The sequence below is a fragment of the Sphingomonas pseudosanguinis genome (assembly GCF_052056765.1).
Lineage (GTDB): Bacteria > Pseudomonadota > Alphaproteobacteria > Sphingomonadales > Sphingomonadaceae > Sphingomonas > Sphingomonas pseudosanguinis.
This window is the reverse complement of the sequence record NZ_CP189888.1, coordinates 3,436,796-3,491,943: the sequence shown is the minus strand read 5'-3', so window position 1 is coordinate 3,491,943 and position 55,148 is coordinate 3,436,796. Positions and strand designations below refer to the sequence as shown.

Below are 55,148 nucleotides of genomic sequence, written 5' to 3'. Positions count from 1 at the left end.
AAGCGCTTGGCGTAGGTCCCGGCGCGGGTGAAGGGGCGCCTGGCGGCCTTGGCCTGTTCGATGTCGGTGAAACAGCGCGCCTCGAACCGGCCGCCATGCCGGTCCAGCGCGGCCTGGATACGCTCGATATTGCAGAGATCGGAGCCGAGACCGATGATCATAAAATCCTCCCCGGCACGGGGAGGGGGACCGTCGCGCAGCGATGGTGGAGGGGGTTCTCCACCACGCGAATCCTATGGCGCGCGCCCCCTCCACCAGCCTGCGGCTGGTCCCCCTCCCCGTGCCGGGGAGGATTCACCGCGCGAGGTCCATCGCGGCGCGCATCTTGCGCACCACTTGCGGAAGGCCGACGAACACCGCGTCCGCGATCAGGAAGTGCCCGATGTTCAGCTCGCGCACCTGTGGGATCGCGGCAATGGGCGCGACATTGTCATAGGTCAGGCCGTGGCCGGCATGCACCTCGATCCCGTTCTTCGCCGCCAGCGCCGCTGCGTCCGACAAGCGGCGCAGCTCCACGCTACGCGCCTCGCCGTCCAGCTCGGCATAACCGCCGGTGTGCAGCTCGACGACCGGCACGCCCAGGTGCAGCGCCGCTTCGATCTGGCGCGGATCGGGTTCGATGAACAGCGAGACGCGGATGCCCGCCTCGCCCAGCTTGGCCACCATGGGGCTGAGCCATTCGCGCTGCCCGGCGGCGTCGAGGCCGCCCTCGGTCGTCCGCTCCTCGCGCTTTTCGGGCACGATGCAGGCGGCGTGCGGACGATGCTTCAGCGCGATGGCGAGCATCTCCTCCGTCGCCGCCATCTCGAGGTTGAGCGGCACCGTCAGTTCCGCCGACAGGCGCGCGATGTCGTCGTCGGTGATGTGCCGCCGATCCTCGCGCAGATGCGCGGTGATCCCGTCCGCGCCCGCGTCCGCCGCGATCAGCGCCGCCTTGACCGGATCGGGATAGCCCGCGCCGCGCGCGTTCCGCACCGTCGCGACATGGTCGATATTGACGCCCAGGCGCAAATGCTCGGTCATGCCGCCGCGCGGCTCCCCGGCTTGATCGCAGGGATCGCGGCCAGTTCGGCGGGCAGGGCGTCGGGGCTGTAGCTCGGCACGTCGAGGCGGATCAGCGGGAAGAAGGGCACGCCCAGATCAGCCGTCCCGTTCGAACGATCGACCAGCGAGGCCGCCGCGATCGTCTCGCCCCCTTCGCGTGCGATGGCGGCGATCGCCTCGCGGCTGGACAGGCCGGTGGTGACCACGTCTTCCATCATCAGCACCTTCTGCCCCGGCTCCAGGCGGAAGCCGCGGCGCAGGTGGAAGGTTCCCTCGGGCCGCTCCAGGAACATGCCCGGCACGCCCAGCGCGCGCGCCATTTCATGGCCGACGATGACGCCGCCCATGGCGGGGGCGACGACCGCGCTGATCTGAGCCTTGATGTCCGCCGGGATCTTGGCGGCCACCGCCTCGCACAGTCGGGCGGCGCGCGCCGGCTCCATCAGGACGCGCGCGCATTGCAGATAGCGCGGGCTGCGCAGGCCGGACGACAGGATGAAATGCCCTTCGAGCAGCGCCTCGGCGGCGCGGAACTCGGCGAGGACGTCTTCATCGGTCATGGGGCAACTCCGGCATCGGTCAGATGACCCGGCCTCATAGGATCGCGCCCCTGTTCGCGCAATCTGGCATGTGACGCTCAAGGGTTGAGGGGGCGCGGTCCCGTGCTATAGTCCACCTAACAAAAACGACATGACGCCCCGCATGAGGACCATCGGACGACCGACGGACAGGCGAGGGAGATGGGAGACGAGAGCGGGATGAGCGAGGTCAAGCGCATGTCCGGACCCCGGAGGATGAGGATGCCCAAACGCATGAAGGCGATCGCGGTCGCCGCCGGGCTGGGATGCGCCGCGCTGTCGGGTGCCGCCTTCGCGACTCCGGCCGCGCCCCCTGCCCCGACCGCCGCGCCCGCGCCCGCGCCGCAGGCCGCCGCCGAAGGGGCCGGCGTCGCCAACACCGCACCGACCAGCGCCGCCGCACCGGCGACCGCCGCGCCCACCAGCCCGCTGCTGGCGCAGGACGGCGCGCCCGCGACCACTATCGATCCCAATGTCGGGCTGCCGATCGACGGCCGCATCGGGCTTCAGCCGCAGGTGACGAAGAACGGCGAGTTCGCGCACTGGATGCACAATGGCGTCCTGTTGCCGGTCATCACCGCGATCTGCGTGCTCGTCCTGCTACTGCTCGCCTGGGTCGTGTTCCGCTATCGCCGCGCCGCCAACCCGGTCGCGTCGAAGACCAGCCACAACACGCTGGTCGAGGTGCTGTGGACGCTCGGCCCGGTCGTCGTCCTGGTCCTGATCGCCATCCCGTCGATCGGCCTGCTCCAGGCGCAGTTCAAGCCCGCGCCCGCCGGCGCCGTCACGTTGAAGGCGATCGGCAACCAATGGTACTGGACCTATCAGTACCCGGATCATGGCGGGATCGAGATCACCGCCAACATGCTGAAGGAAAAGGATCAGGTGGCCCCCGGTGAGCGTGCACGCACCGATGCCGACGGTCCGCGCCTGCTGGCGGTGGACAATCGCATCGTCCTGCCCGTCGGCGTGCCGATCCGCCTGATCACCACGTCGAACGACGTCATCCACAGCTGGGCGATCCCGGCCTTCTGGATGAAGCTGGACGCGGTGCCCGGCCGGTTGAACGAGACGAGCTTCACCATCGAGAAGCCGGGCCTGTATTTCGGGCAATGCTCCGAACTGTGCGGCGCGCGCCACGCCTTCATGCCCATCGCGGTGCAGGCGGTGCCGCGTGAGCAGTTCGCCGCCTGGGTCGCGGCCAAGGGCGGCCAGATGCCGGGCACGAAGGCGCCCTCCTCCTCGGTGATCCCGCAGCCGGGTGCCGAGGGTTCGGCCGTCGAGGCCGCGCAGGCCAATGCCGCCGAGGCGGTGACGGGGCCGGCCGACAATATGGCCACCCCCGCCCAGTCCCCCACTTCCGCGCAGGGCGCCACCGGCAATCCGGCCGGCCCCGGCAACGCTGGACAATAAGCCATGACCGACACCGCACTTCACCCCGGATCGGCTTTCGTCGGTCATGAGGATCACCACCACGCGCATCATGACGCCGATCACAAGCCCGGCTTCTTCGCGCGCTGGTTCCTGTCGACCAACCACAAGGACATCGGCACCCTCTATCTGATCTTCGCGATCGTCGCGGGCATCATCGGCGGCGCGATCTCCGGCCTGATGCGCGCCGAACTGCGCGAACCGGGCATCCAGTATCTGGGCGTCTGGGCCGGCATGCTCCACGGCGGGGCGCAGAGCCTCGACCAGTCGCTGCACCTGTGGAACGTGCTGATCACCGCGCACGGCCTGATCATGGTGTTCTTCATGGTGATGCCCGCGATGATCGGCGGGTTCGGCAACTGGTTCGTGCCGATCATGATCGGTGCGCCCGACATGGCGTTCCCGCGCATGAACAACGTGTCCTTCTGGCTGCTGATCCCGGCCTTCACCCTGCTGCTCGCCTCGCCCTTCTTCGGCTCGGGCGCGGGCGTGGGCTGGACCGCCTATGCCCCGCTATCGACCTTCGGCGAGCCGGGGCCGAGCGTCGACATGGCGATCCTGTCGCTGCACTTGGCGGGTGCGTCGTCGATCCTGGGCGCGATCAACTTCATCACCACCATCTTCAACATGCGCGCGCCGGGCATGACCCTGCACAAGATGCCGCTGTTCGTCTGGTCGGTGCTGGTCACCGCCTTCCTGCTGCTGCTCTCGCTGCCGGTGCTGGCCGCCGCGATCACCATGTTGCTGACCGATCGCAATTTCGGCACGACCTTCTTCGACCCCGCCGGTGGCGGCGACCCGATCTTGTACCAGCATCTCTTCTGGTTCTTCGGCCACCCCGAAGTGTACATCATGATCCTGCCGGGCTTCGGCATCGTCAGCCAGATCATCGCGACCTTCAGCCGCAAGCCCGTCTTCGGCTATCTCGGCATGGCCTATGCCATGGTCGCGATCGGCGTGGTCGGCTTCGTCGTCTGGGCGCACCACATGTTCGCCACCGGCCTCTCCGTGAACACCAAGATGTACTTCACCGCCGCGACGATGATCATCGCGGTGCCGACCGGCATCAAGATCTTCTCGTGGATCGCGACCATGTGGGGCGGCTCGATGAGCTTCAAGACGCCGATGGTCTGGGCGATCGGCTTCATCTTCATGTTCACCGTCGGCGGCGTGACCGGCGTGGTGCTCGCGAACGGCGGCATCGACGACTATATGCACGACACCTATTATGTCGTGGCCCACTTCCACTATGTGCTGTCGCTGGGTGCGGTGTTCGCGCTGTTCGCCGGCTTCTATTACTGGTTCCCGAAGATGTCGGGCAAGATGTACAGCGAGTTTCTCGGCCAGCTGCACTTCTGGGTGTTCTTCGTCGGTGTGAACCTGCTGTTCTTCCCGATGCACTTCCTGGGCCTGCAGGGCATGCCGCGTCGGTATCCCGACTATCCGGATGCCTATGCGACCTGGAACGCGGTCGCCACCCATGGCTATGAGATCATGGCGGCCGGCATGGTGATCTTCTTCGTCAACCTGGTCTGGTCGCTGGTCGCGGGCAAGCCGGCGGGTGACAATCCCTGGGGCGATGGTGCGACGACGCTGGAATGGACGCTGTCCAGCCCGCCGCCCTATCACCAGTTCGAGACGCTGCCGCGCATCCACTGATCCTTTCGCGGCACGATCAGATAAGGGCTTCGGGGCATCGTCCCCGAAGCCTTTTTTGTTACGCTATCATAACGATATGGCCGCATCGGCCCAAATGATGCTTCGTTGCGACGAGCCGAGGAACCATTTCATCCTTCGTTAGCCAAACAGCCCGCATTTTGGCGGCGGCCCGCACAGATTGCGGCCGCAGCGAAACGGACATGCGATGACGGGGTGGGACGATCACATCGCGGAGCCGCTCTTGACGGCGCCCGGCGATACCGACGGACAGAGGATCGAGAAGGCGGGCCAGAGTCTGGCCACGGGCGGCGCGGCCTTGCCACTGCTGGCACTCGCGGCCTGTGGCGGTGGAGGCGGCGGCGGGACGTCGACCGCGACTCCTGCGGGCAGCAGCACCCCCTCGACCCCCGTCGTGGTCGTCACCCCGCCACCGACCGTGATCGAGGCCAGCCGCTTCCTGGCGCAGGCGACGATGGGCGCGACGCGGGGGCTGATCGATGCGGTCGTCTCGCGCGGCTATGACGGCTGGCTGACCGACCAGTTCGGCATGGCGCGCGCCACCAGCCACTATGACTGGCTGGTCGCCAACGACTATGTCAAAGAGAGCGACCGCTTCATGGTGAATGGCTACGACGCCACGCTGTGGCGGCAGATGATCGTCGAGCCGGATCAGTTGCGCCAGCGCGTCGGCATGGCATTGTTCGACATCTTCGTCGTCAGCATCGACGGCGTCACCCGCTCGTGGCGCGCCATCTCGACCGGTTCCTTTGTCGACATCCTGCTCGACAACGCGTTCGGCAATTACCGCGATCTGATGGGCGCGGTGACGACCAGCTTCGCCATGGCCAGCTATCTGACCTATTTCGAGAATCGCAAGGCGAACCCGATCACCGGCACCCAGCCCGACGAGAATTACGCGCGTGAGCTGATGCAGCTGTTCACCATCGGGCTGTACCAGCTGAACATGGACGGCTCGCTGAAGATGAACGGCGGCCAGCCGATCGAGACCTATGGCCAAGCCGATGTCTCAGGGTTGGCGCGGGTCTTCACCGGCCTGATCCAGCCCAATGCCGAGGATCTGCCGCCGCGCTATCGCCAGCCGCTGGTGATCCATGCCGGCATGAACGAGACCGGCGCATCGAGCTTCCTGGGCGCCACCGTCAGCGGCGGCGGCATGGCGGCGATCAACAGTGCGCTCGACACCATCTTCGCGCATCCCAATGTGCCGCCCTTCGTCTCGAAGCAGCTGATCCAGCGGCTGGTCACCAGCAACCCCTCCCCCGCCTATATCAACCGCGTCGCGTCCAAATTCGCCGATAATGGCCAGGGCGTGCGCGGCGACATGAAGGCGGTGATCCGCGCCATCCTGCTCGACAGCGAGGCGCGCACCCTCCCGGCCAGCGGCGCGGTGGGCAAGCTGCGCGAACCGGTGATCCGCTTCACCAACTGGGCGCGGGCCTTCGGCGCCACCTCGCCCTCCAACGCCTGGGCGATCGGCGACACCAACGCCGCCACGCGGCTCAGCCAGACCAAGGGCCGCAGCCCGTCGGTCTTCAACTTCTACCGCCCCGGCTACACGCCGACCGGCACCAGCCTGGCGAGCAGCGGGCTGGTCGCGCCCGAGTTCCAGATCACCAACGAACAGACGGTGATCGGCTATGTGAACTTCATGTACGGCGTGATCGCCAACGGCATCGGCGATGTGAAGGCGGACTACACCAACATCCTGACGCTCGCCGCCGACTCCAAGGCGCTGGTGGACGAGATCAACCTGGTGCTCGCCGCCGGACAATTGTCGAGCGCGACGCAAGCGGCGATCCGCAATGCGGTCGACAGCGTGTCGGCGACCGCGACCGGCGGCCCGATCAACCGGGTCGGCATCGCCATCCTGCTGACCATGGCCTCCCCCGACTATCTGAACCTGCGGTGATGAGCATGATCCACGATCAATCCCCCCATGACCAGTCCCGGCGCGCCTTCCTCAAGCGCAGCGCGCTGCTCGGCCTGGCCGGCACCGCCACCCCCTTCGTCTCCAGCCTGGCCGCGATCGGCGAGGCGGCCGCCGCCACCGCGTCCGATTACAAGGCGCTGGTGTGCGTGTTCCTCTATGGCGGCAATGATTACGCCAACACGCTGGTCCCCTATGACGAGACCAGCTTCGCCGCCTATCGCACCGCCCGCCCCAATATCGCCTATCAGCGCGACGCGCTGGCCGGCAGCGTCCTGAACCCGGCGGTCGCGCTGCCCGGCGGCCGCGCCTATGCGCTGTCGCCCGCCATGCCCGAGCTGCGCCAGCTGTTCGATGCGGGCAAGATGGCGGTGGCGCTGAACGTCGGCACCCTGGTCGAGCCGACCACCAAGACCCAGTTCACCAATCGCACCGTCAAGCTGCCGCCCAAGCTGTTCAGCCATAACGACCAGCAGAGCTTTTTCCAGGCGTCCAACCCCGAAGGCGCGACCAGCGGCTGGGGCGGGCGGATCGGCGACGTGTTCCAGAACGGCAACGGCACCGCCGCGCTGACCTGCATCAACACTAGCGGCAACGCCATCTATCTGAGCGGGCGGACCGCGATCCAATATGCGGTGGGCACCGGCGGCCCGGTCGCGCTGCTCAACAACAGCAAGACGCTTTACGGCTCCTCCTCGGCGCTCGATGCGCTGCGCGGAGTCATGACCGCCGAGTCGAGCTATGCGATGGCGACCGAACATGCCCGCATCACCAAGCGCGCCTTCGACGTCCAGGCACAGCTCAGCAGCGCGCTGGCCGGCGCGCCCAGCGGCAATTTCCCTCTTTTCCCGTCGAACAACAACCTCGCCGACCAGCTGAAGATGGTCGCGCGGATGATCTCGGTCAGCCAGACCCTGGGGCTGAAGCGTCAGGTCTTCTTCGTGTCGATGGGCGGGTTCGACCTGCACGACAATCTGGTCGCGCAGCACCCCGTCCTCTTGGCCAAGGTGTCGGCGGCGATGAAGGCCTTTTACGACACCACCGCCGCGATGGGCGTCGCCAACCAAGTGACCAGCTTCACCGCTTCCGACTTTGGCCGCACGCTCCAGTCCAATGACGGCGGCGCCGATCATGGCTGGGGCGGCATGCACTTCGTCGTCGGCGGCGCGGTGCGCGGGCAGCGCTTTTATGGCAAGGCGCCGATCGTCGGCGTCAACACCAGCGATGATGTCGGCAGCGGCCGCCTGCTGCCCAGCATGTCGGTCGACCAATATGCCGCGACGCTGGCCAGCTGGTTCGGGATCGATTCGGGGGGCCTGCGGACCGTGCTGCCCAATATCGGCAATTACGATGCCTCGACCTGGAATCAGGGGTTCATGGGATAATGGTCCCGACCCCATCGGGTGGGCGGGCGAAGCCGAGTGGGGGGTGAAATCAATATCCGCTGCGGCTTCGCACTCGCCCGCCACTATTGACCAAGTAACGATACAACATTGCAAGACCGGTCAATTTACCGATCATCGCCGATCGGAAAAACTTTGGTCTGCCGATGGCTGGCATGGAAAGCCGGGGAACCCATATGGGCGCCGCGATCGTTGGGTCGCGTCACCGTTTTCCTACAGGAGCTTCCATGCCCACTCCCGCCAAGGGTTATGCCGCCCAGTCGGCCGAGACCCCGCTCGCGCCCTTCTCGTTCGAGCGTCGCGACCCGCAAGGTGACGATGTCGCGATCGACATCCTGTATTGCGGCGTCTGCCATTCTGACCTGCATACCGCGCGCAGCGAGTGGGAGGGCACGCTCTACCCTTGCGTCCCGGGCCACGAGATCGTCGGCCGCGTGACCGCGGTCGGTGGCGACGTCACCAAGTACAAGGTCGGCGATCTGGTCGGCGTCGGCTGCATGGTCGACAGCTGCGGCCACTGCCCGTCCTGCCATGACGGCGAAGAGCAATATTGCGAGACGACCGGCTTCGTCGGCACCTATAACGGCCCCGACCCCGTCATGGGCGGCCACACCTTTGGCGGCTATTCGGACCATATCGTCGTCAAGGAAGGCTTCGTCCTGAAGATCAACCATGACGAAGCCGATCTGGCCGCCGTCGCGCCGCTGCTCTGCGCCGGGATCACCACCTATTCGCCGCTTCGCCATTGGAAGGTCGGGCCCGGCCAGAAGGTCGGCATCGTGGGTCTGGGTGGCTTGGGCCATATGGGCGTGAAGATCGCCGCCGCGATGGGCGCCGAGGTCTATGTCTTCTCGACATCGCCGGGCAAGGCCGAGGATGCCAAGCGGCTGGGCGCCAAGGGCCTGATCGTGTCGAAGGACGAAGCGCAGATGGCCGAACACGCCAACAGCTTCGACTTCATCCTGAACACGGTCGCCGCCCCGCACAATCTCGACGCGTTCCTGGGTATGCTCAAGCGCGACGGGACGATGACGCTGGTCGGCGTCCCCGACTCGCCGCACCCCTCGCCCTCGGTCGCCAACCTCGTCTTCCGCCGCCGTTCGCTGGCCGGCTCTCTGATCGGCGGCATCGCCGAAACGCAGGAGATGCTCGACTTCTGCCACAGCCACGGCCTGACGGCGGACATCGAGATGATCGCGATGGACGAGGTCAATACCGCCTATGACCGGATGCAGAAGAGCGATGTGAAGTATCGCTTCGTGATCGACATGGCGACGTTGAAGCAGGACTGACGCCGCTGAGTCCCACGCCCCTCCCGCAGGCGGGAGGGGATGGGGGAGGGAACGCCACAGGCGACAGGCTCGGTGAGACTCCAGGCCCTCCCCCCGTCCCCCTCCCGCTTGCGGGAGGGGGTGCGCTTGGGGCTGGCGTTGGCTAGATACCAACCGCTTCGATTGCCCCCCTCCTCGCCACGCCCTATATGCGGGACGCCCATGTCCAGCATTCCCTCCTCCGTCTTCGTTCCCGCCGACTGGCGCGATTTCCTGGCGCTCACCAAGCCGCGCGTGATGACGCTGGTGGTGTTCACCGGCCTGTGCGGCATGCTGGCGGCGCCGGTCGGGATCGATCCGGTAATCGGCTTCACCGCCATCATGTGTATCGCGCTGGGCGCGGGCGCGGCGGGGGCGCTCAATCAATGGTATGAGGCGGACCTGGACGCGCTGATGAAGCGCACCGCCAAGCGGCCTTTGCCCGCCGGGCGGATGAGCCGCGAGTCGGCGCTGCATTTCGGCGTGGGGCTGGCCTGTTTCTCGGTGCTGCTGATGGGACTGGCGGTCAATTATGTCGCCGCCGGCATCCTGACCGTCTCCATCCTCTTCTATGTGCTGGTCTACACCGTCTGGCTGAAGCGCCGAACGCCGCAAAATATCGTCATCGGCGGCGCGGCGGGGGCGTTTCCGCCGCTGATCGGCTGGGCGGCGGCGACCGGCGAGATCGCGCTGCTGCCCTTCCTGCTGTTCAGCCTGGTCTTCCTGTGGACGCCGCCGCATTTCTGGGCGCTCGCGCTGTTCGTGAAGACCGATTACGCCAATGCGGGCGTGCCGATGTTGCCCGTCGTCGCGGGCGAGCGGGTGACGCGCGCGCAGATCGGGCTCTATACCATTCCGATGGCCATCGCCGCCGTCGCACCCTGGCCGCTGGGGCTGACGGGCGCGATCTATGGCGTGATCGCGACCGTAGGCACCGCGCTGTTCGCGCTCTACGCCGCCATCGTGGCCTTTCGTCATACCCAGGCCGACGACACGATGAAGCCCGAGAAGCGGTTGTTCAAATACTCGATTCTCTATCTTTTCCTTCTCTTTGGCGCGCTGGTGGTGGATCGTTGGGCATGACGCCTGACGATTCGAATCGGATTCGCGCCAAGCAGCGCGCCCGCGCCACGGTGATGGCTCTGCTGCTCGGCTTCCTGGTGGTGCTGATCTTCTTCATCACCCTATCCAAAATCCGGTCGGGGATGCACTGATGCGCCTGACCCGCCAGGCCCGAACGGTGGTGTTCGCGCTGTTCGGTGTGGTCTTCATGACCGGCCTCGCCTGGGCCAGCGTGCCGCTCTACCGCATGTTCTGCCAAGTGACCGGCTATCAGGGCACGACGCAGCGGGGCAGCGAGGCGCCGGGCAGCGTCCATCGCCAGATCCGCGTCGATTTCGACGCCAATGTCGCCTCGCGGCTCGCCTGGACCTTCAAGCCCGAAAATCCGCATGAAACCGTCGATATCGGCGCGCGCGACATGGTGTTCTTCACCGCGACCAACAACGCCAAGGTGCCGGTGACGGGCACCGCGACCTTCAACGTCACCCCCGATCAGGCCGGCCGCTACTTCACGAAAATCCAGTGTTTCTGCTTCACCCAGCAGACGCTGCAACCCGGCGAGACGGTGCGGATGCCGGTGATCTTCTTCGTCGACCCCAAGATCCTGAACGACCCCGACGCGCGCGACATCGAGACGATCACCCTGTCCTACACATTTTACCCGGTGGATTCGGGGAAGAAAGCGGGTTAGCCTGCCCCCAAAATAGCAAAATCATAGGGACGGGATCATGGCTGGCGCGAAGAACCACGACTATCACATCCTGCCGCCGAGCCCCTGGCCGCTGGCCAGTTCGATGTCGGCGCTGCTGATGGCCTCGGGCGCGATCATGTGGATGCACAGCGTGCAGGGCGGCGGCTGGGCCTTCCTGGCGGGTCTGGCGGCGGTGCTGTTCTGTATGGGCAGCTGGTGGGCCGACGTGGTGCGCGAGGCGCATAATGGCGACCATACCCCGGTCGTCCAGCTTCACTTCCGCTATGGCATGATCCTGTTCATCGCCTCCGAAGTCATGTTCTTCGTCGGCTGGTTCTGGGCTTTTTTCGACTTCGCGCTGTTCCCGACCGCGATGAGCTTCGTCGACGGACAGGTCGAGCGCGCGGCTGAAGGCGCCGCCGCCATCGCCGCGACCTGGCCGCCCAAGGGGCTGGAGGTGATCGACGCCTTCAAGCTGCCGCTGCTCAACACGCTGATCCTGCTGACCAGCGGCACCACCGTCACCTGGGCGCACCATGCGCTGATCCACAACCAGCGTGGCGGCGAGAAGAAGGGGCTGTGGGGTGCGTTGGGCGTCGGCGACCGCGACGGCGTGCTGAAGGGGCTGTGGCTGACCGTGATCCTGGGCCTGATCTTCAGCGCGATCCAGGCGTACGAATACATGCACGCGCCCTTCCCCTTCAAGGGCATCAACTATGGCGCGGCCTTCTTCATGGCGACCGGCTTCCATGGTTTCCACGTCATCGTCGGCACCATCTTCCTGATCGTCTGCCTGATCCGCGCCTATCGCGGTGACTTCACGCCGCGCCAGCATTTCGGGTTCGAGGCGGCGGCCTGGTACTGGCATTTTGTCGACGTGGTGTGGCTGTTCCTGTTCGTCACCATCTATGTCTGGGGTGGCTGGGGCGCGCCGGTTCATAGTGGCTGATACCCCTCCGACCCTATCGCAGGCTGCGTTTCAGGGGCTGTGTCCGCGTTGCGGCCAGCCCCATTTGTTTGCCGGGCCGGTCTTTTCGGCTCAGGTGGTGACCTTCGCCGAGCGTTGCGCGACCTGCGGGTTGGACTTCACCCGCTTCAATGTCGGGGATGGACCGGCGGCGTTCCTGACCCTGATCCTGGGCACGATCATCACCATCGCGGCGATCCTGGTCGAGATGACGCTGCACCCGCCGCTCTGGCTGCACATGCTGATATGGCTACCGCTGACCGCGATCGGCGTGGTCTATAGCTTGCGTATCGCCAAGGGCGCGCTGATGGCCGCCGAATATCGCAACGAAGCGCGCGAGGGCGCGGTCGCCGAGCCCGCACGGGACGAGAAGGCATGAGGCGCCTGCCCATCCTCCCCACGCTGATCGTCGGGCTGGCCATCGCCGCGATGATCGCGCTGGGCCTGTGGCAGCTGCTCGATCGCCTGCCGCAGAAGCAGGCCTATCTCGCCCAGTTGGCGGCCAATCCGGCGCGCGCACCGATCGCCTTTCCCCTCTTCCCCGACGAAAGCCTGCTCTTCCGCCGCACAGTCGGCGACTGCCCGCCGCCGGTGACCATCCGCCGCGCAGGCGCCGGCGCGGCCGGGTTCCGGCTGATCGCCACCTGCTCGGTGCCGCGCGGATCGATGCAGGTGCAGCTCGGTACGACGCATGACCCACGCGCCGAAACCGGGTGGCCGGGCGGGCGGGTCAGCGGCTATATCGCCCATGCCCCGGACAGCCGCTCGCTGATCCAGTCGGCCTTCGACCATCGGCCGCAAGCCATGATGCTGGTCGCCGACACCCCCGCCGCCGGGCTGGAGCCGAACCCCAGCCCCGCGATCGACGCGGTGCCCAACAACCACCTCGCCTATGCGGTCCAATGGTTCCTGTTCGCCGGCATCGCCGCAATTATCTATGCTTTGGCGGTCGTTCGGCGCAATCGAATGGTTGTGACAAGCGCCGCACCCCGTTAAGCCGCACCGCATCATGCGCTATATCAGTACCCGTGGCTCCGCCCCCGTCCTCGATTTCCGGGGCGCGACCCTGGCCGGTCTCGCCAGCGATGGCGGGCTTTATGTCCCCGAGACCTGGCCCAGCCTGACGCCCGAGGACATCGAAGCACTCGCCGGCCTGTCCTATGCGCAGACCGCCGCGCGGATCATGGCGCCCTTCGTCGGCGACAGCCTGAGCGCGGAGGAACTGCAAGGCCTGTGCGACGCCGCCTATGGCCGTTTCTCGCACGCCGCCGTCACGCCGCTGGTCCAGCTCGACCATGACCAATGGCTGCTGGAGCTGTTCCACGGCCCGACGCTGGCGTTCAAGGACGTCGCGCTCCAGATGCTCGGCCTGCTGTTCGAGCGGTTCCTGCGCGGCACCGATACCCGCCTGACCATCGTCGGCGCGACCAGCGGCGACACCGGCTCGGCGGCGATCGACGCGGTGGCGGGGCGCGCCAATATCGACATCTTCATGCTGCACCCCGCCGGCCGCGTCACCGACATCCAGCGCCGCCAGATGACGACGGTGCTCGCCCCCAACGTCCACAACATCGCGATCGAGGGCAATTTCGACGACGCCCAGGCGCTCGTGAAGGCGATGTTCAACGACCGCGCCTTTGCCGATCGCCACACGCTGTCGGCGGTCAATTCGATCAACTGGGCGCGGTTGATGGCGCAGGTCGTCTATTATTTCTACGCCGCCGTCCGGCTGGGCGCGCCGGGCAAGGCCGTCGCCTTCTCGGTGCCGACGGGCAATTTCGGCGACGTGTTCGCGGGCTATGTCGCGGCGCGCATGGGTCTTCCCGTCGAGCGACTGATCGTCGCGACCAACGTCAACGACATCCTTCACCGCGCGCTGTCCTCGGGCGATTATTCCAAGGGGCAGGTGCAGGCGACCGCGACGCCGTCGATGGACATCCAGGTCAGCTCGAACTTCGAACGGCTGCTGTTCGACGCCAATGGCCGCGACGGCGCGGCGCTGGCGGCGCAGATGAAGGGGTTCGAGGGGACGGGCGCGATGCGGCTGACCAATGCGCAGAGCCAGGCTATAGCGCCGCTCTTCACCAGCACGCGCGTCGATGCCGATGACATGAGCCGTGCGATGCGCTGGGCGGCGGACCATACCGGCCAGATCCTCGATCCGCACACCGCCATCGCCCTGTCCGCCGCGCGCGCCGCGGAGACCGACGTGCCGGTGGTGACGCTGGCCACCGCGCACCCGGCCAAGTTCACCGATGCGGTCGAGCGTGCGACCGGCGTCCGCCCCCCCTTGCCCCGCCGCGTCGGCGACCTGTTCGAGCGCGAGGAGCGGTTCGAGACGCTGCCCGCCACATTCGACGCGGTTACGGCCTATATCGACGGGCGCTCTTTGCGCTAACGGGGGCGCATGACACTCGAAACGATGATTGGCGAGCCCTGGGCGGATTACGGGCTGGTGGACTCGGGCCATGGCCGCAAGCTGGAACGCTATGGCCGGTTCCGCTTCATCCGCCCCGAGCCGCAGGCGATGTGGGCCCCCGCCACCGATGACTGGCGCGCGGCGGCCGAGTTCGTCCCCGGCTCGGACGAGGATGGCGGCGGTCGCTGGAATTTCAACGAGCCGGTCCCGCGCGACGGCTGGCCGCTGAAGTGGAACGAGGTCCGCTTCACCGCGCAGAACACGCCGTTCCGCCATCTGGGCTTCTTTCCCGACATGGCGCCGGTGTGGAGCTGGATGCGCGAGCAGGTGGCCGACCTCGAGTCGCCCGAGTGCATGAACCTGTTCGGCTATACCGGCGTCGGCACGCTGGCGATGGCGAGCGCAGGCGCGAAGATGGTTCATGTCGATGCGTCGAAGAAATCGGTCGAGGCGGCGCGCGGCAATGCGATGCTGTCGGGCCTGGGCGACGCGCCGGTGCGCTGGATCATCGACGACGCGGCCAAGTTCGTCGCGCGCGAGGGGCGGCGCGGGCGGCGCTATGACGGCATCCTGCTCGATCCCCCCAAATATGGGCGCGGGCCGGAGGGCGAGGTCTGGCGGCTGGAAGAGGATCTGCCCGGCCTGATCGCCGATTGCCGCAAGCTGCTCGACGAGAATTCGCGCTTCCTGTTCCTGACCGTCTATGCCGTGCGCATGTCGGCGCTGGCGATCGGCGAGATGCTGCGCCAGGTGATGGGCGACCTGCCGGGCAAGGTGGAATGCGGCGAACTGGGCGTGCGCGAGGAAGCGCGCGGGCTGATCCTGCCCACCGCCATCTGGGCGCGGTGGAGCCGGTAAGCAAAAACGTCCGTTCAGCCTGAGCGAAGTCGAAGGCCACGCCAGATCATAGCGGCGGAGCGTGTGCTTCGACTTCGCTCAGCACGAACGGGATTTCGGGTTAGAGAAGGATGACATGAGGTGGATTCGTCATTGCGAGCGTAGCGAAGCAATCCAGTGTCTAGGCAAGACGCTCTGGATTGCTTCGCTACGCTCGCAATGACGGCTTGGGTCAAACTGACGTTATCCCGCTCTAGGAGGCAGTCACCTCGATCAACGCTACCTCATAGGTCGCCACCGCCCCGCCGGCCTCGAACGCCCGCGCGATCCGCCGCATCGCGCCGGGCGGGATCGGCCGATGTCCCGCACGCGGTGTTCCCGCCCCGATCGCCCGCAGCGCACGCATGAACGCCGCCGCCGTCCCGTGGCGTTGCTCGAACGTCCGCGTCGTGATGTGCCACCCCGTTTCCGCCAGAGCCGCGACGGCCGGATAAGACGGACTCCCCGCGGCGAACCCCTCCGCCCGGTGCGCGTTATGCCAGTCGGCGAAGGTCCCTTCGACCAGCGTTGTCACCAGCATCCGCCCCCCCGGCGCCAGATGTGCCGCCAACCGCCGCAAGCCTGCCGCCAGATCAGTGAACCACTGCACCGCCAGACTGCTGACGATCAGGTCGAACACCGCCTCGCCCGCCAGATCGGGATGCTCGCCGTCCAAGACGCGACTCCGCACCCCTGGCATCCGCGCCTGCCCGCGCGCCAGCATCTCGGGCGCGATGTCCGTCATCAACCAATCGGGCCGATCGAGCCGGGGCCATGCCGCCTGTGTCAGGAAGCCGGTGCCGCACCCGACCTCCAGCACGCGCGGGGCGGTGGGCGCGACCGCGACGATCCGCTCGGCCAGCCATGCCGCCACCTGCCGCTGGACCACGGCATGCGTGTCATAGGTCGCCGCCGCGTCAAAGGCCTGCGCGATCCGCGCCCGCGATGGAGTCTGCACGGCCACGGCTCAGTCCCGGACCGACCGGATCGCCGCCGCGGCCAGCCAAGGCGCGCCGGTCACCAGCAACAGCGACAGCGCGGCGAGCAGCTTGGCCCCGCCCATGCCGTCATCGCCCGCCCCGAAGATCAGCAGCGGCAGCGCCAGCGGCAACAGCAATAGCCCCGCCACCGCGCCCGCGCCGCGCAGCCCCGCCGTCAGCGCCCCGGTCGCCACCGCCAGCGCCGCCAGCCCCGGCGTGCCCAGCAGCAGCCCCAGCTCGACCCGCATCACCGCCGCGCCGTCCAGCCCGAACAGCGCGCTCGCGACCAGCGCCGCCAGCATCAGCGGCGGCGCGAAGGCCAGCCAATGCGCGACGATCCGCAAGAGCATCACGAGCGGCAGTGACAATCCGCGCATGGCCACCTGATCGAACCAGCCCGACTCGCAATCCGGCGCGACCAGCCGATCGACCGGCAACAGCGCCGCCAGCAACGCCGCCACCCAGATCGCCCCCGCCCCGATCCGCGCCAGCATCACCCGGTCGGGACCGATCGCGAACGGGAACAGGATGACCGCGAGCAGGAAAAAGCCGCAGACCAGCCCCGCGCCGCCGCCGGCATAGCCGCGCCGCACGTCGCGCGCGATCAGCGTCCAGGCCGCGCTCATGCCGGCATCCGTTCATCGAGAGTCAGGGTGCGCGCGCCCGGCACCGACAGCGGCTGATGCGTGGTCAGCATCACCGCGCCGCCGCCCGCCCGGTGGCGGGCGATGACCTGCTCCAGCATCGCGAGCCCCGCGCTGTCCAGGCCATTGCCCGGTTCATCCAGCAACCACAGCGGTGCCTGTGACGCGAGGACCCGCGCCAGCGCGGCGCGGCGGCGCTGCCCGGTGGACAGGAGGCGAACCGGAATCCCGGCGATGGGCGACAGGCCGACGGTCTCGATCGCCGCCGCCACCCGCTCGCGCGCCGCCGCCCCGCGATCGAGTCGTGCCCAGAAGGTCAGCGCCTCGATCAGGGGGCGTTCGGCATCCAGCGCCAGATCGTCGGTCATCAACGCCACCGGCGCGGATCGCACCACCATACCGTCGAACGGGGCGAGCAGGCCGGCGGCGACGCGCAGCAGGCTGGATTTGCCGATGCCATTGGGGCCGGTGACGATCATCGCCTCACCGGGCGCGAGGTCGAGCGATACGCCGGCGAACAACAGCCGCCCGCCGCGTGCGCAGGCGACCCGGGTCAGGGACAGGATCACGCCGACGGGCCGTCCACCGCGTCTTCCAGTGCGTGCATGTCGTCGTCGGACAGGCCGAAATGGTGGCCGATCTCATGGATCATCACATGCGCGACCAGATCGTCGAGCCGCACCCCCGTCTCGATCCATTCCTCCAGGATCGCGCGGCGATAGAGATGGATACGATCGGGCAAGCCGCCGGAATCCATGCTGCTTTTCTCGCCCACCGGCCGGCCGTGATACAGGCCGGTCAGGTCGAGCGGATGCTCGATGCCCAGCGCCGCCAGCGTCTCGTCATCGGCATAGTCCTCGACGATCAGCACCACATCGCCCAGATGCGCGGCGAACGCCGCCGGCAGCCGCGCCATCGCCGCCCGCGCGATTCCCTCGATCGCTTCGATTCCCGGTGCCTCACCGATCGCGACTTGCCCGCTCATGCGCGCCGTCATACCGCTGGGGCCGACCAAAGAACAAGACAAGCAAGGGGACGCAGATGGTGGAGCGGCTGAGCGAGCTGGATCGGGATGAGGCGCTGGACGATCTGCCCGACTGGGATTGGGACGAAGGCCGCGATGCGATCAGCCGCCGGTTCGTCTTCGCCGATTTCAGCGAGGCGTTCGGATTCATGACCCGCGTCGCGCTGCTGGCGGAAAAGGCCGACCATCATCCCGAATGGTCCAATGTCTGGAACCGGGTCGACATCGTCCTGACCACCCACGACGCCGGCGGCCTGTCGGCACGCGACATCGCCATGGCCGAGGCGATCGACGCTTTGGTGATGGGGTGGACGCCCCCCGACGGCATCGATGTGCCAGAGTGGAGGTGTTGATCACCACTGAGGGAGGCGTCCGTGTCAGAGGCTACCACGATCGGGCTGGATATCGCTAAGCATGTTTTCCACGCGCATGGCGCTGACGAGCGCGGCGGGCAGGTGTTCAGCCGCAGGTTGAGCCGCGGCAAGCTGCTCGATTTCTTCATGGCCCATCCTCGCTGCGTGGTCGCGCTGGAGGCCTGTGGCGGGGCGCACCACTGGGCCCGCGAGTTGCGCGCGATGGGGCACGAGGTTCGGCTGATCCCGCCCGCGTACGTGAAGCCGTTTGTGAAGCGGCACAAGAACGATGCGGTGGATGCCGAGGCGATCTGCGAGGCGGCGCAGCGGCCGAACATGCGGTTCGTGGCGGTGAAGACCGAGGAGCAGCAAGCCGCAGCGCTGGTTTTTCGAACGCGCGACCTGGCGGTGAAACAGCGCACCCAAATCGGTAACGCGCTCCGCAGTCATCTCGCGGAATACGGCTGGGTTGCACCCAAGGGAGCGGCGCACCTAGCGATGCTGGCGGATCTGCTCGACGACGGTGGGGAGATTGGCGAAACGCTGCCCGAGGCTGCACGACCGATGTTCGCGATGATGGTCGACATGCTTGCCGGTCTCGATGAGCGGATCGCCGCCTTGGATAAGGAGATTACGCGCCGGGCTCGCGAGGATAAGGTGGCCCGACGGCTGATGACTATCCCGGGTGTCGGACCGATCACGGCGACGGCCATTGCCGCGATAGCGCCTCCAGCCGAGACCTTCGCTAAGGGCCGCGACTTCGCCGCCTGGCTGGGCCTGGTGCCGAAGCAGGCATCGACCGGCGGCAAGCAGAAGCTGGGCGCGATCTCGCGAATGGGGGAGCGAACGCTGCGGCGCCTGCTCATCATCGGGGCGAGCGCGGTCGTGCTCCAGGCGAGCAAGCGCGGTGCGCCGGCCGGCTCATGGCTCGAGGGCATGCTGGCCAGGAAGCCACGCATGCTGGTCACGGTCGCGCTCGCTAACAAGATGGCCCGTACCGTCTGGGCGTTGCTGGTCAGGCAAGAGGATTACAGAGCTCCGGTCGCAGTCGCGGCGTAAGCCGAGGCGGGCCAGAGGCGTCGGAGGGCGCAGTCGGTCGAAGGAGGGTATGGCGCAACAGTCGGCGAGACGGGGTCGGAAGAACCAGAGCTTTCCACCGTGCCACGAGCACGCTTTTGGTGATGTGGTTCCGGTCCGCGAACTCCCATACGGGCCAGCAGCTCATCGCTGCATCACAGGCCGGACAGATGGCAGCATCCGACTATGCATCAGAACTTCCAAATACCGCTTGCAACCGAAGGGGCGTCCACAGATGGAATAAGCTCCTCCCCATCGTCAGATGGGGAGGGGGACCGCGCCCGCAGGGCGTGGTGGAGGGGCATGGTCGGTCCAACCGCCCCTCCACCACCGCTTTGCGGCGGTCCCCCTCCCCAAGCTCAGCTTGGGGAGGAATAGGCTTACTCGACCATCTGCTCGATCGCGCCGAAGATGGAATGGTGGCGGTCGTCCTCCATCCAGATGCGCACCGTATCACCCTTCTTCAGGAACGGCGTCACGGCCTCGCCGCCCCGGATCGTCTCGATCATCCGCACCTCGGCGATGCAGCTATAGCCGACCCCACCCTCGGCGACGGGCTTGCCGGGGCCGCCATCGGTATCGCGGTTGGACACGGTGCCCGAGCCGATGATCGTCCCCGCCCCCAGCGCGCGGGTCTTGGCCGCATGCGCGACCAGCGTGCCGAAGTCGAACGTCATGTCCTCGCCCGCATCGGCGCGGCCGAAGGGCTGGCCGTTGAGATCGACGCGCAGCACGCGGCGCAGCTTGCCGTCCTGCCACCAGTCGCCCAGCGACTCCGGCGTGACGAAGACGGGGGAGAAGGCGGAAGCCGGCTTGGACTGGAAAAAACCGAACCCCTTGGCCAGCTCGCCGGGGATCAGCCCGCGCAGCGACACGTCGTTGGTCAGCCCGATCAGCCGGATCGCCGCCAGTGCCTCTTCGCGGCTGGCACCCTGGGGCACGTCGCCGGTCACGACGACCACCTCGCCCTCCAGATCGCAGCCCCAGCTTTCATCGGCCAGCGGAATGGGATCGCGCGGCCCCAGAAAGCCGTCCGATCCGCCCTGATACATCAGCGGGTCGTGCCAGAAGCTGTCGGGCAATTCCGCCCCGCGCGCCTGCCGTACCAGCGCGACATGATTCACATAGGCCGATCCGTCCGCCCATTGATAGGCGCGCGGCAACGGCGAGGCGGCATCATGCTCGTGGAAGCGCGTACGCGGGATCGCCTCATGATCCAGATCGGTCGCCAGATTGGCCAGCGCGGGGGCATGCGTCTCCCAATCGTCGAGCGCCCCCTGCAGCGTCGGCACGATATGCCCCGCATCCGCATACCAGGCGAGGTCGCTCGACACGACGACCAGCTTGCCGTCGCGACCATGTTTGAGACTGGCGAGTTTCATGCAGGACTCCTCTTCGCTAACTGGTATCGGATGTAACCATCCGTCCGCGCTTGTCACGCATTGGGGCGGTGATCCTGCCCGAAACTTGACTTTTGGCAATGGCCAGCGCACATGCCCGCCCGTCGAGGCGTCCACTCGCAGCGTGAACGGACCTTTTGGTCCCGGCTCCGCCCCGACCCTGTCTTCAGGCTTCCCTTGTCACGCGGGGTGTCATCAACCCCGGCCCGCGCCCGCGGCCCTTCGTGACTCGCGCGCCATGTCAGAAAGTATTCCCATGTCCTTTTCCGAACTCGGCCTCGCCGAGCCGCTCGTCCGTGCGCTCGAAGCCAAGGGCTATTCCGAACCCACGCCGATCCAGCGCGACTCGATCCCGACGCTGCTGGAAGGCCGCGACCTGCTCGGCATCGCGCAGACCGGCACCGGCAAGACGGCCGCCTTCGTCCTCCCCTCGATCCAGCGTCTGGTTGAGGCGAACAAGCGCGTCCTACCGACCCATTGCCGCATGCTGGTCCTTGCCCCCACGCGCGAACTGGCCAGCCAGATCGCCGACAACGCGAAGGGCTATGCCAAATTCTCCAAGCTGGCGGTCGCGACCGTCTTCGGCGGCACCAGCATCAACAAGAACCGGCAGGACCTGTCGCGCGGCGTCGACATCCTGGTCGCGACGCCCGGCCGTCTGATCGATCTGGTCGAGCAGGGCTTCCTGAACCTGTCGATGATCGAGATCCTGGTGCTCGACGAGGCCGACCAGATGCTCGACCTGGGCTTCATCCACGCGCTGCGCCGCATCGTGAAGATGATCCCGCGCAAGCGTCAGACCCTGTTCTTCTCGGCGACCATGCCCGCCGCGATCCGCGATCTGGCCGACAAGTTCCTCGACAACCCCGCGACCGTCTCGGTCACGCCCGTCTCGACCACCGCCGAGCGCGTCGACCAGTCGGTGACGTTCGTGACTCAGCAGGAAAAGCAGGCGCTGCTGACCATCCTGCTCGCCGATCCCGCGATCGAACTGGCGCTGGTCTTCACCCGCACCAAGCACGGCGCCGACCGCGTCGTGAAGCTGCTGGCGGGCAACGGTATTGCGGCCAACGCGATCCACGGCAACAAGAGCCAGGGCCAGCGCGAGCGCGCGCTGGGCGAGTTCCGCTCCGGCCAGACCCGCGTGCTGGTGGCGACCGACATCGCCGCGCGCGGCATCGACATTCCGGGCGTCAGCCACGTCTTCAACTTCGAACTGCCCAACGTCGCCGAGCAGTACGTCCACCGCATCGGTCGCACCGCGCGCGCGGGCCGCTCGGGTCTCGCCATCGCCTTTTGCGCCGAGGATGAGCGTCCCTATCTGAAGGACATCGAGAAGCTGACCCGGCAGAAAATCACTGTCGTGCCGCTTCCCGCCGATTTCGTGAAGCGCGCCGAGACGATCAAGTCGCAGCGGGTGAAGGCGATCGGGGCCGATCCCGCGCCGCGCGTCGACCGTCCGCGCGATCCGGCGCGTCCGCGTGCCACGCATCACCCGCGCGCGACCGACACCCGCGCACCGCAGGGTCGCCAGCCGCGCCGTCGTGGCGGCGGTGGTGGAGCCGGTGGCGGCGGCGGTCGTGGCCGTGGCGGCCAGGGCCGCCCCGGTGGTGGCGGTGCCGGTCGCGGCGCGCAGGGCTGACCCCTTCTTAAGCCCCTCCCGCAGGCGAGTTTCAGGTCGGTCACGCCCCCGGCATGACCTAAACGATGCGGGGCATCGTTTACCTGAAACTGGGTTGGGGAGGGCAAGGAGTCTCACCGAGACCATAGCCTGTGGCCAGCCCTCCCCCATCCCCTCCCGCCTGCGGGAGGGGCGTGCTTCTGTAGCGAGCGCTGAACCCCAAGGCCCTCCTGATACGTTGATCGCGTAACGATCCACGCTTCAGGAGAGGTTGCCATGGATATTGCCCACACCCCCGCCGCAGAACGCATCGCGCGCGTGCTGTGCGGCCAGCGGCTGAGCGCCAATGCCGGAGGCGACTCCGAATCGGCCGCCAAGCTGGTCGACGCGCATTGGCGCGAGCATATGGCCGACGCACTTGCCGTGCTGCGAACCTTGCGCGAACCCGATCAGGCGATGGCCGATGCGGGCGATCCGGCGATCTGGGAAAAGATGGTGCTGGTCGCGGTCGAGGCTGCCAAGCCGCCCAAGGTCACGCTGTAAATCCTTTCCAGCACCGGGGATGGCGAGGCATCAGCTCTGACGGAAGGGGCATGGCACACAGAACGCCCCGTTGGACAACACCCCTCCACCATCCTTCGGATGGTCCCCCTCCCCAAGCATAGCTTGGGGAGGGGGACCACCGGGCGTCAGCCCGGTGGTGGAGGGGCCTTTGGCTACACCGTCACCTGCTCGCCCAGCTCCAGCACCTTGCCCGGCGGAATCCGCAGGAAGTCCGTCGGATCGCTGGCATTGCGCTGCAGGAACATGAACAACCGGTCCTGCCAGAGCGGCATGCCCTTCTCCGCCTCGGGCTTGAGCGTATTGCGGCCGATGAAGAAGCTGGTCTTCATCGGGTCCAGGCCCATCTGCCGCTGCTCGACGCCCAGATCGCGCGGCAGGTCGCGCGGCACGTCGGGTGTCTCCATGAAACCATAGGTCAGCACGACGGTCGCGAAATTATCGTCGAGCCGTTCGACATGCGCGCGATATTCGGGCTGCACGACGGGGCGGTCGGCGGTGCGGATCGTCATGATCAGGTTCTGCGCGTGCAGCACCTTGTTATGCTTCAGATTGTGGAGCAGCGCGCCCGGCGCCGAGGCGGGATTGGCGGTCAGGAACACCGCCGTCCCCGGCACCCGCTCGGGCGGACGCTTGGCAAGTGCGGCGGCGAGATCGGCAAGCGGGATCGCCTGCCGCTTCTCGAAGGCCGAGACGATGCCGCGCCCGCGTACCCAGGTATAGATGATCAGGCCGACCGCCGCCCCGACCAGCAGCGGCACCCAGCCCCCCTCGATCACGCGCAGGATGTTCGCGCCGAAGAAGATCAGGTCGAGCGCCAGGAAGGGCAGGATCGCGGCCAGCGCCAGCGGCCGTCCCCAGCCCCAGCGATGCCGGACGACCAGATAGGCCAGGCAGGTGGTGACCACCATCGTCCCCGTAACGGCGATGCCATAGGCGGCGGCCATCGCCGAGGAGGTCTTGAACTGGATGACCAGCACCAGCACGCCGAACAGCAGCAGCCAGTTGATCGCGGGCAGATAGATTTGCCCCTGGAAATCGGCCGAGGTCTGGCGGACACGCAGGCGTGGCAGTAAGCCGAGCTGGATCGCCTGCTGGGTCAGCGAGAAGGCGCCGGTGATCACCGCCTGCGCCGCGATGACGGTCGCCATGCCCGCCAGCACGATCAGCGCCGGGCGGAACGACTCGGGCGCCATCAGGAAGAACCAGTCCTGATTGGTAAAGGTCTGCCCGCTCGCCGCCGCGCGCTCCAGCGCCGATAGCGCGAAGGCGCCCTGCCCCAGATAGTTGAGCATCAGCGCCGGGAGAACGAGCGAAAACCAGCCGATCCGGATCGGCAACCGCCCGAAATGCCCCATATCGGCGGTCAGCGCTTCGGCCCCGGTGACGGTCAGGAACACCGCGCCCAGAACGAACAGCCCCGTCACGCCGTGTGTCGCCAGGAAGCTGATGCCATAGCCGGGCCAGATCACCCGCGCGATCGAGGGTTCGTCGGCAATGTGCCAGATGCCCAGCCCGCCGATCACGAAGAACCACAGGATACAGATCGGCCCGAACAGCTTCGACACCTGCGCCGTGCCGCGCGACTGGATCAGGAACAGCCCGATCAGGATGACGATGGTGCACAGCCGGATCAGCCCTTCGTCGAAGATCGACGCGGCGGCGGGGATGGTGCGCAGCCCCTCCATCGCCGACAGCACCGACAGCGCCGGAGTGATGATCGCATCGCCGTAAAACAGCGACGCTCCCGCCGCACCCAGGATCAGCGCCAGTCGCGAGCGGATGCCGAGCGAGCGACGGGCAAGTGCGGCCAGTGCCAGCACCCCGCCCTCGCCCTGATTATCGGCGCGCATCAGGAAGATGACATATTTGACGGTGACGACCAGGAAGAGCGTCCACAGCGCCAGGCTGAGCACGCCCAGGATTTCGCTGGGATCGATGCCGTCGGCGGCCGACTGGGACAGCGCCTCGCGAAAGGCATAGAGCGGGCTGGTGCCGATATCGCCGAACACCACGCCGATCGCTCCCACGGTCAGCGCGGCGAGCGCGGGATGACGCGGGGCGTGGCCGTCGGCCGCCCCGTGCTGGTTGTCGGTACTGTCGGTCGTTGTCGCCGTCATGTCCGCCGGAACCCCCTGTGCCAAAAGGACGGCGCGCTTTACGCCTCTTTGCCCGGGAAGCAAGGGCTTTCCCAAGCGCTCTGCAAACGCTTGATATTGTGCAGCGTCAAGCGCATGGACGGCAAATGGTTCCCTTTTCGTTCGGCGGCCGGGATTTTGCCGCCCTGCCCGAAGGCGCATTGTTCTGGCCCGCGCGCCAGGCGTTGCTGGTTGCCGACCTGCATCTGGAAAAGGCCAGCTGGTATGCCGGCGGCGGACAGATGCTGCCCCCTTACGACTCGCTGGCGACGCTGAGCGAGCTGACCGAGGCGGTGACGCGAACGGCGGCGCGCGAGGTCTGGTGCCTGGGCGACAGCTTCCATGATGCCGAAGGATGCGACCGCCTGCTGCCACAGGCGCGGGCGATGCTGCTGGCGCTGACGGCGGCGACCCGCTGGACCTGGATCACCGGCAATCACGACCCCGTGCTGCGCGATCGCTGCGGCGGCGAGGTGGTGGACGAGGCGCTGGTCGACGGCCTCGTCCTGCGCCACGAGGCCGATCCCGCGGAGACGCGACCCGAGCTGTCGGGGCATTTCCATCCCAAACTGCGGCTGCGGGTGCGCGGCAAGATGGTCGCGCGCCGCTGTTTCGTCGGCACGGCACGCAAGCTGATCCTGCCCGCCTTCGGTGCGTTGACCGGAGGGCTGGACGTCGATCACCCCGCGCTGGTCCAGGCGGTCGGCCGCGCCGCCGAAGCCTTGGTCCCCGTCCGCGACCGGATGCTGCGCTTCCCCGTCGCCGCCTGAGCCGTCCTCAGCCCGCCCTCGCCAGATCGGGAAAGCCGGCGCGGAAGCCCGCGACCTTGGGCTTGTCCCAGCGCGTGATATACGGATGCGACGGATTGCGGTCGTAGAAGTTCTGGTGTTCCGCCTCGGCAGGGAAGAACTGGCCCTGCTCGATCCGCGTCGTGATCGGCCTGGCAAAGGCATGGGCGCCGGTCAGCTGTGCGATATAGGCGCGCGCGACCTTCGCCTGATCGGGCGACTGGGCGAAGATCGCCGAGCGATAGCTGGGGCCGCGGTCGGGGCCTTGGCCACCAACCTGAGTCGGATCATGCGCGATCGCGAAATAGACGCGCAGCAGGGTCGCATAGGAGACCTGCGCCGGGTCATAGACGATGCGAATCGCCTCGGCATGGCGGGTGCGCTCGGTCGAGACGGCGGGATAGTTCGCATCCTCTCGCCGGCCGCCGGCATAGCCCGCCGTGACCGCGCGCACGCCCTTCACCCGCTCGAACACCGCCTCCATGCCCCAGAAGCAGCCACCCGCGAGGACGGCAACCTGGGGTTTCGGCATGACAGGCACGTCTATCGCTGCCCTGGGCAGCGGCACGGCGCGCTCGGCCTTGGCGGGGAGGGATGATAGCGCGATCGCTCCGAAGGCGGTCGCGGCAAGGGCGATGCAAATGGGGGTGCGCATCGCTGGAATATGGGGCGTTTTTGGGATTCGGCTAGAGGCGGAGGTCGCGCATGGGCTTCGACTTCGCTCAGCCCGAACGGCCGTTCCTTACAGCCGTCATGCCCTCGCTCCGTTCAGCCTGAGCGAAGTCGAAGGCCAAGGGAATCCCCTTAGCGAACCGCCTCGACCGGCGCCGTCGGCGCATAGCGGCTCGGCGCTTCCGCCGGGTGCAGGACCACGAGACCCAGGGCGCCAAGCGCAAATCCGCCGGCGAACTGCCATACGAAGCTGGACTTGAGGAGGGCACGCATTTGTCTTCACCTGTCGTTGCGGGTCGCCACCCGGATGGGCTGGCGATCGGTACGGGCGCCATCTGGTCGATCGGCGGCGTTCCGACAATGGCGTTTATAGAAACACAGCATTAACGGCACGTGATCGTGTCGTTCATGCCACAGTTAAGCCACATTGCCGCACCGCACATAAACCATGGAAAAAGCCAGCCGGATCGGTGCTTTGACCGAGCCGACCGGCTTTTGCGGCGCAACAGGCGCGGGATTATTTCAGCGCGGCGCAGGCCGTCTGGATGCGGGTGCACGCCTCGCGCAGCAGCGCATCGGACGTCGCATAGCTGATTCGCATCGCGGGCGAGAGGCCGAACGCCGCGCCCTGCACCGCCGCGACCTTGGCGTCGTCGAGCAGATAGCCGACGAACGCCTCGTCGCTGTCGATCAGACGGCCCGAGGGCGTGGTCTTGCCGATCAGGGCTGCGAAGGACGGATAGACATAGAAGGCGCCTTCCGGCGTCGGGCAGGTCATGCCCTCGATCGCGTTGAGCATCGACACGACCATGTCGCGCCGCGCCTGGAACGCCTGGTTGCGCTCGGCCAGGAAGCTCTGGTCGCCGGTCAGCGCGGCGGTCGCCGCCGCCTGCGCCACCGAACAGGGGTTGGAGGTCGACTGCGACTGCAGCTTGGCGATCGCCTTGATCAGCCAGGGCGCGCCGCCCGCATAGCCGATGCGCCAGCCGGTCATGGCGTACGCCTTGGAACAGCCGTTCACCGTCAGCGTGCGCTCGTACAGTTCGGGGCAGACCTGCGCGATGGTGGCGAAGCGGAAGCCGTCATAGACGATATGCTCGTACATATCGTCGGCGAAGACCCAGACATGCGGGTGGCGAAGGATGACCTCGCCCAGCGCCTTCAGCTCGTCGGCGGTATAGCCGGCACCGGTCGGGTTGGACGGCGAGTTGAGGATGACCCACTTGGTCTTGGGCGTGATCGCTGCATCCAGCGCCTCCGGGGTCAGCTTGTAACCCTGTTCCGGCCCCGCCTTGACGATCACCGGCACGCCGCCCGCGAACTGGACGACATCGGGATAGCTGACCCAGTAGGGCGCGGGGATCACGACCTCGTCGTCCGCATCGATCGTCGCGACCATCGCGTTGAATAGGGTGTGCTTGCCGCCGACATTCACGCTGATCTGATCGGCCTTGTAGGTCAGGCCGTTGTCGCGCGCGAACTTGGCCGCGATCGCCGCCTTCAGCTCGGGCGTGCCGTCGACATTGGTGTATTTGGTCTTGCCGTCGCGGATCGCCTGAATCGCGGCCTCTTTGACGAAGTCCGGCGTGTCGAAATCGGGTTCGCCCGCGCCCAGCCCGATCACGTCGACGCCCGCGCGCTTCAGCTCCATCACGCGGCTGGTGATGGCGAGCGTGGGGGACGGGCTGATACGACCGAGCGCGGCGGAGGGCTGCATGAAACGGAACCTTTGCGTCAGGGATTTGCGGGGGCGCTTTAGACGCCTCCACCCTCAATCCGCAACCATCTCCGCACGAAACAATCCGCGAAGTGCGTTGCCAAGCAAGAATCCGTCGTGAAGATCGGCCCGCGTCAGCCGCCCCTCGACCGCCCGCCCCGTCTCGATCAGATGCGCGCGCAGGATGCCGGGCAGCAGCCCCTCGGCGAGGGGCGGCGTCACCAGCGTGTCGCCGCGCGGCACGAAGATATTGGTATAGCTGCCCTCGGTCAGGACCCCCTCGGGCGTCTCGAACAGCACTTCCGCCGTCCCCGCCGCCGCCCGCGCCGCATCGTAGAAGCCGCGCGCGCTGGTCTTGTGGCGCAGGCGCAGATCGGCCTGCGACACCGGCAGGGGCACGACCCGCACCGCGACGGGCGACTCGAACGGCACGGGGCGTGGACCGACCTCGACCACGACCGCGCCGCTGCGCGCGAGCAACAGGCGGATGCGCCGGGCATCGCGCAGGCGGAAGGTCGCCGCCTGCAATTCGTTGCGCGCATCATGCCGGTCGAAGGTGAAGCCCAAGGCCAGCGCACTCGCCTTCATCCGCGCCAGATGCGCCTCCAGATGCTGGATACCCTCCAGCGGGTCGAAGGCCATGGTCTCGATCAGGTCGAAATCGCGCTGGCCGTCGGTCAGGAACGCGGCCTTGGCCAGGCACTCGTCCCATTCGTCCGCCGCGACCGAGTCGGCGACGATCCCCGACCCCAGCCCCAGCGTCACGCGGTCGCTCCCCTCGGGCCAGGTGAGCGTACGGATGGCGACGTTGAACATCGCATCGCCATGCGCGTCCAGCCGGCCGATCGCGCCGGTATACAGGCCGCGCGACGAATCCTCGATCGCCGCGATCGCCTGCATCGCCGCGATCTTGGGCGCGCCGGTGATCGAGCCGCAGGGGAAAAGCGCGGCGAGAACATCCACCGCATCGCGCCCCTCGGCCAGATCGGCGGTGATGGTCGACACCATCTGATGCACCGTCGGATAGGGTTCGACCGCGAACAGCTCGGGCACCGCCACGCTGCCGGCCCGCGCGACCCGCGACAGGTCGTTGCGCATCAGGTCGACGATCATCAGGTTCTCGGCACGCTGCTTGGGATCGTCGCGCAGGGCTTGCGCAGCCCGCGCATCGGCGGCGGCATCGCCGTGTCGCCGCGCGGTGCCCTTCATCGGCTTGGCGGTCAGCCGGCCGGCATCGAGCGCGAAGAACATCTCGGGCGACAGCGACAGGATCACCCTGTCGCCGGTCGCCACCACCGCGCCCCAGCCGGCGCGCGACCGGGCGCGCAGGCCCGCATAGAGCGCCAGCGGATCGCCCGCGACCCGGGCTGTGGCGCGGAAGCTGAGATTGACCTGATAGAGATCGCCCGCCGCGATCCGCGCGGCGACCTCGGCGAATTGCGCGGCATGGCGCTCCTCGTCCAGTTCGGGCCGCAGCGCGCCGATCCAGGCGCCGGCGGGATCGGGCAGCAGCGTCTCGACCGCCAGCGTCCGATAATCCTCGAACAGACCGAACCAGAGCAGCGGGCCATCGGTGGCGGTGAGGGCCACGTTCGGCTCGAGCGCCGCGCCGGCCTCATAGGCGATCCAGCCCGCCGCATGCAGCCCGCGCGCCCGTGCCTGGCGCAGCCGGTCGAGCGCGGGCGCGACCTCTTCGGGCGCATGCGCGGTCACGATCCCGACCGGCGCGGTATAGAGCCGCGCCGCCGCACCCCCGTCACGGGCATCGTCGAGCAACACGAAAGGGGCATCGAGGCGCAGCATGAAGGACGATCCATGCACGGCCCGCCCCCAGGCATGCAAGCAGCGATTGGGGCAAGCAGCGATTGGCTATGGCCGTCCCAGCCTCTATCTCGGGGCGATGACCGACCCTGTACCCACGCCCCCGCTGCGCGCCGCGATCGTGCCCGTCACCCCGCTCCAGCAGAATTGCTCGATCATCTGGTGCACCGCGACGATGAAGGCCGCCGTCGTCGATCCCGGCGGCGACCTGCCGCGCATCCAGGACGCGATCGCCAAGATCGGCGTGACGGTGGAGAAGATCCTTCTCACCCATGGCCATATCGACCATGCCGGCGGCGCGAAGGCGCTGTCCGATGCGCTCTCGGTGCCGGTCGAGGGGCCGCAGGAGGAGGACCGCTTCTGGCTCGCGCGGCTGGACGAGGACGGACAGGCCTATGGCATCCCCGCGCAGATCGTCGAGCCGACCCGCTGGCTGAACGAGGGCGATACGGTGACGATCGGCGAGCTGACCCTCGATGTGTACGAGACGCCGGGGCATACGCGCGGCCATGTGATCTTCCACCACGCGCCGTCGAAATTCGCGCTGGTCGGCGATGTGCTGTTCCAGGGCTCGGTCGGGCGCTCGGACATGCCCGGCGGCGATCACGACACGCTGATCCGCTCGATCGTCGAAAAGCTGTGGCCGCTGGGGAACGATACCGCCTTCATCCCGGGGCATGGCCAGCCCAGCACCTTCGGGCATGAGCGGCAGAGCAATGCGTTCGTCGCGGATCGAGTGTTGGGTTTGGGGTAAGGTATTGGGATGGGGCGAGGTTGGGGCGTGGGCTTCGACTAACGCTCAGCCTGAACGGAGGGAGCGGTTACCTCCCAAACCCCGTTCAGCCTGAGCGCAGTCGAAGGCCAAGGGATTACCGCCGTTCCACAACACTCTCCGCCCGAATCGTCTTGAACTCGGAACTTTGACGCCACTCCGGCCAATCGCGGGACGACGCCAGATCACGCCCGATCCGGTACAGCAACCCGACATCCGCCGCCGCCCCGCGCAAATCCCACTTCGCGTCCCAGGCATCACAGGTCTGGTGATAACAGCGCATATAGCCGTCCAGCCACGCCTGCCCCGCCGGGCGTCCACCCGCGACCAGATCGGGCGCGCCGCTGATCGCCATCAGCAGCAGCGTCGGCACGCCCCGCCGCGCGACCGAGAAATGATCGGCGCGATAGAACAGCCCGCGTTCGGGCAACGCCTCGGGCGTCACCACCCGCCCTTGCGCGGCGGCGGCGGCCTTCAGCCGATCCTCAAGGTCGTTCTGCCCATCCCCGACCAGCATCACGTCCCTGGCCGGCCCCGCCGTCTGGAGAATGTCGAGCGTCAGATTCGCGACCGTCTTGGCGAGCGGATAGACCGGCTTCACCGCATAGGTCTCCGACCCCAGCAGCCCGCGCTCCTCGCCGGTCCAGAGCGCAAAGACCAGGCTGCGATCGGTACGCGGTGCCGCCTTGAACGCCCGCGCCAGTTCTAACACGCCCGCCACACCCAGCGCATCGTCATTGGCGCCGGGGCGGATCGTGCGTCCTTTCGAATCGGGCGCGCCCTTGCCGTAAGCGTCCCAATGCGCGCCGAACATCACCACCTCGTCGGGGCGCGTCTTGCCGGGTAGTTTGGCCAGCACGTTGCGGCTCTCGGCGCGCACCGTCGTCACCGACAGGTCGGCGGAGAAGCGCTGGCCCTTCAGCTCGACCGGCCGGAAGTCCGCGCGCCGCGCCGCCTTCCTCTGCTGGGCCAGGTCCAGCCCGGCGGCGGCGAAGAGTTTGGTCGCCGCCTCGCCCGACAGCCAGCCCTGGAGCAGCACGCGCGAGGTCGGGTCGGTACGGACAATATCGTAATTCTCGCCCGCCGGTGCCGTCACCGTCGCCCAGCCATAGCCCGCGCCCGGCGTGTCATGGACGATCAGCGCACCGACCGCGCCCTGCCGCGCCGCTTCCTCGAACTTATAGGTCCAGCGGCCATAATAGGTCATGCGCCGGTCGCCGAACTTGCCCTTGGCATCGTCGCCCGCGACCGCCTCGAAATCGGGATCGTTGACCAGGAAGACGGCGATCTTGCCCTTCAGGTCGACGCCCTTGAAGTCGTCCCAGCCCCGCTCGGGCGCGTGGACGCCGTAGCCGACGAAGACCATGGGAGCGTCCTGGATCGCCACCCGGTCGACGGGGCGCACGGTCGAGACATAGACGCCCTGCCCCTGCACCAGCGGCATCGTACCCGCCCGCATCGTTCCCTTCCCGATCTGCGTACGGATCAACGGCACGGCTTGCGTCCATTGTCCGTCCGGACCGCCGGGCTGCAGGCCCATCGCCTTGAACTGCGCGACCAGCCAGTCGACCGTCTTCGCCTCGCCCGGCGTCCCCGGCGCACGGCCCTCGAACGCGTCGGAGGCCAGCGTCTTCACATCCGCCGACAAGCGTTGCGGCGAAATCGGGTCGGGCGCGGCGGCGGTCAGGGTGACAGCGGCGAGCGCGATCAGGGGCAGGCGAATCATCAGCGGTCGATCCTTACGACGGTGGTGGCCGCGACGGGCTTGGCCTGCGCGGTATAGACGAGCCCGATCCCCCAACCGGCCAGCAGCGCCAAGATCGCCCAGGTGCCGATCGCACCCCCGGCGCGACCGATATTGGGCGCAGGCCGCATCATGCCCCAGCCATGGCCGATCCGCGCGACGATGAACGCACCCCCCAGCACCCACAGCCAGAAGGACGATCCGCCGGCCAGCTCGATCAGACCCATCAGGATCAGGACGAAGGGCGCATATTCGACGAAATTGGCCTGGGCGCGCATGCCCGCCGCGAGTCGCGAATCGCCCCCGTCCCCGATCATGACCTTGCCACGAACGCGCCCGACCACGATTCGCAGCGCCAGCCACAAATTGACGATGGCGGCCGCCGCCGCGATGCTCAGCGTAACCGGCAGGACCATAAATGCCGTCTTTCCTGTAAATTGCCTGATCTTAGGGAGTGCCATTCCGTGGCCGCGCTTGCAACATCGGCAAAACTCGCTATAGGCGCGGGGCTTCGCGATGCGTCCGGCTGGGTGCTCACGCGGCCGGGTCGTCGATCCGGGCGCGCTATGGGTGCTGACAGTGGTTGCGTCCATCCCTTGTTCGAATTTGATAAGGTGCCGCAATGGCCGTCCCCAAGAGAAAGACTTCGCCCTCCAAGCGCGGCATGCGCCGTGGCCACGACTCGCTGACCATCGCGGCGTTCCAGGAATGCCCGAACTGTGGCGAGCTGAAGCGTCCGCACAATCTGTGCACCGCTTGCGGCCACTATAACGGCCGTGAGGTCGTGTCGGTCGAGGGCTGATCCCCTCTTCCTTCACCTGAACGACCGTTAGAGGACACGCATGGCCGATAACGCCTGGATCGCCGTCGATGCGATGGGCGGCGACGACGGGCTGGCCGTGATGCTTGCCGGTGTCGCCAGAGCGCGACGCCGCTATGAGGGCATGCGGTTCTTCCTGGTCGGCGACGAGGCGCAGATTGCGGAGGGGCTGAAATCCCATCCCAATCTGTCCGCCGCGTCCGAGATCGTTCACGCGCCCGAGATCGTCGGTTCGAATGAAAAGCCCAGCCAGGCGATTCGTCGCGCCAAGACGACGTCGATGGGCGTCGCCATCGATCTGGTGAAACGGGGGCGCGCCGCCGCCGCCGTGTCGTCGGGCAATACCGGCGCGCTGATGGCGATGGCCAAGCTGTCGCTTCGCACCCTGCCGGGCATCGACCGGCCGGCGCTGGCGGCGCCCTTGCCGACGCTGGGCGACAATGACGTCGTCATGCTCGACCTCGGCGCGAATACCGAGTGCGATGCACGCAACCTCGTCCAGTTCGCGGTGATGGGCGCGGCCTATGCCCGCACGCTGCTCGAACTCGACAATCCGCGAGTCGCGTTGCTCAATATCGGGTCCGAGGATCAGAAGGGCACCGACGAGATTCGTGACGCCGCCGCCGTGCTGCGCGGGCAGAATCACCTGCCGCTGAACTTCACCGGCTTCATCGAGGGCAACCAGCTCGCCCGTGGTGAGGTCGATGTGATCGTGTGCGACGGTTTCGCCGGCAATATCGCGCTCAAGACCGCCGAGGGCACCGCGCGCTTCGTCGCCGACCTGCTCAAGCGCGCCTTCCGCTCCTCGACCCGCTCGAAGATCGGCTTCCTGATCTCGCGCCCGGCGACCCAGCTGCTGCGCGATCATCTCGACCCCAACAACCATAATGGCGCGGTCTTCCTGGGCCTGAACGGCCTGGTGGTGAAGAGCCATGGCGGCGCCACCGAATTGGGGGTCGCCACCGCGATCGGCAACGCGGCCAAGATGGTGCGCGCCGAGCTGACCCGGCGCATCGCCGAGGATCTCCTGAACTTCGAGGCTGCGGCATGATTCGCTCGATCGTCACCGGCACGGGCTCGGCGCTTCCAACCCGGCGGGTGTCGAACGAGGAACTGGCACAGCAGGTCGACACCTCCGACGAGTGGATCGTCGAGCGCACCGGCATCCGCTTCCGCCATATCGCAGGGCCGGAGGAGACGACCGCGACGCTGGCCGCCGACGCCGCCAAGGCCGCGATCGCCGCCGCCGGCCTGTCGGCACAGGACATCGACCTGATCGTGCTGGCGACCGCGACGCCGGACCAGACCTTCCCCGCGACCGCGACCAAGGTGCAGGCGATGCTGGGCATCGCCGATTGCGTCGCGTTCGACGTTGCCGCCGTCTGCTCGGGCTTCCTCTATGCCGTACAGGTCGCCGACGCGATGCTGCGCTCGGGCGTGCAGCGCCGTGCGCTGGTGATCGGTGCCGAGACCTTCAGCCGTATCCTCGACTGGGAGGATCGCACCACCTGCGTCCTGTTCGGCGACGGTGCGGGCGCGATGGTGCTGGAGGCGCGGGAGAGCAATAACGACGCCGGGCGCGGCATCCTCGCGACCAAGCTCCATGCCGATGGCCGCCATAACGGCCTGCTCTATGTCGATGGCGGCGTCTCGACCACCGGCACCGTCGGCAAGCTGCGCATGAAGGGCCGCGAGGTATTCCGCCACGCCGTCGTCAATCTGGCGCAGGTGATGGAGGAGTCGCTGGGGCTGGCGGGTCTGACCCCGGCCGATGTCGACTGGGTCGTCCCGCATCAGGCCAATGCCCGCATCCTCGACGCCACCGCACGCAAGCTAAACCTGGCACCGGAAAAGGTGATCGTCACCGTCGACCAGCATGCCAACACCTCGGCCGCCTCGGTGCCGCTGGCGCTGGACACGGCTGTGCGCGACGGGCGCATCCGCGAGAACGACCTGATCGTCCTCGAGGCGATGGGCGGCGGCTTCACCTGGGGCGCGGCGGTGATCCGCTTCTGAACAAATGTCTGAAGTTGACCGAGATAAATCCCTTTCGGTCATAATCCTGACTGTGTTAGTCGGACATTGGACACCATTGGGGGATGGCAATGACCAATGAAGGAACACTGACCCGCGCTGATCTGGCGGAATCGCTGCATCAGGAAATCGGGCTGTCGCGATCGGACTCGGCCGAGGTGGTCGAACAGATCCTCGTCGAGATGTGCGAGGCGCTGTCGCGCGGCGAAAACGTCAAGATTTCGGGCTTTGGCACCTTCGTGCTGCGCGACAAGGGGGAGCGGATCGGCCGCAATCCCAAGACCGGGGTGGAGGTGCCGATCGCACCGCGCCGCGTTCTGACCTTCCGCGCCAGCCAGATGATGCGCGATCGTATTGTCGCGGCCGGATAGACCCGAACGCCCGCTGGACGGTGGCAAGACCGATGGTGCCATGCGCACCATCGGCGAGACGTCGCGCGAGACCGGCGTGGCGCAGCATGTCCTGCGCTATTGGGAAAGCCGCTTTCCGCAGCTTCGCCCGGTCCAGCGCGCCGGCAATCGCCGTTATTATCGCCCCGAAGACCTGACGCTGATCCGCCGGCTCGACCGACTGCTCAACCAGCAGGGCTATACCGTGCGCGGCGTCCAGCAATTGTTCGAGAGCGAGGCCAAGGCGAAGAACGATCCCGCCACGATGCTGCGCAGCATTCGCGACTCGCTGGCGGAGGCGCTGGCCTGGGACGACCGCGCGGAGGCGCGATAGGGTTTACGCGTAGCCTTCAACTTCGCTCAGGCTGAACGGCGGTTGGAGAAATCGCGGCATTATTCTCTCGCTCCGTTCAGCCTGAGCCCTTCGTCTTTGCTCAGGATAAACTTCGGCGCTTCGCGCCGAAGTCGAAGGCCACGCCCCGCCGCTCAGGCCGTAACGAACACCCCGCCCTGCTCCGCCAGCAGCAAATCCCGGCACGCCCGGTTATAGGCGTGCGCGCGCCACCAGAACCAGCCGCCATTGCCCACGCCCCAGGCCGCCACGCCCAGCGCCGCCCAGGGCACCGCACGTGCGGCACGACCGCCCCGTGCCGCGACCCGGCCGGCGGCCAGGCCGCCCTTGCCGATGCGGCGCGCGGTCTTGGCAAGCTTTCCGGCCGCGCGCGCCTGCGATAGGATTCCCGATCCGCCGCGCAGATCGCCCAGAATCGCCGCCGGGCCGACAAAGCCCTTCAGCTTGCCGACGATCTCCTGCGCTTCGATCGACGCGGCGGGCTCCAACTGGCGCCGCTGCGCGCCGCTCAGGCCATAGGCGTCGCCGATCGCATCGATCGTGTCGGCCAGGCTTTCGGTGCCGATGGTCAGCGCCTTGGCGCCGGCCTTCAGCGCGCGGCGGCGGATCAGCTTCTCATTGGCCTCGAAGGTGGCGTCGATCGTCGCGCGGTCCATGGTGGGTCCCTGTTCGTTCATGCCGCCATGAAGCCGCGAAACGGCCCCCGGGTTCCCCCTCAACGCTCGCGCGTGGCGAGGAAGCGGACCTTGGGATAGCGATCGGCGACATAGCCGACCTCCCACGCGCTCCTGGCGAGGAAGACGGGATTGTCGTCGCGGTCCTTGGCCATGGCCGAACGGTTCACGTCCATAAACGCTTTGAGGTCGGCGGGATCGTCCGCCGCGATCCAGCGCGCGGTGTCGAACGGCGCGGGCTCCAGCCCCGCCGCGACCTTATATTCTGCATCCAGCCGCGACAGCAGCACGTCGAGCTGAAGCTGCCCGACGACGCCGATGATCCAGTTCGAGCCGATCTCGGGATAGAAGACCTGGGTCACCCCCTCCTCGGCCATGTCGTCCAAGGCTTTCCGAAGCTGCTTGGTCTTGGTCGGGTCCTTGAGTGCCACGCGGCGCAGGATTTCGGGGGCGAAATTGGGCAGGCCGGTGAAGCGCACATCGGCCCGCTCCGACAAGGTATCGCCGACGCGCAGCGTGCCGTGATTGGGGATGCCGATGATATCGCCCGGAAACGCCTCGTCCGCGACTTCGCGATTCTGTGCGAAGAACAGGATCGGCGAATGGACCGCGATCGGCTTGCCATGGCCCGTCGGGGTCAGCTTCATGCCGCGCTTGAACGTGCCCGAGCAGAGCCGCATGAACGCGATGCGGTCGCGGTGCTGCGGGTCCATATTGGCCTGCACCTTGAACACGAAGCCGGTGACTTCCTTATTCTCCGGCGCGACGGGCGCGGGTTCGGCCGGTTGCGGGCGCGGTGGCGGCGCATGGCGGCTGAGCGCGTCGATCAGCTCGGCGACCCCGAAATCCTTGAGCGCGGAGCCGAAATAGACCGGCGTCAGGTCGCCGTTGCGATAGGCCTCGCCATCGAACGCGGCATAACCGGCCTGCGCCAGTTCGACCTCTTCGGCGATGTCGGGTGGCAGCGTCGGCGAATCGTCGACCTTGCCCAGGAAGGCACGGCTGTCGCCCTCGGGACGGCTGACCTTGCCGGTGGTGAGGTCGAGGATACCCTCGAACAGCCCGCCCATACCGACCGGCCAGCTCATCGGCGCGACGTCGAGCGCCAATATGTCGGCGATCTCGTCGAGCAGTTCGAAGGGCGGACGGCCTTCGCGATCGACCTTGTTGACGAAGGTGATGATCGGCACCGAGCGCAGGCGGCACACCTCGAACAGCTTGCGCGTCTGCGCCTCGATACCGCGCGCCGCATCGATGACCATGACGGCCGAGTCGACCGCGGTCAGCGTGCGATAGGTATCCTCGGAAAAGTCTTCGTGGCCCGGGGTGTCGAGCAGGTTGAAGGTCACGCCGTCCTTCTCGAACGTCATCACCGACGAGGTGACCGAGATGCCGCGCTGCTGTTCGATCTTCATCCAGTCCGACCGTGCACGCCGGTTCTGGCCGCGTGCCTTGACCTCACCCGCCAAGTGGATCGCGCCGCCGAAGTACAACAGCTTTTCGGTCAGCGTCGTCTTACCGGCGTCAGGGTGCGAGATGATCGCGAAGGTACGGCGGGGGGAAGTCATGGGCGGCTCTGGATAGCAAAGGGTTTAGCGGCATCGATATGCCCGCCCCGTCAGCCGAACGGCGAGGGGATTGCGGATCGCCATAGCGGGTCCGCTCCGCTCTGTCGCAGGAAATAAGGTGTCCGTCATTGCTAGCGCAGCGAAGCAATCCAGGGCCGCAAGCCCGGACGTTCTGGATTGCTTCGCTCCGCTCGCAATGACGGAGCAGCATATCTATCCCGCCAGCGTCACTGACATCCGCATGACCTTCTCGCCACCCACCGGCACGATGAAGACGCCCGGCTTGTCGGTGAACTCGCCGTCAAAGCCTTCCGGATCGGCGATGCCGTGCCAGGGCTCGACACAGACATAGGCCGCACCGGGCTTGGTCCAGATGCCGAGCTTGTCGGTATCAGGGAAGGCGATGCGCAGCTGCGGCGAAACGTCGACGCCATAGGTGACATGGCGGCTCTCGACCGGGTCCCAGACCAGCGCGTCGTTGGTGAACAACTCGTCCGCCAGATGCAGCACGCGGCCATCGAGCGGGCTGTCACGACGCGCCTCGGCGATCAGACCGTCGGGAGCGATCTCGCGCAGCCGAGCGGGTTCTTCCTTTTCGAAGACGATGCGGTGGTCAGAGCGCGCCTGCCCATATGGCAGCGGCCAGGCGAAGGCGGGGTGGAAACCGAAGCTGGCGGGCATCGGTACTTCGCCCCGGTTGAGGACGCGGACCTCGGTCACCAGCGTAGCGTCCTCCAGACGGAACTCCACTTCCAGCCGGAAGGCGAAGGGATAGGAGGTGCGCGTTTCCTCGCTGTCGCCCAGCGAGAAGACCGCGCGGGTCGGCTCCTGCGTCACCAGCTCGAACATCGAGTGACGGGCAAAGCCGTGCTTGGCCATCGGATAATGTTGACCGTTCAGGCGGATGCCGTCGCGGGTCACGCCGATCACCGGGAACAGCAGCGGCGCGCGGCCGGTCCAGAAAGCCGGGTCCGCGTTCGTCATCAGTTCGCGGCCGTCCGCGTCCTTGAGCGAGGACAACTCGGCGCCGAACGGATTGATCGCCGCCGATAGATGATCATTGCCGATGCGGACCCAGTTTTCCTCATCAGCCACGGAGTTGCGCTCCCTGCTTGGCGGCGGCGGCGACGATCTTGTCGGCGATGGCCTTGAGTTCCTCGTCCGTGAAGCTCTTCTGCGACGGTTGTAGCAGGACCTCGACCGCGACCGACTTGTGGCCCTCGGGCACGCCCTGCCCGGCGAACACGTCGAAGACGCGCGCGGCGGTGATCGCGGCCTTGTCCGCGCCGCGCACTGCGCGGATCAGCATGTCGGCCGCCAGCGTGTCGGGCACCAGGAAGGCGAAGTCGCGCTTCACCGACTGCAACGCCGGGGGCGTGTAGGCCGGGCGCATGAAGCCGGTCGCGCGCTTGGGCGGGATCGCGTCGAGGTAAAGCTCGACCGCCGCCACCGCGCCGTCGAGGTCGAACGCCTTGAGGACCGAGGGGTGGACCATGCCGAACGCCGCCAGCACCGTCTTCGGCCCCAGCCGCAGCGTGCCCGACTGGCCGGGATGCCAGGCATCGCCCGCCTCGCCCATCACCTGCAGGTTCTCCACAGGCGCCCCCGCCTGCGCGAGCAGCGCGATCGCCTCGGCCTTGGCGTCATAGGCGTCGAAGCCCTGCGCCTTGCCCGAGCGCCAGTTGCGGGGCGTCTTGTCGCCCGCCAACACCACGCTGAGTGTCGGCCGCTCGGCCTCTTCCAGATAGCGGCGACCGATCTCGAACAGACGCACGGCGGTCGCCCCGCGCTTGATGTTACGCTCGGTCGCGGCGAGCAGGCCGGGGAGGAGCGAAGGCCGCATGACCTTCAGGTCTTCGCTGATCGGGTTGGCGAGCGTGAAGGCGCCGCCGCCGAAGGGTGCCGCCTGTGCCTCGCTGATGAAGCTCCACGTCACCGCTTCGTCCAGACCGCGCGCGGCGGCGGCGCGACGGGCGCGGCGCTCCAGCTTCTGCTGCGGCGTGGCGGTGGGACGCGCGACGCCGGGCGTGCGGGGCAGCGCGACCGGGGGAACATGATCGATGCCCTCGATACGGATCACTTCCTCGACCAGATCGGCGGGGCCGTCCACGTCGCGACGCCAACTCGGCGCGGTGACCTGCCAGTCGGCGGTGACGGTGAAGCCCAGCGATTCGAGGATCGCTTTCTGCCGCTCGGACGCAATGGCGAGGCCACCCAGCGTCTCGGCGAGATTCGGGTCGTAACCGATCGTCTTGCCGACGACCGGCGGCTTCCCCGCCCGCGTCACGCTGCTGGCGGTGCCGCCGCAATATTCGAGGACGAGGAAGGTCGCGATGGCCAGGCCGTCGTCGAGGAACGCCGGGTCCACCCCGCGCTCGAACCGGGTGCGCGCATCGGAGGTCAGGCCCAGCTTCTGGCCGGTGCGCGCAATCGCCTCGGGCGCGAAATAGGCGCATTCGATGATGACGTCGGTGGTCGTCTCCGACACGCCCGAATGCTCGCCGCCCATGATCCCGCCGATGTCGTGGACACCGGCGTCGTCGGCGATGACGGTCATGCCCTCGGACAGGGTATAGGTCTTGCCGTTCAGCGCCTCGACCGTCTCGCCCTCTCGGGCCTGCCGCGCGACCAGACCGCCCGACAGCTTGGCCTTGTCATAGACATGCAGCGGGCGGCCGAGATCGACCGTCATATAATTGGTGATGTCGACCAGTGCCGAGATCGGCTTCTGCCCGATCGCGGTCAGCCGCTGGCGCATCCATTCGGGGGCCTCGCCATTGGTCAGGCCCGACACGCCCTGCGCATAGAAGGCCGGGCAACCCTCGGCATCCTCGATGCGCACATCGGGGCCGGGGCCTTCGCCCTTCACCTCCGGCACGGTCGGCGCGATCAGCGTGCCGAGACCGGCGGCGGCCAGGTCGCGCGCGATGCCGTGGACGCCCATACAGTCCTGGCGGTTGGGCGTGATCGACACGTCGATGACCGGATCGTTCAGCCCCGCATAATCGGGGAAGGACGTGCCGATCACCGCATCCTCGGGCAGTTCGATGATGCCGTCATGGCCCTCGCCGATCTGCAACTCGCGCGCCGAGCACATCATGCCGTTCGACTCGACGCCGCGAATGGCGGCGACCTTCAGCGTCACTTCGAGGCCGGGGACATAGGCCCCCGGCGCGCCGAACACGCCGACCAGCCCTGCGCGGGCATTGGGCGCGCCGCACACGACCTGCATCGGGCCGTCGCCGGCATCGACCGACAGCACCTGCAACTTATCCGCCTGCGGATGCCGCTCGGCCGACAGGATGCGCGCGACGCGGAAAGGCTCAAGCGCCTCGCCCGGATTATGGACGCCCTCGACCTCCAGGCCGATACGGGTCAGCCCCTCGACAATGGTGTCGAGCGAGGCGTCGGTGTCCAGATGGCTCTTCAGCCAGCCCAGGGTGAACTTCATGCGCCGACTCCTCCCGACAGCGTGGGTACGTCGAGGCTCGCGAACCCGTAATGCTTCAACCAGCGGATATCGCCGTCGAAGAAGGCGCGCAGATCGTCCATCCCGTATTTCAGCATGGCGAGGCGATCGATGCCGCAGCCAAAGGCGAAGCCCTGCCACTCATTGGGGTCGAGCCCGCAGGCTTCGATGACCTTGGGGTGGACCATGCCGGAGCCCAGCACTTCCATCCAGCCGCCGCCGGACCCGCCGATGACGCGCTTGCCCTTCTCGATCGTGTAGCCGACATCGACCTCGGCCGAGGGTTCGGTGAAGGGGAAATAGCTGGGGCGCAGGCGCAGGACGATGTCGTCGCGCTCGAAGAAGGCCTTGAGGAAGGTCTCCAGCGTCCACTTCAGATGGCCGAGCGTGATGCCCTTGTCGATCACCAGCCCCTCGACCTGATGGAACATCGGCGTGTGGGTCGCGTCCGAGTCGGAGCGATAGGTGCGGCCCGGCGCGATGATGCGGATCGGCGGCTTCTGGTTCAGCATGGTGCGGATCTGCACCGGCGAGGTGTGGGTGCGCAGGACCCGGCGCACGGTACGCTCGTCGCCGCCCGCCTCGACACCCGCCAGATAGAAGGTGTCGTGCATCGCGCGCGCCGGATGCGTCTCAGGGATATTAAGCGCGGTGAAATTGTGCCAGTCGGTCTCGACCTCCGGCCCCGTCGCGACCGCGAAGCCCAGATCGGCGAAGATCTCGGCCAATTCGTCCATCACCTGGCTGACCGGGTGGACGGTGCCGAAGCTGCCGCCCTCGACCGGCAGGGTCATGTCGAGTCGCTCGGACGCCAGCCGCGCGTCGAGCGCCGCCTGCTCCAACGCGGCCTTGCGGGTGCCGAGCGCCTCGGTCACCGCCTCGCGCAGCGAATGGATCTTCGGCCCTTCGACCTGGCGCTCCTCGGGGCTCATCTTGCCCAGCGTCTTGAGCAGTTGCGTGATCCGCCCCTGCTTGCCCAGCGCATCGACGCGGATCGTCTCCAGCGCGTCCAGCGCGGGCGCGTCGGCAATGGCGGCGAGCAAAGGCTCACGCATGTCTTCGAGGTCGTTGCTCACTCTTCACTCCGTCGGCCGCCCGGCCGTCATCGGATGACAGCCTCGGCCCATTTGCGGGATTGCTCCCGCCGTAGCGGCTGGGGGCCGCCCGGATCAATCCTTCACGCGCACCGGCCCGGCGCTCACGCTGCGGGCACCGGTTGCACCGGACCCATGACCCGGATTTGAAATGGACCGATCCGAAACTATTTTCTAACCGCTATTCCGCTACGGCAAGCATGGATGCCGGTCCGATCAGGGCCTGCCGATCGCCGACCATGGAATGGGAATGCTCGCACTCGATATCGCCAGTCTGCAGATCATGGGTGCGTTCACCAATCTTCTGGCGGGGGCGATTCATTGGATTCCGGGTCTGACCGGGGCGGGACGCCGCAAATGGGCCTATTATTGGGGCAGCGGCAAGCTGCTGATCGGTGGGTCGAATGCGATCATCCTGATCATCGGTTTCGACAACACCGCCTTTTTCGAACGCTTCCTCAACATCGTCATGATGATCGGCCTGTGCCTGGAGGTGCATAGCGTCGCGGTGTTCGGCGAGCGGAGCGTACCGCGTCCGCTGGTCGCGATCCTGGGGGTGCTTTTGCTGGCGTCGATCGGGCTGATGATCGTCGATGCCGCCGAGTTCCGCTGGAGCTTCGTCACGCTCGGGTTGGCGCGCGGCTTCTGCTTTCTGGGGATCATGGGGCTGGCGGCGGGAATCGCGCGGCGCGAGCGGTTGCTGACCGGATGGATCACCGCCGCGCTGTTCGCCGCCGTCGCGCCGATCTTCCTGCTGCGCGCGGGCAGGCTGATGCTGACCCTGATCGACCCCGTCTGGACGATCGAGGGCCAGCCGGTGGAGGAATGGATGATCGGCGTCGCGCTGATCCTGCTGACCCTCACCCATTTCGCCCTGTTGCAGATGGAATCGGAGCGGACCCAGGCCATGCTGCGCGAACAGGCCAGCCGGGACGGCCTGACCGGTGCGCTCAACCGCTTCGGACTGCGCGGGATCGAGGCGGCGTTACGGGGGCCCTGCGCGCTCGCGCTGATCGACATCGACCATTTCAAGGCGCTCAACGATACGCAGGGGCATGCCACCGGCGATGCGGTGCTGCGCCTGCTGGTCGATCTGGCGCAGCGCGAGCTGGGCGCGCGGGGCACGGTGATCCGGCTGGGCGGCGACGAATTCGCCTGCATCCTGCCCGACTCGTCGCAAGCCGATGCCCAGTCCTTCGCCACGCGGCTGGCCGAGCGGTTCGACCGCGCGGTGGCGGCGACGGTCGACGGACCGCTCTATCCTTCGCTCAGTATCGGCGTCGTCGCGGGACCGGTCGACCGCGATCTGGATCGGCTGCTGACCGAAGCCGACCGGGCGATGTATGCGATCAAGCGCACCCGCCACCCCGAAATGTCGCGCATGGCGGCGGCGCGGTGATCCTTTCCATCTTTTCAAAAGACGGGCCGCCGATAGACTGAGGCGCGTGACCCACTGGCGTGCCCTGAGCGGATGGACCGGAACCTCCCTGGCGAATCTGGGACTGGCCACGATGCTGGCCGCCATTTTCACCGGGATTCCGGGGATCGGCTGTCATTTGGTCGACACGAACGACCCTGTCGTGGTGATCGCGAAGGCCCCGCCGCAGATTTTCCAGATGAACGGCGCGCCACAGCCTGCGATCGTGCCCCGTCGCGAAGGCGCCCGGCAGAGATGCGGTGATCGCACCGCGCTCGATCGGTTTCCCACGATCACCTCGCCCTTCCCAGTGAATGATTCGGCACAGCCGGCCAGCGCCTGTCTGTTGGTCAACGCCACGGGTCGGGTCGACCGGGTCGCCCACGCCACGCTGTCCGCACGGCGCAGGATCGAGCCGATGATGTCGGAAATGCGTTTCCAGCCGGCGCTGCGCGATGGCCGCCCGGTGCCCGCCTGGGTCGAATTGCGACTGTAATTCTGGTTCCTCCCCTGCAAGGGGAGGATTTGTCATGTGCCTGCTGGTGCAAGGGGCGATGGCAAGCGCCACCGCCCCCGAGCCGGCTCACACCGCCTTGGCGGAACCCGGCGTATTGACGCCCATTGATTGCAGATAGCGCTTGATGTTGCGCGCCGCCTGGCGGAGCCGCTGTTCGTTCTCGACCATGGCGATGCGGACGAAGCCCTCGCCATTCTCGCCGTACCCGACGCCGGGCGCGACCGCGACCTTGGCCTCGGTCAGCAGCTGCTTGGAAAACTCCAGGCTGCCCAGATGCGCCAGCGCCGGCGGCAGCGGCGCCCAGGCGAACATCGACGCCTTGGGGGACGGGATGTCCCAGCCCGCGCGGCCGAAGCTCTCGACCAGGACGTCGCGGCGCTTGTGATAGAGCTGGCGGTTCCGCTCGACGATGTCCTGCGGCCCGTTGAGCGCGGCGCAGGCCGCCGCCTGGATCGGGGTGAAGGCGCCGTAGTCGAGGTACGACTTCACCCGCGTCATCGCCGCGATCAGCTTCTTGTTGCCGACCGCGAAGCCGATCCGCCAGCCCGCCATCGAATAGGTCTTGGACAGCGAGGTGAACTCGACCGCGACGTCCTTGCCGCCCTTGACCTGCAGGATCGAGGGCGTCGGGTTGCCGTCATAATAAAGCTCGGAATAGGCGAGGTCGCTCAAGACCCACAGCTCATGCTTTTTCGCGAAGGCCACGAGGCGTTCGTAGAAGGCCAAGTCCACCGTCTCGGCGGTCGGATTGGACGGATAGTTCACGACCAGTACCGAGGGGCGCGGCACGGTGAAGTGCATCGCCCGCTCCAGGCTCTCGAAATAGGCCTCGTCCGGCGTCGTCGGCACCGCGCGGATGGTGGCGCCCGCGATGATGAAGCCGAAAGTGTGGATCGGATAGGACGGGTTGGGCGCCAGGATCACGTCGCCCGGCGCGGTGATCGCGGTGGCGAGGCTGGCGAGCCCCTCCTTCGATCCCATGGTCACGACGACCTCGGTCTCGGGATCGAGATCGACGCCGAAGCGGCGGCCATAATAATTCGCCTGGGCGCGGCGCAGGCCGGGAATCCCCTTGGACTGGGAATAGCCGTGCGCATCGGGCTTCTTGGCCACCTCGACCAGCTTGTCGAGCACATGGTCGGGGGGCGGCAGGTCGGGATTGCCCATGCCCAGATCGATGATGTCCTCGCCGCCCGCGCGCGCCGCGGCCCGCATCGCGTTGACTTCGGCGATGACATAGGGCGGCAGGCGCTTGATGCGGTAGAACTCTTCGGACATGGGTCCCTCTGTGTGACGATTTGGGACCCGATGCTTAGCGTCTTTCGTTGAACAACGCGACCCGACATGACGGCGCAATATCATGACGCTAGGACGGGGTCATACGAACGAGAGGATGCGATGACCCCCGGCCAGACGACCGCCCCCGCCCTTCCGACGCTGGAAGAGTTGCAGCACTGGACCTGGGTCATGGGCCGGGCGCAGCAGATGATGATGGAGGCCGCGCTCACCCCGCCGCCGGAGGGCGTGCCGGTGGTGCCGGGCTTCAACGACCCCGCGACGATGGGCCGCGTCCGCGACTTCTGGTCCGATTCGATGGCGCTGTGGCAGCGATTCGTCGACCCCGCCGCCGAACCGAGCCAGGCCCCGAAGCCCGACCGCCGCTTCAAGGCCGAGCAATGGCAGTCGCCGCTGTTCGACTGGATTCGCCAAAGCTATCAGATGGTGTCGGACCATATGCTGCGCGGCGTCGATGCGCTGGAAGGCGTGGAGCCCAAGCAGAAGGAGCAGATCCGCTTCGCCGCGCAAGGTTTCATCGACGCGATGAGCCCGACCAATTTCCCTGCGACCAACCCCGAAGTGCTCGACAAGATCGTCGAGACGCGCGGCGAAAATCTGCTCAAAGGCTTGCAGAACATGCTGGCCGATATGGGCCGCGGACAGCTGACCCATAGCGATTCGACCGCGTTCGAGGTCGGGCGCAACCTCGCCGCGACGCCGGGCAAGGTGGTCAAGCGCACCGACCTGTATGAGCTGATCCACTATACCCCGACCACCGAACAGGTGGCGGCGGTGCCGATCGTGATCTTTCCGCCCTGGATCAACCGCTTCTACATCCTCGACCTCGCGCCCGAGAAGAGCCTGATCAAATGGCTGGTCGACCAAGGGTTCAGCGTCTTCATGGTGTCGTGGAAATCCGCCGACGCCACGATGAAGGACGTGATCTGGGACGATTACGTCACCGCGCAGGTCGATGCGATCGACACGGTGCGCGATCTGCTCGCCATCGAGTCGGTCCACACCGTCGGCTATTGCGTGGCGGGCACGACGCTGGCCGCGACGCTGGCCTGGCTCACCGCGAAGGGTGAGACGGCGAAGGTCGCCAGCGCCACCTTCTTCACCGCGCAGGTCGATTTCTCGAAGGCGGGCGAGCTGCTCCACTTCGTCGACGACGAACAGCTGAAACTGATCGGCACGCTCTCGCCCGAGGGGTATCTCGACGGGCGCTATCTGGCGATGACGTTCAACCTGCTGCGCGGGCGCGACCTGATCTGGAATTACGTCACCAACAACTATCTGCTGGGCCGTGATTATATGCCGTTCGACCTGCTCCACTGGAATGGCGACGTCACCAACCTGCCCGCCAAATGGCATCTGAGCTATCTGACCGATCTCTACCGCGACAATCGGCTGGTGAAGCCCGGCGCGATGGCGGTGGCGGGCGTGCCGCTCGACCTGACCAAGGTCGCCACCCCCGCCTATGTCCAGGCGGGGCGCGAGGATCATATCGCCCCGGCCGAAAGCGTGTGGAAGATCACCGAGGCGTTCACCGGCCCCTTGCGCTTCGTGCTGGCGGGATCGGGCCATATCGCGGGTGTGGTGAACCCACCGGCGGCGGGGAAATATCAATACTGGACCAATGACGCCCCCGCCGCGACGCTTCAGGAGTTCGTCCAGGGCGCGCGCGAAACCAAGGGCAGCTGGTGGCCGGACTGGGCGGCGTGGCTGCGCGATCGGGACGATCGGACCGTCGCCGCCACGGACGCGCGGATTCCCGGGGAAGGCGCCCTCCCCGCCCTCGAAGACGCGCCCGGACGCTACGTCAAGCAGCGCTAAAATCGATTGCTGCGCCGCACAAAACTGTTGATAACTTCGGTTCGACGCATTATTGTGCAGCGCAGCAAATCGGGAGAGAGCTGGTGGACAAGAACAAGCAGGTCACCCCTGCCGCGAAGCATGCGGCCAAGATGCGTCGCGTCGCCAAGCCCGTGGCCGCCAAGCCGCTCCCCGGCCTTCCTTCCGATCCCACGCCCCCGGTTGCAGCCCCTGCGGCAAAGCCGGTCGTCGCCAAGGCGCCCGAAACCGTGCCGGCACCGAGCCAGCCGACCGTGGAACCAGCGAGCCTGATCCCGCCGGTGGTGGTGCCCGAACCCGATACGGTCGAGGCCGCACCCGCTCCGGTTACGACGGCGCCTTCGCCCGCACCGGCGGCGCCGACGCCCGAGCCGGAAGCGGCACCCGCAATTTCTTCCCCGACCGCCGCGGTTCCGGCGGAATCCAGCCCCAAGGAAATCATCATGGACGCCACGAGCACCGTCGAGAACGCCGCCCAGGACACCGCCGCCAAGACCCAGGCGATGTTCGGTGAAGCGCAGAAGCGCACCCAGGACGCGATGGAAAAGAGCAGCAAGCTGTTCGAAGACATGATCGCCTTCAACAAGGACAATGTCGAGGCGATGGTCGAATCGTCGAAGATCGCCGCCAAGGGTGCGCAGACGCTGGGCCAGGGCGCGGCGGACTATGCCAAGCGTTCGTTCGAAACCGCGACCCAGACGATGCAGACGCTGTCGTCGGTCAAGTCGCCGACCGAGTTCATGAAGCTCCAGTCGGACTTCGCCCGTTCGGCCTTCGACTCGATGGTCGCCGAAACCTCGCGCTCGACCGAAACCATGATGAAGCTGGCCGGCGAAATCGCCCAGCCGTTGAGCAACCGCTTCGCGGTCGCCGCCGAGAAGATGAAGACCGTCGCGTAATTCGCGAACGGTTTCCGTTAGCGGAACAGGAAGGGGCGGTCGCGATGCGGCCGCCCTTTTTCGTGTCGTCGGCTCGTCGGCTGACTGGCAACCATGTTGACAACTCATCCCCTCGATCGGGGCTCATGGCAACATGTGCTCAGCACACTTCCCGCTCTCACATCCCACTAAAAGGTAAATTTTTCGGGATTTGACACCGCTTTAGTATCAAGCAAAAATGGTGATCGTGTCGCAAGGAGTCGTTACCCATGCCACAACACGTCGTCAAAGCGGTGAAACACTAGGTGGAATTGCCGCGCGGTTTGGAATGACGTGGCGGGAACTCGCTTCCGCCAATGCTATGCGGGACGCCGATCTTATTCGGATCGGTCAGATCCTGAACATTCCGGAGCGCGGCGCAAGGACATCATCGAAACCGCGGATCAAGCCCGCCGATCCACCACGCGATCATGCCCCGCCCGTCCGTCCCGTGCCGGGTCGGGAAGGAACGACCAGAATATTCCTCTCCAAGCTCATGGCGTTTGGGGATCGGCAGGCCAAGGCAGACTTCGAAGCAGGCAAGCGGATGGTCGTGGCACTCCGGGTCGCCACAAATTATCGCGAGCACCTGAACGCATTGTACGATGACAAGATCGCGGTCTTGCGAAAGCTGGACGACGGCACCGTGCAGATCAGGACGTTCGACGGCAGCACGGAGCCGGCGGGTGCCTATGCGCATGGGCAAAGGCGCGCCGCCAAGGGATCGCACACAGACATGGACGGCGATGGTCGTATGGACCTCGGCCGCTTGCTGCCCGGCAGCTATCGATACCGCAAGCGTGAGGGCAATTTCATGGGAGCGGTTGCGTTTCGCGCGACGAAAACCCAGCCAGCCGAGCGTGACACCAATCAAGACGGCCAGTTCGATACCCGCGACCGTCATCGCATCGATCGCAGCGGCGCTCAGCGATCCATCCTGATCCATCGCGGCGGCTCCGAACGCTTTACCGGATCGGCCGCGTGCCAGACGATCAAGCCCAGCCAATATGCCTCGTTCCTCGCCGCGATCTCCATCACGTCACAACCGGAATTCAGCTATGTCCTTGTCCGTCGTTGATCACCCGTTCCTTCGCCTTGGGGCGGCCTGTATCGCGCTGCTGGTCTTGCCGGCCTGTGGTTCCGCCACGGATGGCAATATGACATCGCCAATATCCGGCGATGCCGTGCGTGGTGGCGGGAACGACGCCGCGTCTCGACATGATGTCGCCAAGACATCGCTGACGAACAGTAGCAACACCGAAATCGTGCCCGGTGAGGTTGCCGGGGACGAGGCCCCGCCCGAACGCGTGCACGGACGCTGGCGTGTCGTCGAGGAGACGGGCACACTGGGCGCGAAGGGGATGGTCGGCCGAATCCTGTCGTTCGACGATGCGGCGCTGGGCTGGATCGGACCAGATGGCAAGACCGAGCCGGGATGCCGCGATCCCTTCTACCATATCGTGTCCGACGCGTCGGAAGCGCGCAGCTTTTCCCGGCCCTTCAAACCCGCCTGGGCCAAGTTCGGGCTTGCGCAGAATCGCGTCGGTGGGCTGCATGTCTGGGAATGCGGCGATGGTGACGAGATTTTCGGTCCGTCCGAGCCGGCGGCGGGGTCGGCCTTTTATCCGGTTGGCCAGGATCAGCTGATGATGAATTGGCTGGATGGAAACATCCTCTTGCTGCGTCGCGAAGGATAAGAGCCCCCGGTATCGGATGCCACGGGGCGGACGGGGATAAGCGTCACGGGTCGTTGCATATCCACTGGCATCCCGGTCCCACCCGCCCTATCTTCCCCTTATGTCGTTCTTCGGCCGCTTCTCCCCCGTCCGCGCCATTCGCGACCTGCGCCTGTTCCTGTCGCAGCGTCATCCCGTCGAACTGGTGTTCCTGATGGTCGCGGTCGGGATCACGGGCTTCTTCATCTACGCCTTTGCCCGCGACGATTATGTGCCGGTGCCGTACAAGCCCAACATCATCTATGTCGAACAATGGCCCGCCGATCGCACCGATGCGCAGATCCGCGCGCAGCAGAAGATCGACTTCGTGAAGAAGAAGGAACGGCTGGCGGAGGAAAAGGCCGCCAGGGAGCAACGCCAGGCCGAGTTCAAGAAGGTCGATGACGCACTGAACAAGTGGGGCATCTGATCGACCGGCGCTGGATGGGCGCGGCGCTGGCGCTGGCGGATCGCGGCACCGGCCGGACCGCGCCCAACCCCAATGTCGGATGCGTGCTGGTTCGCGATGGCCGCGTGGTCGGGCGCGGCTGGACGCAACCGGGTGGACGCCCGCATGCCGAAGCGATGGCGCTGGCCGAAGCAGGCGACAATGCACGCGGTGCCACCGCCTATGTCACGCTGGAGCCGTGCGCGCATGTCTCGAGCCGAGGTCCCGCCTGTACCGATTTGCTGATCGACGCCGGAGTCGCGCGCATCGTCGCGGCGATGGGCGACCCCGATCCGCGTACCAATGGCCAGGGCTTCGACCGTGCCCTCGCCGCCGGGATCGCCGTGACGGTCGGCGTGCGCGAGGCTGAGGCGCGGGCGATGATCGCGGGCTTCCTTACCCGCCGTGCGAAAGGCCGCCCTTTCGTCACGCTCAAGCTCGCCACCTCGCTCGACGGCCGGATCGCGCGGCCCGATGGGACGAGCCGCTGGATCACCGGCTCCCGCGCGCGCGCGCATACCCATCTCGAACGTAGCCGGCATGAGGCGATCCTGGTCGGGCGCGGCACCTTGGTGGCCGATGCGCCCCGGCTCGACGTCCGCCTGCCGGGACTGGAAGGGCATAGCCCGCGCCGCATATTGCTCTCCCGCACGCCGGACAAGGATTGGGAGACGATCCCCTCCCCCGCCGACATCGCCGATCTGGCAGGCGTCGACCGGTTGATGGTCGAGGGCGGCGCGCAGACCGCCTCCGCCTTCCTTGCCGGCGATCTGGTCGACCGGCTGCTCCTCTACCGTGCGCCCATCCTGATCGGCGAGGGTCGCGCGGCGCTGGGCGAGATCGGGCTGGCCTCGCTCACCGACGCGCATGGGCGTTGGCGCCTGCGCGATTCGCGGATGCTTGGCAGCGACCGGTTGGAGGTCTACGAACGCGCCTGATATGTTTACCGGGATCGTCACCGACATCGGCTCCGTCACCAGCGTGGAAACATGCGGCGACACGCGGGTCGTCATCGCCACCGCCTATGATACGGCCAGCATCGACCTGGGCGCATCGATCGCCTGTTCGGGCGTCTGCCTGACCGTCGTCGAGAAAGGCCCCGACTGGTTCGCGGTCGACGTCTCGGCCGAGACGATCAGCCGTACCGCCGACCAGTGGACGACCGGCCAGCGGCTGAACCTGGAACGCGCGATGAAACTGGGCGACGAGCTGGGCGGGCATATTGTCACCGGCCATGTCGACGGCGTCGGCACGGTGGTATCGGTGGCGGAGGAAGGCGGATCGCACCGCGTCTTCGTATCCGTGCCCGCCGACCTCGCCCCCTTCATGGCGACCAAGGGTTCGGTGACAGTCGATGGCGTCTCGTTGACCGTCAACAGCGTCGAGGATGGCGCGCCGGAAGACGGAGGCGACACCGTTTTCGGCCTGAACATCATCCCGCACACCGCCGCCGTCACGACATTGGGCGGCATCACCGAAGGCCAGCGCGTCAATATCGAGATCGACGTGCTCGCCCGTTATCTGCAGCGCATGGAGCATTATCGTGGCCGCTAATCCCGACGCTTTGGCCGGTCTGCGGCGAGGGTTTCTCTCCAGCCCCGAAGAGATCATCGACGAGGCACGTAACGGCCGCATGTTCATCCTGGTCGATGACGAGGATCGCGAGAATGAGGGCGATCTGGTCATCCCCGCGCAGATGGCGACGCCGGAAAAGGTCAACTTCATGGCGCGGCACGGGCGCGGGCTGATCTGCCTCGCCATGACCCGTGAGCGGGTCGACACGCTCGGCCTGCCGCTGATGAGCCCCAAGAACGGGACCCGGCACGAAACTGCCTTCACTATCTCGATCGAGGCGCGCGAGGGCGTGACGACCGGCATCTCGGCGGCTGACCGCGCGCGGACCATCGCGGTGGCGATCGACTCGAGCCACGGCGCCGATGCGCTGGTGACGCCGGGCCATGTCTTCCCGCTGGTCGCGCGCGATGGCGGCGTGCTGGTGCGGGCGGGCCATACCGAGGCGGCGGTCGATGTCGCGCGCCTCGCGGGCCTGAACCCCTCGGGCGTGATCTGCGAGATCATGAACGAGGACGGCACCATGGCGCGGATGGACGACCTCGTGTCGTTCGCACAGCTCCACAACCTCAAGATCGGCACGATCCGCGACCTGATCGCCTATCGCCGCCGCTACGACCATCTGGTCGAGTTGCAGTCCGAAGCGACGTTCGAGAGCGAATGGGGCGGCACCTGGACCGCGCGCGCCTATCGCAACAAGGCGACGGGCACCGAACAGGTCGCGCTGGTCAAAGGCAAGCTCGACACCGACCAGCCGGTGCTGGTGCGGATGCACGCGCTGTCGCCCTTCGCCGATGTCTTCGGCGAGGCGGGATCGCGAGGCGCGCTGCTCGCCAAGTCGATGCGGATGATCGCCGAGGAAGGCTCGGGCGTGATCGTCGTCATCAACCGTCCGCGTACCGACGCCTTCACCACCGCCGTCCGCCTGAAGGCGGGCGAGGAGGTGCAGATCGATATGGAGGAACTGCGCGATTACGGCGTCGGCGCGATGATCCTGGCCGAGCTGGGCGTGCAGGACATGGTGCTGCTGACCAATACCCATCACACGCTGATCGGCCTCGACGGCTATGGCCTGTCGATCGTCGGCGAACGTCGTATCGAGAATTTTGAGGGAGACGCCTGATGGCGCATGTGTTGATCGTCGAGGCGCGCTTCTACGAGCATCTGAACGACCTGCTGCTGGCGGGCGCGCGCGCCGCGATCGAGGAAGCGGGTCACAGCCACGAGACGATCACCGTCCCCGGCGCGCTGGAAATCCCCGGCGCGGTGGCGATGGCGGCGGACTCGGGCCGTTACGACGCCTTCGTCGCGATCGGCGTGGTGATTCGCGGCGAGACCTATCATTTCGAGATCGTCTCGAACGAGAGCGCGCGCGGCCTGATGGCGCTGACCATGGACGGGCTGCCCATCGGCAACGGCATCATCACCACCGAGAACGAAGCGCAGGCGCTGACCCGCGCGCGTCCGACCGAGAAGAACAAGGGTGGCGAGGCGGCCAAGGCGGCGCTCGCCATGCTGGCGCTGAAGGGCCGGTTCGGGTGACATCGCCCGTCCTCCAGACCGAGCGGTTGACCTTACGTCTCCCCTCGGCGGAGGATTTCGAGGCCTGGGCAGCCTTCCATGCCGAGGAGGACACGATGCGCTTCCTCGGCGGCGTCCAGGCGCGCGGGGCGGCGTGGCGATCGCTCTGCACCATGGTCGGCGCATGGAGCGTGCGCGGCTTCGCCATGTTTTCGGTGATCGAGCGCGACACCGGCCGCTGGGTCGGCCGGATCGGCCCCTGGCAGCCCGAGGGTTGGCCGGGGCGCGAAGTCGGCTGGGGCATCGCGCGCGAATTCGTCGGGCGCGGCTATGCCCATGAAGCAGCGGTCGCGGCGATGGACTATGCGGTCGACGTGCTGGGCTGGGATCATGTGATCCACACCATCGATCCCGACAATGTCGGTTCGATCCGCCTCGCGCAGCGTCTGGGTGCAGTGAATCAGGGGCCGGTCAGTCTCCCCGCCCCGTTGGAGAATTTTCGGGTCGATGCCTGGGGGCAGAGCGCCGATCAAAGGCGTGCCCACCGGCAAGGACGGTGCGCGTGACAGACATGCCCCCCACCCGCTTCCGTGTCGTCGAGCGCGGCCGGCGGCTGGAGGTGATCGATACACAGGCGAAGAAGCCGTACGCCCCGGCACCCCAAAAGCCCCTCGATCTCGCTAGCCTGCCGACGGGCGCTGTTGATCGTGCCAAGGCTAATGACCGAGCATGGCTGCCGACCAAAATCCGCTTTGACGGCGGGTCGGTCTGGACGACGCAGCGGTTTTACGACGCCAAAGGCCCCCGCA

The 55,148-nt window shown here is 67.0% G+C and carries 58 protein-coding genes (2 of these 58 running past the window's edge); 37 read left to right on the top strand and 21 right to left on the bottom strand.

Annotated elements, in window-relative coordinates; translation table 11 throughout:
- From acpS to pyrE, 3 genes are all read right to left on the bottom strand, one after another.
- Positions 1 to 161: the start of a holo-ACP synthase gene (gene acpS / locus ACQHGV_RS16035; protein WP_440978926.1), read on the bottom strand. Its footprint begins 250 nt before the window's first position; only the first 161 of its 411 coding nucleotides appear in the window; it begins with the start codon at positions 159 to 161; its stop codon lies beyond the left edge, outside the window.
- A gap of 133 nt (positions 162 to 294) precedes the next feature.
- Positions 295 to 1,023 carry a pyridoxine 5'-phosphate synthase gene (locus tag ACQHGV_RS16030; RefSeq protein WP_440978925.1) on the bottom strand — a complete coding sequence of 243 codons (729 nt, stop codon included), beginning with the start codon at positions 1,021 to 1,023 and terminating at the stop codon, positions 295 to 297.
- Entirely contained in the window at positions 1,020 to 1,604 is a 585-nt protein-coding gene (gene pyrE / locus ACQHGV_RS16025; RefSeq protein WP_440978924.1) for an orotate phosphoribosyltransferase, read from the bottom strand. Before pyrE ends, ACQHGV_RS16030 begins: the two co-directional genes overlap by 4 nt.
- Before the next feature lie 240 nt (positions 1,605 to 1,844).
- Here pyrE and coxB point away from each other — a divergent pair, with 240 nt between their 5' ends.
- From coxB to ACQHGV_RS15960, 13 genes are all read left to right on the top strand, one after another.
- On the top strand, positions 1,845 to 3,035 hold the full coding sequence (coxB, locus tag ACQHGV_RS16020; protein WP_440978923.1) for a cytochrome c oxidase subunit II: 1,191 nt from the start codon (positions 1,845 to 1,847) through the stop codon (positions 3,033 to 3,035).
- 3 nt (positions 3,036 to 3,038) lie between these two features.
- Complete coding sequence (gene ctaD, locus ACQHGV_RS16015; RefSeq protein WP_183951537.1) at positions 3,039 to 4,712, top strand: cytochrome c oxidase subunit I; 1,674 nt, start codon at positions 3,039 to 3,041, stop codon at positions 4,710 to 4,712.
- 205 nt (positions 4,713 to 4,917) lie between these two features.
- Complete coding sequence (locus ACQHGV_RS16010; RefSeq protein WP_440978922.1) at positions 4,918 to 6,642, top strand: DUF1800 domain-containing protein; 1,725 nt, start codon at positions 4,918 to 4,920, stop codon at positions 6,640 to 6,642.
- Positions 6,642 to 8,045, top strand: coding sequence for a DUF1501 domain-containing protein (locus tag ACQHGV_RS16005; RefSeq protein WP_440978921.1), 1,404 nt, complete (start codon positions 6,642 to 6,644; stop codon positions 8,043 to 8,045). Before ACQHGV_RS16010 ends, ACQHGV_RS16005 begins: the two co-directional genes overlap by 1 nt.
- 245 nt (positions 8,046 to 8,290) lie before the next feature.
- Complete coding sequence (locus tag ACQHGV_RS16000) at positions 8,291 to 9,355, top strand: NAD(P)-dependent alcohol dehydrogenase (protein WP_440978920.1); 1,065 nt, start codon at positions 8,291 to 8,293, stop codon at positions 9,353 to 9,355.
- A 201-nt stretch (positions 9,356 to 9,556) separates the two neighbouring features.
- Positions 9,557 to 10,456: a heme o synthase gene (locus ACQHGV_RS15995; RefSeq protein ID WP_440978919.1), complete on the top strand. Its 900-nt coding sequence runs from the start codon at positions 9,557 to 9,559 to the stop codon at positions 10,454 to 10,456.
- A complete protein-coding gene (locus ACQHGV_RS15990; protein ID WP_007406524.1) occupies positions 10,453 to 10,587 on the top strand; it encodes a hypothetical protein in 135 nt (44 codons plus the stop codon). The genes ACQHGV_RS15995 and ACQHGV_RS15990 overlap by 4 nt, the downstream gene beginning before the upstream one ends.
- Complete coding sequence (locus ACQHGV_RS15985) at positions 10,587 to 11,126, top strand: cytochrome c oxidase assembly protein (RefSeq protein WP_183951542.1); 540 nt, start codon at positions 10,587 to 10,589, stop codon at positions 11,124 to 11,126. The genes ACQHGV_RS15990 and ACQHGV_RS15985 overlap by 1 nt, the downstream gene beginning before the upstream one ends.
- A 37-nt stretch (positions 11,127 to 11,163) precedes the next feature.
- The gene (locus ACQHGV_RS15980) at positions 11,164 to 12,075 is read left to right on the top strand and encodes a cytochrome c oxidase subunit 3 (RefSeq protein ID WP_409791217.1); all 912 of its coding nucleotides are present in this window, start codon (positions 11,164 to 11,166) and stop codon (positions 12,073 to 12,075) included.
- Positions 12,035 to 12,472: a DUF983 domain-containing protein gene (locus ACQHGV_RS15975; RefSeq protein ID WP_440978918.1), complete on the top strand. Its 438-nt coding sequence runs from the start codon at positions 12,035 to 12,037 to the stop codon at positions 12,470 to 12,472. Before ACQHGV_RS15980 ends, ACQHGV_RS15975 begins: the two co-directional genes overlap by 41 nt.
- The gene (locus ACQHGV_RS15970) at positions 12,469 to 13,089 is read left to right on the top strand and encodes an SURF1 family cytochrome oxidase biogenesis protein (RefSeq protein ID WP_440978917.1); all 621 of its coding nucleotides are present in this window, start codon (positions 12,469 to 12,471) and stop codon (positions 13,087 to 13,089) included. Before ACQHGV_RS15975 ends, ACQHGV_RS15970 begins: the two co-directional genes overlap by 4 nt.
- Positions 13,090 to 13,102: 13 nt before the next feature.
- Positions 13,103 to 14,491 carry a threonine synthase gene (thrC, locus tag ACQHGV_RS15965; RefSeq protein ID WP_440978916.1) on the top strand — a complete coding sequence of 463 codons (1,389 nt, stop codon included), beginning with the start codon at positions 13,103 to 13,105 and terminating at the stop codon, positions 14,489 to 14,491.
- A 9-nt stretch (positions 14,492 to 14,500) separates the two neighbouring features.
- The gene (locus tag ACQHGV_RS15960; RefSeq protein ID WP_440978915.1) at positions 14,501 to 15,370 is read left to right on the top strand and encodes a class I SAM-dependent methyltransferase; all 870 of its coding nucleotides are present in this window, start codon (positions 14,501 to 14,503) and stop codon (positions 15,368 to 15,370) included.
- A 232-nt stretch (positions 15,371 to 15,602) separates the two neighbouring features.
- Here ACQHGV_RS15960 and ACQHGV_RS15955 read toward each other — a convergent pair whose 3' ends face one another.
- From ACQHGV_RS15955 to ACQHGV_RS15940, 4 genes are read right to left on the bottom strand one after another with little or no spacing between them, the layout of a single operon-like run.
- Positions 15,603 to 16,352 carry a methyltransferase gene (locus tag ACQHGV_RS15955; RefSeq protein ID WP_440978914.1) on the bottom strand — a complete coding sequence of 250 codons (750 nt, stop codon included), beginning with the start codon at positions 16,350 to 16,352 and terminating at the stop codon, positions 15,603 to 15,605.
- A gap of 3 nt (positions 16,353 to 16,355) precedes the next feature.
- Entirely contained in the window at positions 16,356 to 16,994 is a 639-nt protein-coding gene (locus ACQHGV_RS15950; protein ID WP_440978913.1) for a heme exporter protein CcmB, read from the bottom strand.
- Positions 16,991 to 17,581, bottom strand: a complete 591-nt coding sequence (gene ccmA, locus ACQHGV_RS15945) for a heme ABC exporter ATP-binding protein CcmA (protein ID WP_440978912.1) — start codon at positions 17,579 to 17,581, stop codon at positions 16,991 to 16,993. The genes ACQHGV_RS15950 and ccmA overlap by 4 nt, the downstream gene beginning before the upstream one ends.
- A complete protein-coding gene (locus tag ACQHGV_RS15940) occupies positions 17,578 to 17,997 on the bottom strand; it encodes a metallopeptidase family protein (protein ID WP_440978911.1) in 420 nt (139 codons plus the stop codon). The genes ccmA and ACQHGV_RS15940 overlap by 4 nt, the downstream gene beginning before the upstream one ends.
- On the opposite strand from ACQHGV_RS15940, the gene ACQHGV_RS15935 reads away from it, so the two are divergent.
- Both ACQHGV_RS15935 and ACQHGV_RS15930 read left to right on the top strand, forming a co-directional pair.
- Entirely contained in the window at positions 17,967 to 18,389 is a 423-nt protein-coding gene (locus tag ACQHGV_RS15935) for a 4a-hydroxytetrahydrobiopterin dehydratase (protein ID WP_440978910.1), read from the top strand. The genes ACQHGV_RS15940 and ACQHGV_RS15935 overlap by 31 nt on opposite strands.
- Before the next feature lie 21 nt (positions 18,390 to 18,410).
- A complete protein-coding gene (locus ACQHGV_RS15930; protein ID WP_440978909.1) occupies positions 18,411 to 19,448 on the top strand; it encodes an IS110 family transposase in 1,038 nt (345 codons plus the stop codon).
- Positions 19,449 to 19,846: 398 nt separating this feature from the next.
- On the opposite strand, the gene ACQHGV_RS15925 is transcribed toward ACQHGV_RS15930, so the two are convergent.
- The gene (locus ACQHGV_RS15925; protein WP_440978908.1) at positions 19,847 to 20,848 is read right to left on the bottom strand and encodes a fumarylacetoacetate hydrolase family protein; all 1,002 of its coding nucleotides are present in this window, start codon (positions 20,846 to 20,848) and stop codon (positions 19,847 to 19,849) included.
- A 274-nt stretch (positions 20,849 to 21,122) separates the two neighbouring features.
- Between ACQHGV_RS15925 and ACQHGV_RS15920 the strand changes: the two genes are divergently transcribed.
- Together ACQHGV_RS15920 and ACQHGV_RS15915 are read left to right on the top strand one after the other, a co-directional pair.
- Entirely contained in the window at positions 21,123 to 22,508 is a 1,386-nt protein-coding gene (locus ACQHGV_RS15920) for a DEAD/DEAH box helicase (RefSeq protein WP_440978907.1), read from the top strand.
- Positions 22,509 to 22,763: 255 nt separating this feature from the next.
- The gene (locus ACQHGV_RS15915; protein ID WP_183951555.1) at positions 22,764 to 23,030 is read left to right on the top strand and encodes a hypothetical protein; all 267 of its coding nucleotides are present in this window, start codon (positions 22,764 to 22,766) and stop codon (positions 23,028 to 23,030) included.
- Positions 23,031 to 23,203: 173 nt separating this feature from the next.
- Here ACQHGV_RS15915 and ACQHGV_RS15910 read toward each other — a convergent pair whose 3' ends face one another.
- Positions 23,204 to 25,168 (bottom strand): potassium transporter Kup, encoded by a 1,965-nt coding sequence (locus ACQHGV_RS15910; RefSeq protein WP_440978906.1) that lies wholly within the window; start codon positions 25,166 to 25,168, stop codon positions 23,204 to 23,206.
- Between the two features lie 125 nt (positions 25,169 to 25,293).
- On the opposite strand from ACQHGV_RS15910, the gene pdeM reads away from it, so the two are divergent.
- Positions 25,294 to 25,956 carry a ligase-associated DNA damage response endonuclease PdeM gene (gene pdeM, locus ACQHGV_RS15905; protein WP_440978905.1) on the top strand — a complete coding sequence of 221 codons (663 nt, stop codon included), beginning with the start codon at positions 25,294 to 25,296 and terminating at the stop codon, positions 25,954 to 25,956.
- Positions 25,957 to 25,963: 7 nt separating this feature from the next.
- On the opposite strand, the gene msrA is transcribed toward pdeM, so the two are convergent.
- The 4 genes from msrA to pabB form a co-directional block, all read right to left on the bottom strand.
- Positions 25,964 to 26,629, bottom strand: coding sequence for a peptide-methionine (S)-S-oxide reductase MsrA (gene msrA, locus ACQHGV_RS15900; protein ID WP_440978904.1), 666 nt, complete (start codon positions 26,627 to 26,629; stop codon positions 25,964 to 25,966).
- A gap of 149 nt (positions 26,630 to 26,778) precedes the next feature.
- The gene (locus tag ACQHGV_RS15895) at positions 26,779 to 26,919 is read right to left on the bottom strand and encodes a hypothetical protein (protein WP_409791260.1); all 141 of its coding nucleotides are present in this window, start codon (positions 26,917 to 26,919) and stop codon (positions 26,779 to 26,781) included.
- A gap of 244 nt (positions 26,920 to 27,163) precedes the next feature.
- Positions 27,164 to 28,363: a pyridoxal phosphate-dependent aminotransferase gene (locus tag ACQHGV_RS15890; RefSeq protein ID WP_440978903.1), complete on the bottom strand. Its 1,200-nt coding sequence runs from the start codon at positions 28,361 to 28,363 to the stop codon at positions 27,164 to 27,166.
- A 54-nt stretch (positions 28,364 to 28,417) separates the two neighbouring features.
- Positions 28,418 to 30,166, bottom strand: a complete 1,749-nt coding sequence (gene pabB / locus ACQHGV_RS15885; RefSeq protein ID WP_440978902.1) for an aminodeoxychorismate synthase component I — start codon at positions 30,164 to 30,166, stop codon at positions 28,418 to 28,420.
- Positions 30,167 to 30,263: 97 nt separating this feature from the next.
- Between pabB and ACQHGV_RS15880 the strand changes: the two genes are divergently transcribed.
- Positions 30,264 to 30,938, top strand: coding sequence for an MBL fold metallo-hydrolase (locus tag ACQHGV_RS15880; protein WP_440978901.1), 675 nt, complete (start codon positions 30,264 to 30,266; stop codon positions 30,936 to 30,938).
- Between the two features lie 115 nt (positions 30,939 to 31,053).
- On the opposite strand, the gene ACQHGV_RS15875 is transcribed toward ACQHGV_RS15880, so the two are convergent.
- Together ACQHGV_RS15875 and ACQHGV_RS15870 are read right to left on the bottom strand one after the other, a co-directional pair.
- The gene (locus tag ACQHGV_RS15875; RefSeq protein ID WP_440978900.1) at positions 31,054 to 32,682 is read right to left on the bottom strand and encodes a M28 family metallopeptidase; all 1,629 of its coding nucleotides are present in this window, start codon (positions 32,680 to 32,682) and stop codon (positions 31,054 to 31,056) included.
- Positions 32,682 to 33,116, bottom strand: a complete 435-nt coding sequence (locus ACQHGV_RS15870; RefSeq protein ID WP_440978899.1) for an MAPEG family protein — start codon at positions 33,114 to 33,116, stop codon at positions 32,682 to 32,684. The genes ACQHGV_RS15875 and ACQHGV_RS15870 overlap by 1 nt, the downstream gene beginning before the upstream one ends.
- A gap of 206 nt (positions 33,117 to 33,322) precedes the next feature.
- Between ACQHGV_RS15870 and rpmF the strand changes: the two genes are divergently transcribed.
- From rpmF to ACQHGV_RS15845, 5 genes are all read left to right on the top strand, one after another.
- The gene (rpmF, locus tag ACQHGV_RS15865) at positions 33,323 to 33,502 is read left to right on the top strand and encodes a 50S ribosomal protein L32 (RefSeq protein ID WP_037568791.1); all 180 of its coding nucleotides are present in this window, start codon (positions 33,323 to 33,325) and stop codon (positions 33,500 to 33,502) included.
- A gap of 40 nt (positions 33,503 to 33,542) precedes the next feature.
- The gene (gene plsX / locus ACQHGV_RS15860; RefSeq protein WP_440978898.1) at positions 33,543 to 34,571 is read left to right on the top strand and encodes a phosphate acyltransferase PlsX; all 1,029 of its coding nucleotides are present in this window, start codon (positions 33,543 to 33,545) and stop codon (positions 34,569 to 34,571) included.
- Positions 34,568 to 35,536, top strand: coding sequence for a beta-ketoacyl-ACP synthase III (locus ACQHGV_RS15855; RefSeq protein WP_440978897.1), 969 nt, complete (start codon positions 34,568 to 34,570; stop codon positions 35,534 to 35,536). Before plsX ends, ACQHGV_RS15855 begins: the two co-directional genes overlap by 4 nt.
- Positions 35,537 to 35,625: 89 nt before the next feature.
- Complete coding sequence (locus ACQHGV_RS15850; protein WP_183951566.1) at positions 35,626 to 35,925, top strand: integration host factor subunit alpha; 300 nt, start codon at positions 35,626 to 35,628, stop codon at positions 35,923 to 35,925.
- A gap of 40 nt (positions 35,926 to 35,965) precedes the next feature.
- Positions 35,966 to 36,277, top strand: a complete 312-nt coding sequence (locus ACQHGV_RS15845) for a MerR family transcriptional regulator (protein ID WP_440978896.1) — start codon at positions 35,966 to 35,968, stop codon at positions 36,275 to 36,277.
- Positions 36,278 to 36,429: 152 nt separating this feature from the next.
- Here the strand turns inward: ACQHGV_RS15845 and ACQHGV_RS15840 are convergent, their stop codons facing one another.
- The 5 genes from ACQHGV_RS15840 to pheS all read right to left on the bottom strand — a co-directional run bounded on the left by ACQHGV_RS15840 (position 36,430) and on the right by pheS (position 43,061).
- Positions 36,430 to 36,951 carry a hypothetical protein gene (locus tag ACQHGV_RS15840; protein ID WP_440978895.1) on the bottom strand — a complete coding sequence of 174 codons (522 nt, stop codon included), beginning with the start codon at positions 36,949 to 36,951 and terminating at the stop codon, positions 36,430 to 36,432.
- A 59-nt stretch (positions 36,952 to 37,010) separates the two neighbouring features.
- Complete coding sequence (locus ACQHGV_RS15835) at positions 37,011 to 38,537, bottom strand: peptide chain release factor 3 (protein WP_440978894.1); 1,527 nt, start codon at positions 38,535 to 38,537, stop codon at positions 37,011 to 37,013.
- Between the two features lie 213 nt (positions 38,538 to 38,750).
- Entirely contained in the window at positions 38,751 to 39,632 is an 882-nt protein-coding gene (locus tag ACQHGV_RS15830; RefSeq protein WP_440978893.1) for an aldose 1-epimerase family protein, read from the bottom strand.
- Positions 39,625 to 41,988, bottom strand: coding sequence for a phenylalanine--tRNA ligase subunit beta (gene pheT / locus ACQHGV_RS15825; RefSeq protein WP_440978892.1), 2,364 nt, complete (start codon positions 41,986 to 41,988; stop codon positions 39,625 to 39,627). Before pheT ends, ACQHGV_RS15830 begins: the two co-directional genes overlap by 8 nt.
- Entirely contained in the window at positions 41,985 to 43,061 is a 1,077-nt protein-coding gene (gene pheS / locus ACQHGV_RS15820; RefSeq protein ID WP_440980227.1) for a phenylalanine--tRNA ligase subunit alpha, read from the bottom strand. The genes pheT and pheS overlap by 4 nt, the downstream gene beginning before the upstream one ends.
- A 289-nt stretch (positions 43,062 to 43,350) precedes the next feature.
- On the opposite strand from pheS, the gene ACQHGV_RS15815 reads away from it, so the two are divergent.
- Both ACQHGV_RS15815 and ACQHGV_RS15810 read left to right on the top strand, forming a co-directional pair.
- A complete protein-coding gene (locus ACQHGV_RS15815) occupies positions 43,351 to 44,499 on the top strand; it encodes a GGDEF domain-containing protein (protein WP_440978891.1) in 1,149 nt (382 codons plus the stop codon).
- Positions 44,500 to 44,545: 46 nt separating this feature from the next.
- Positions 44,546 to 45,013 (top strand): hypothetical protein, encoded by a 468-nt coding sequence (locus ACQHGV_RS15810; RefSeq protein WP_440978890.1) that lies wholly within the window; start codon positions 44,546 to 44,548, stop codon positions 45,011 to 45,013.
- An 87-nt stretch (positions 45,014 to 45,100) separates the two neighbouring features.
- Here ACQHGV_RS15810 and ACQHGV_RS15805 read toward each other — a convergent pair whose 3' ends face one another.
- Positions 45,101 to 46,312, bottom strand: coding sequence for an LL-diaminopimelate aminotransferase (locus tag ACQHGV_RS15805; RefSeq protein ID WP_409787889.1), 1,212 nt, complete (start codon positions 46,310 to 46,312; stop codon positions 45,101 to 45,103).
- A 120-nt stretch (positions 46,313 to 46,432) separates the two neighbouring features.
- Between ACQHGV_RS15805 and ACQHGV_RS15800 the strand changes: the two genes are divergently transcribed.
- The 11 genes from ACQHGV_RS15800 to ACQHGV_RS15750 all read left to right on the top strand — a co-directional run.
- Positions 46,433 to 48,148 carry a PHA/PHB synthase family protein gene (locus ACQHGV_RS15800; protein WP_440978889.1) on the top strand — a complete coding sequence of 572 codons (1,716 nt, stop codon included), beginning with the start codon at positions 46,433 to 46,435 and terminating at the stop codon, positions 48,146 to 48,148.
- Between the two features lie 83 nt (positions 48,149 to 48,231).
- Positions 48,232 to 49,065, top strand: coding sequence for a phasin family protein (locus ACQHGV_RS15795; RefSeq protein WP_440978888.1), 834 nt, complete (start codon positions 48,232 to 48,234; stop codon positions 49,063 to 49,065).
- 217 nt (positions 49,066 to 49,282) lie between these two features.
- On the top strand, positions 49,283 to 50,161 hold the full coding sequence (locus tag ACQHGV_RS15790) for a LysM peptidoglycan-binding domain-containing protein (RefSeq protein WP_440978887.1): 879 nt from the start codon (positions 49,283 to 49,285) through the stop codon (positions 50,159 to 50,161).
- Between the two features lie 79 nt (positions 50,162 to 50,240).
- Positions 50,241 to 50,780, top strand: a complete 540-nt coding sequence (locus ACQHGV_RS15785) for a hypothetical protein (protein WP_440978886.1) — start codon at positions 50,241 to 50,243, stop codon at positions 50,778 to 50,780.
- Between the two features lie 100 nt (positions 50,781 to 50,880).
- The gene (locus tag ACQHGV_RS15780) at positions 50,881 to 51,228 is read left to right on the top strand and encodes a hypothetical protein (RefSeq protein WP_440978885.1); all 348 of its coding nucleotides are present in this window, start codon (positions 50,881 to 50,883) and stop codon (positions 51,226 to 51,228) included.
- Positions 51,229 to 51,242: 14 nt separating this feature from the next.
- Positions 51,243 to 52,184: a bifunctional diaminohydroxyphosphoribosylaminopyrimidine deaminase/5-amino-6-(5-phosphoribosylamino)uracil reductase RibD gene (gene ribD / locus ACQHGV_RS15775; protein ID WP_440980226.1), complete on the top strand. Its 942-nt coding sequence runs from the start codon at positions 51,243 to 51,245 to the stop codon at positions 52,182 to 52,184.
- A gap of 1 nt (position 52,185) precedes the next feature.
- Positions 52,186 to 52,800: a riboflavin synthase gene (locus tag ACQHGV_RS15770; protein ID WP_440978884.1), complete on the top strand. Its 615-nt coding sequence runs from the start codon at positions 52,186 to 52,188 to the stop codon at positions 52,798 to 52,800.
- Complete coding sequence (ribB, locus tag ACQHGV_RS15765; protein ID WP_312488255.1) at positions 52,790 to 53,941, top strand: 3,4-dihydroxy-2-butanone-4-phosphate synthase; 1,152 nt, start codon at positions 52,790 to 52,792, stop codon at positions 53,939 to 53,941. The genes ACQHGV_RS15770 and ribB overlap by 11 nt, the downstream gene beginning before the upstream one ends.
- Positions 53,941 to 54,360 carry a 6,7-dimethyl-8-ribityllumazine synthase gene (ribH, locus tag ACQHGV_RS15760; RefSeq protein WP_183951579.1) on the top strand — a complete coding sequence of 140 codons (420 nt, stop codon included), beginning with the start codon at positions 53,941 to 53,943 and terminating at the stop codon, positions 54,358 to 54,360. The genes ribB and ribH overlap by 1 nt, the downstream gene beginning before the upstream one ends.
- The gene (locus tag ACQHGV_RS15755) at positions 54,357 to 54,905 is read left to right on the top strand and encodes a GNAT family N-acetyltransferase (RefSeq protein ID WP_440978883.1); all 549 of its coding nucleotides are present in this window, start codon (positions 54,357 to 54,359) and stop codon (positions 54,903 to 54,905) included. Before ribH ends, ACQHGV_RS15755 begins: the two co-directional genes overlap by 4 nt.
- Positions 54,902 to 55,148: the 5' portion of a hypothetical protein gene (locus ACQHGV_RS15750; RefSeq protein ID WP_440978882.1), read on the top strand. It continues 203 nt past the right edge of the window; only the first 247 of its 450 coding nucleotides appear in the window; it begins with the start codon at positions 54,902 to 54,904; its stop codon lies off the right edge, out of view. The genes ACQHGV_RS15755 and ACQHGV_RS15750 overlap by 4 nt, the downstream gene beginning before the upstream one ends.

Coding starts and splice junctions, on each gene's coding strand:
- ACQHGV_RS16030 (WP_440978925.1), bottom strand. CDS start 1,023: ATGACCGAGCATTTGCGCCTGGGCGTCAATATCGACCATGTCGCGACG.
- pyrE (WP_440978924.1), bottom strand. CDS start 1,604: ATGACCGATGAAGACGTCCTCGCCGAGTTCCGCGCCGCCGAGGCGCTG.
- coxB (WP_440978923.1), top strand. CDS start 1,845: ATGCCCAAACGCATGAAGGCGATCGCGGTCGCCGCCGGGCTGGGATGC.
- ctaD (WP_183951537.1), top strand. CDS start 3,039: ATGACCGACACCGCACTTCACCCCGGATCGGCTTTCGTCGGTCATGAG.
- ACQHGV_RS16010 (WP_440978922.1), top strand. CDS start 4,918: ATGACGGGGTGGGACGATCACATCGCGGAGCCGCTCTTGACGGCGCCC.
- ACQHGV_RS16005 (WP_440978921.1), top strand. CDS start 6,642: ATGAGCATGATCCACGATCAATCCCCCCATGACCAGTCCCGGCGCGCC.
- ACQHGV_RS16000 (WP_440978920.1), top strand. CDS start 8,291: ATGCCCACTCCCGCCAAGGGTTATGCCGCCCAGTCGGCCGAGACCCCG.
- ACQHGV_RS15995 (WP_440978919.1), top strand. CDS start 9,557: ATGTCCAGCATTCCCTCCTCCGTCTTCGTTCCCGCCGACTGGCGCGAT.
- ACQHGV_RS15990 (WP_007406524.1), top strand. CDS start 10,453: ATGACGCCTGACGATTCGAATCGGATTCGCGCCAAGCAGCGCGCCCGC.
- ACQHGV_RS15985 (WP_183951542.1), top strand. CDS start 10,587: ATGCGCCTGACCCGCCAGGCCCGAACGGTGGTGTTCGCGCTGTTCGGT.
- ACQHGV_RS15980 (WP_409791217.1), top strand. CDS start 11,164: ATGGCTGGCGCGAAGAACCACGACTATCACATCCTGCCGCCGAGCCCC.
- ACQHGV_RS15975 (WP_440978918.1), top strand. CDS start 12,035: ATGTCTGGGGTGGCTGGGGCGCGCCGGTTCATAGTGGCTGATACCCCT.
- ACQHGV_RS15970 (WP_440978917.1), top strand. CDS start 12,469: ATGAGGCGCCTGCCCATCCTCCCCACGCTGATCGTCGGGCTGGCCATC.
- thrC (WP_440978916.1), top strand. CDS start 13,103: ATGCGCTATATCAGTACCCGTGGCTCCGCCCCCGTCCTCGATTTCCGG.
- ACQHGV_RS15960 (WP_440978915.1), top strand. CDS start 14,501: ATGACACTCGAAACGATGATTGGCGAGCCCTGGGCGGATTACGGGCTG.
- ACQHGV_RS15950 (WP_440978913.1), bottom strand. CDS start 16,994: ATGAGCGCGGCCTGGACGCTGATCGCGCGCGACGTGCGGCGCGGCTAT.
- ACQHGV_RS15940 (WP_440978911.1), bottom strand. CDS start 17,997: ATGAGCGGGCAAGTCGCGATCGGTGAGGCACCGGGAATCGAAGCGATC.
- ACQHGV_RS15925 (WP_440978908.1), bottom strand. CDS start 20,848: ATGAAACTCGCCAGTCTCAAACATGGTCGCGACGGCAAGCTGGTCGTC.
- ACQHGV_RS15920 (WP_440978907.1), top strand. CDS start 21,123: ATGTCCTTTTCCGAACTCGGCCTCGCCGAGCCGCTCGTCCGTGCGCTC.
- ACQHGV_RS15915 (WP_183951555.1), top strand. CDS start 22,764: ATGGATATTGCCCACACCCCCGCCGCAGAACGCATCGCGCGCGTGCTG.
- ACQHGV_RS15910 (WP_440978906.1), bottom strand. CDS start 25,168: ATGACGGCGACAACGACCGACAGTACCGACAACCAGCACGGGGCGGCC.
- pdeM (WP_440978905.1), top strand. CDS start 25,294: ATGGTTCCCTTTTCGTTCGGCGGCCGGGATTTTGCCGCCCTGCCCGAA.
- msrA (WP_440978904.1), bottom strand. CDS start 26,629: ATGCGCACCCCCATTTGCATCGCCCTTGCCGCGACCGCCTTCGGAGCG.
- ACQHGV_RS15895 (WP_409791260.1), bottom strand. CDS start 26,919: ATGCGTGCCCTCCTCAAGTCCAGCTTCGTATGGCAGTTCGCCGGCGGA.
- ACQHGV_RS15890 (WP_440978903.1), bottom strand. CDS start 28,363: ATGCAGCCCTCCGCCGCGCTCGGTCGTATCAGCCCGTCCCCCACGCTC.
- pabB (WP_440978902.1), bottom strand. CDS start 30,166: ATGCTGCGCCTCGATGCCCCTTTCGTGTTGCTCGACGATGCCCGTGAC.
- ACQHGV_RS15880 (WP_440978901.1), top strand. CDS start 30,264: ATGACCGACCCTGTACCCACGCCCCCGCTGCGCGCCGCGATCGTGCCC.
- ACQHGV_RS15875 (WP_440978900.1), bottom strand. CDS start 32,682: ATGATTCGCCTGCCCCTGATCGCGCTCGCCGCTGTCACCCTGACCGCC.
- ACQHGV_RS15870 (WP_440978899.1), bottom strand. CDS start 33,116: ATGGTCCTGCCGGTTACGCTGAGCATCGCGGCGGCGGCCGCCATCGTC.
- rpmF (WP_037568791.1), top strand. CDS start 33,323: ATGGCCGTCCCCAAGAGAAAGACTTCGCCCTCCAAGCGCGGCATGCGC.
- plsX (WP_440978898.1), top strand. CDS start 33,543: ATGGCCGATAACGCCTGGATCGCCGTCGATGCGATGGGCGGCGACGAC.
- ACQHGV_RS15855 (WP_440978897.1), top strand. CDS start 34,568: ATGATTCGCTCGATCGTCACCGGCACGGGCTCGGCGCTTCCAACCCGG.
- ACQHGV_RS15850 (WP_183951566.1), top strand. CDS start 35,626: ATGACCAATGAAGGAACACTGACCCGCGCTGATCTGGCGGAATCGCTG.
- ACQHGV_RS15845 (WP_440978896.1), top strand. CDS start 35,966: ATGCGCACCATCGGCGAGACGTCGCGCGAGACCGGCGTGGCGCAGCAT.
- ACQHGV_RS15840 (WP_440978895.1), bottom strand. CDS start 36,951: ATGGACCGCGCGACGATCGACGCCACCTTCGAGGCCAATGAGAAGCTG.
- ACQHGV_RS15835 (WP_440978894.1), bottom strand. CDS start 38,537: ATGACTTCCCCCCGCCGTACCTTCGCGATCATCTCGCACCCTGACGCC.
- pheT (WP_440978892.1), bottom strand. CDS start 41,988: ATGAAGTTCACCCTGGGCTGGCTGAAGAGCCATCTGGACACCGACGCC.
- pheS (WP_440980227.1), bottom strand. CDS start 43,061: ATGCGTGAGCCTTTGCTCGCCGCCATTGCCGACGCGCCCGCGCTGGAC.
- ACQHGV_RS15815 (WP_440978891.1), top strand. CDS start 43,351: ATGCTCGCACTCGATATCGCCAGTCTGCAGATCATGGGTGCGTTCACC.
- ACQHGV_RS15805 (WP_409787889.1), bottom strand. CDS start 46,312: ATGTCCGAAGAGTTCTACCGCATCAAGCGCCTGCCGCCCTATGTCATC.
- ACQHGV_RS15800 (WP_440978889.1), top strand. CDS start 46,433: ATGACCCCCGGCCAGACGACCGCCCCCGCCCTTCCGACGCTGGAAGAG.
- ACQHGV_RS15790 (WP_440978887.1), top strand. CDS start 49,283: ATGGTGATCGTGTCGCAAGGAGTCGTTACCCATGCCACAACACGTCGT.
- ACQHGV_RS15785 (WP_440978886.1), top strand. CDS start 50,241: ATGACATCGCCAATATCCGGCGATGCCGTGCGTGGTGGCGGGAACGAC.
- ACQHGV_RS15780 (WP_440978885.1), top strand. CDS start 50,881: ATGTCGTTCTTCGGCCGCTTCTCCCCCGTCCGCGCCATTCGCGACCTG.
- ribD (WP_440980226.1), top strand. CDS start 51,243: ATGGGCGCGGCGCTGGCGCTGGCGGATCGCGGCACCGGCCGGACCGCG.
- ACQHGV_RS15770 (WP_440978884.1), top strand. CDS start 52,186: ATGTTTACCGGGATCGTCACCGACATCGGCTCCGTCACCAGCGTGGAA.
- ribH (WP_183951579.1), top strand. CDS start 53,941: ATGGCGCATGTGTTGATCGTCGAGGCGCGCTTCTACGAGCATCTGAAC.